Origin of the sequence: Endozoicomonas sp. ALE010 (assembly GCF_049310165.1) — a bacterium.
Taxonomy (GTDB): domain Bacteria; phylum Pseudomonadota; class Gammaproteobacteria; order Pseudomonadales; family Endozoicomonadaceae; genus Endozoicomonas.
Genome location: NZ_JBLYNV010000014.1, coordinates 1 through 57671, shown reverse-complemented (window position 1 = coordinate 57671; position 57671 = coordinate 1). Strand labels below are relative to the sequence as shown.

The 57671-nt window shown below is 48.3% G+C and carries 41 protein-coding genes, 2 tRNA genes and 1 pseudogene (1 of these 44 running past the window's edge); 25 read left to right on the top strand and 19 right to left on the bottom strand.

The genetic code is table 11. From position 1 onward, the window contains the following. Positions 1–1160, bottom strand: partial view of an NAD(P)/FAD-dependent oxidoreductase gene (locus tag ACO6UY_RS08380; RefSeq protein ID WP_422460500.1) — the 5' portion only. 250 nt of this gene lie to the left of the window's left edge; 1160 of the gene's 1410 nt are visible here — the first part of the coding sequence; the start codon lies at positions 1158–1160; its stop codon lies beyond the left edge, outside the window. Positions 1161–1506: 346 nt separating this feature from the next. On the opposite strand from ACO6UY_RS08380, the gene ACO6UY_RS08375 reads away from it, so the two are divergent. From ACO6UY_RS08375 to ACO6UY_RS08335, 9 genes are all read left to right on the top strand, one after another. After that, positions 1507–1971, top strand: coding sequence for a hypothetical protein (locus tag ACO6UY_RS08375; RefSeq protein ID WP_422460502.1), 465 nt, complete (start codon positions 1507–1509; stop codon positions 1969–1971). Positions 1972–3119: 1148 nt separating this feature from the next. Further along, positions 3120–5606, top strand: a complete 2487-nt coding sequence (locus tag ACO6UY_RS08370; RefSeq protein ID WP_422489611.1) for a hypothetical protein — start codon at positions 3120–3122, stop codon at positions 5604–5606. 284 nt (positions 5607–5890) lie between these two features. Further along, a complete protein-coding gene (locus ACO6UY_RS08365) occupies positions 5891–6448 on the top strand; it encodes a sigma-70 family RNA polymerase sigma factor (protein WP_422489609.1) in 558 nt (185 codons plus the stop codon). Beyond that, positions 6445–7101: a ChrR family anti-sigma-E factor gene (locus ACO6UY_RS08360; RefSeq protein ID WP_422489607.1), complete on the top strand. Its 657-nt coding sequence runs from the start codon at positions 6445–6447 to the stop codon at positions 7099–7101. Before ACO6UY_RS08365 ends, ACO6UY_RS08360 begins: the two co-directional genes overlap by 4 nt. Before the next feature lie 160 nt (positions 7102–7261). Next, positions 7262–9337 (top strand): DNA recombination protein RmuC, encoded by a 2076-nt coding sequence (rmuC, locus tag ACO6UY_RS08355; RefSeq protein ID WP_422489605.1) that lies wholly within the window; start codon positions 7262–7264, stop codon positions 9335–9337. 179 nt (positions 9338–9516) lie between these two features. Beyond that, a complete protein-coding gene (locus tag ACO6UY_RS08350; RefSeq protein ID WP_422447253.1) occupies positions 9517–10299 on the top strand; it encodes a hypothetical protein in 783 nt (260 codons plus the stop codon). 42 nt (positions 10300–10341) lie between these two features. Continuing rightward, positions 10342–10755: an SDR family NAD(P)-dependent oxidoreductase gene (locus ACO6UY_RS08345; protein ID WP_422447251.1), complete on the top strand. Its 414-nt coding sequence runs from the start codon at positions 10342–10344 to the stop codon at positions 10753–10755. Positions 10756–10770: 15 nt separating this feature from the next. Continuing rightward, positions 10771–10861, top strand: a tRNA-Ser gene (locus ACO6UY_RS08340). A 449-nt stretch (positions 10862–11310) separates the two neighbouring features. Beyond that, a complete protein-coding gene (locus tag ACO6UY_RS08335) occupies positions 11311–11934 on the top strand; it encodes a MarC family protein (protein WP_422460508.1) in 624 nt (207 codons plus the stop codon). A 227-nt stretch (positions 11935–12161) separates the two neighbouring features. Here ACO6UY_RS08335 and ACO6UY_RS08330 read toward each other — a convergent pair whose 3' ends face one another. Further along, positions 12162–12896: a hypothetical protein gene (locus ACO6UY_RS08330; RefSeq protein ID WP_422447247.1), complete on the bottom strand. Its 735-nt coding sequence runs from the start codon at positions 12894–12896 to the stop codon at positions 12162–12164. Between the two features lie 379 nt (positions 12897–13275). On the opposite strand from ACO6UY_RS08330, the gene ACO6UY_RS08325 reads away from it, so the two are divergent. Both ACO6UY_RS08325 and ACO6UY_RS08320 read left to right on the top strand, forming a co-directional pair. Further along, positions 13276–14271: a hypothetical protein gene (locus ACO6UY_RS08325; protein WP_422460510.1), complete on the top strand. Its 996-nt coding sequence runs from the start codon at positions 13276–13278 to the stop codon at positions 14269–14271. 320 nt (positions 14272–14591) lie between these two features. Then, a complete protein-coding gene (locus tag ACO6UY_RS08320) occupies positions 14592–15455 on the top strand; it encodes a DMT family transporter (RefSeq protein WP_422489604.1) in 864 nt (287 codons plus the stop codon). Between the two features lie 50 nt (positions 15456–15505). Here ACO6UY_RS08320 and ACO6UY_RS08315 read toward each other — a convergent pair whose 3' ends face one another. Beyond that, positions 15506–17503, bottom strand: coding sequence for a hypothetical protein (locus ACO6UY_RS08315; RefSeq protein WP_422489602.1), 1998 nt, complete (start codon positions 17501–17503; stop codon positions 15506–15508). Positions 17504–17764: 261 nt separating this feature from the next. On the opposite strand from ACO6UY_RS08315, the gene ACO6UY_RS08310 reads away from it, so the two are divergent. The 3 genes from ACO6UY_RS08310 to ACO6UY_RS08300 all read left to right on the top strand — a co-directional run bounded on the left by ACO6UY_RS08310 (position 17765) and on the right by ACO6UY_RS08300 (position 19260). Then, positions 17765–18373 (top strand): hypothetical protein, encoded by a 609-nt coding sequence (locus ACO6UY_RS08310; RefSeq protein ID WP_422447237.1) that lies wholly within the window; start codon positions 17765–17767, stop codon positions 18371–18373. 99 nt (positions 18374–18472) lie between these two features. Then, positions 18473–19048 (top strand): hypothetical protein, encoded by a 576-nt coding sequence (locus tag ACO6UY_RS08305; protein ID WP_422447235.1) that lies wholly within the window; start codon positions 18473–18475, stop codon positions 19046–19048. Between the two features lie 135 nt (positions 19049–19183). Continuing rightward, positions 19184–19260, top strand: a tRNA-Arg gene (locus tag ACO6UY_RS08300). Between the two features lie 222 nt (positions 19261–19482). Here ACO6UY_RS08300 and ACO6UY_RS08295 read toward each other — a convergent pair. The 5 genes from ACO6UY_RS08295 to ACO6UY_RS08275 form a co-directional block, all read right to left on the bottom strand. Then, positions 19483–20439, bottom strand: a complete 957-nt coding sequence (locus ACO6UY_RS08295) for an ankyrin repeat domain-containing protein (protein ID WP_422447233.1) — start codon at positions 20437–20439, stop codon at positions 19483–19485. A gap of 165 nt (positions 20440–20604) precedes the next feature. Then, positions 20605–22440, bottom strand: coding sequence for an ABC transporter ATP-binding protein (locus ACO6UY_RS08290; RefSeq protein WP_422447231.1), 1836 nt, complete (start codon positions 22438–22440; stop codon positions 20605–20607). An 11-nt stretch (positions 22441–22451) separates the two neighbouring features. Further along, positions 22452–24284 (bottom strand): ABC transporter ATP-binding protein, encoded by a 1833-nt coding sequence (locus ACO6UY_RS08285; RefSeq protein ID WP_422489600.1) that lies wholly within the window; start codon positions 24282–24284, stop codon positions 22452–22454. A gap of 401 nt (positions 24285–24685) precedes the next feature. Further along, the gene (locus ACO6UY_RS08280) at positions 24686–25972 is read right to left on the bottom strand and encodes a hypothetical protein (RefSeq protein ID WP_422447227.1); all 1287 of its coding nucleotides are present in this window, start codon (positions 25970–25972) and stop codon (positions 24686–24688) included. 70 nt (positions 25973–26042) lie between these two features. Then, entirely contained in the window at positions 26043–26156 is a 114-nt protein-coding gene (locus ACO6UY_RS08275) for an Mpo1-like protein (protein WP_422447931.1), read from the bottom strand. 116 nt (positions 26157–26272) lie between these two features. Between ACO6UY_RS08275 and chrA the strand changes: the two genes are divergently transcribed. Then, positions 26273–27415, top strand: coding sequence for a chromate efflux transporter (gene chrA, locus ACO6UY_RS08270; RefSeq protein ID WP_422489598.1), 1143 nt, complete (start codon positions 26273–26275; stop codon positions 27413–27415). Positions 27416–27505: 90 nt separating this feature from the next. Here chrA and ACO6UY_RS08265 read toward each other — a convergent pair whose 3' ends face one another. Further along, complete coding sequence (locus ACO6UY_RS08265; RefSeq protein ID WP_422489597.1) at positions 27506–29530, bottom strand: hypothetical protein; 2025 nt, start codon at positions 29528–29530, stop codon at positions 27506–27508. A gap of 317 nt (positions 29531–29847) precedes the next feature. Further along, positions 29848–31305, bottom strand: coding sequence for a hypothetical protein (locus ACO6UY_RS08260; RefSeq protein WP_422489595.1), 1458 nt, complete (start codon positions 31303–31305; stop codon positions 29848–29850). Between the two features lie 122 nt (positions 31306–31427). On the opposite strand from ACO6UY_RS08260, the gene ACO6UY_RS08255 reads away from it, so the two are divergent. From ACO6UY_RS08255 to ACO6UY_RS08245, 3 genes are all read left to right on the top strand, one after another. Next, positions 31428–32387: a hypothetical protein gene (locus tag ACO6UY_RS08255; protein WP_422447219.1), complete on the top strand. Its 960-nt coding sequence runs from the start codon at positions 31428–31430 to the stop codon at positions 32385–32387. A gap of 114 nt (positions 32388–32501) precedes the next feature. Then, a complete protein-coding gene (locus ACO6UY_RS08250) occupies positions 32502–32738 on the top strand; it encodes a hypothetical protein (protein ID WP_422447217.1) in 237 nt (78 codons plus the stop codon). Positions 32739–32769: 31 nt separating this feature from the next. Then, complete coding sequence (locus ACO6UY_RS08245) at positions 32770–36762, top strand: hypothetical protein (RefSeq protein WP_422489593.1); 3993 nt, start codon at positions 32770–32772, stop codon at positions 36760–36762. A gap of 99 nt (positions 36763–36861) precedes the next feature. Here the strand turns inward: ACO6UY_RS08245 and ACO6UY_RS08240 are convergent, their stop codons facing one another. Then, complete coding sequence (locus tag ACO6UY_RS08240; RefSeq protein ID WP_422460529.1) at positions 36862–37866, bottom strand: hypothetical protein; 1005 nt, start codon at positions 37864–37866, stop codon at positions 36862–36864. A gap of 334 nt (positions 37867–38200) precedes the next feature. Beyond that, complete coding sequence (gene dbpA / locus ACO6UY_RS08235) at positions 38201–39601, bottom strand: ATP-dependent RNA helicase DbpA (protein WP_422489591.1); 1401 nt, start codon at positions 39599–39601, stop codon at positions 38201–38203. A 186-nt stretch (positions 39602–39787) separates the two neighbouring features. Between dbpA and ACO6UY_RS08230 the strand changes: the two genes are divergently transcribed. Then, the gene (locus ACO6UY_RS08230; protein ID WP_422489589.1) at positions 39788–41275 is read left to right on the top strand and encodes an SLC13 family permease; all 1488 of its coding nucleotides are present in this window, start codon (positions 39788–39790) and stop codon (positions 41273–41275) included. Here ACO6UY_RS08230 and ACO6UY_RS08225 read toward each other — a convergent pair. From ACO6UY_RS08225 to ACO6UY_RS08210, 4 genes are all read right to left on the bottom strand, one after another. Next, positions 41272–41409: a hypothetical protein gene (locus ACO6UY_RS08225; RefSeq protein ID WP_422460535.1), complete on the bottom strand. Its 138-nt coding sequence runs from the start codon at positions 41407–41409 to the stop codon at positions 41272–41274. The genes ACO6UY_RS08230 and ACO6UY_RS08225 overlap by 4 nt on opposite strands. A 53-nt stretch (positions 41410–41462) precedes the next feature. Next, positions 41463–41885, bottom strand: coding sequence for a hypothetical protein (locus tag ACO6UY_RS08220; RefSeq protein ID WP_422489587.1), 423 nt, complete (start codon positions 41883–41885; stop codon positions 41463–41465). An 83-nt stretch (positions 41886–41968) separates the two neighbouring features. Beyond that, positions 41969–42805, bottom strand: coding sequence for a putative RNA methyltransferase (locus tag ACO6UY_RS08215; RefSeq protein ID WP_422447203.1), 837 nt, complete (start codon positions 42803–42805; stop codon positions 41969–41971). Positions 42806–43035: 230 nt separating this feature from the next. Next, a complete protein-coding gene (locus ACO6UY_RS08210) occupies positions 43036–44487 on the bottom strand; it encodes a DUF6937 domain-containing protein (protein ID WP_422447201.1) in 1452 nt (483 codons plus the stop codon). Between the two features lie 163 nt (positions 44488–44650). Here ACO6UY_RS08210 and ACO6UY_RS08205 point away from each other — a divergent pair, with 163 nt between their 5' ends. The 6 genes from ACO6UY_RS08205 (at position 44651) to ACO6UY_RS08180 (ending at position 54253) form a co-directional block, all read left to right on the top strand. Next, complete coding sequence (locus ACO6UY_RS08205) at positions 44651–45568, top strand: alpha/beta hydrolase (RefSeq protein ID WP_422447199.1); 918 nt, start codon at positions 44651–44653, stop codon at positions 45566–45568. A gap of 341 nt (positions 45569–45909) precedes the next feature. Beyond that, positions 45910–47199 carry a hypothetical protein gene (locus ACO6UY_RS08200; protein WP_422489585.1) on the top strand — a complete coding sequence of 430 codons (1290 nt, stop codon included), beginning with the start codon at positions 45910–45912 and terminating at the stop codon, positions 47197–47199. Between the two features lie 9 nt (positions 47200–47208). Then, positions 47209–49623 carry a glycoside hydrolase family 2 TIM barrel-domain containing protein gene (locus ACO6UY_RS08195; protein WP_422489583.1) on the top strand — a complete coding sequence of 805 codons (2415 nt, stop codon included), beginning with the start codon at positions 47209–47211 and terminating at the stop codon, positions 49621–49623. 42 nt (positions 49624–49665) lie between these two features. Next, positions 49666–51078: an MFS transporter gene (locus ACO6UY_RS08190; RefSeq protein WP_422489581.1), complete on the top strand. Its 1413-nt coding sequence runs from the start codon at positions 49666–49668 to the stop codon at positions 51076–51078. Positions 51079–51092: 14 nt separating this feature from the next. Next, on the top strand, positions 51093–53447 hold the full coding sequence (locus tag ACO6UY_RS08185; protein WP_422447191.1) for an alpha-galactosidase: 2355 nt from the start codon (positions 51093–51095) through the stop codon (positions 53445–53447). Between the two features lie 182 nt (positions 53448–53629). Continuing rightward, a complete protein-coding gene (locus tag ACO6UY_RS08180) occupies positions 53630–54253 on the top strand; it encodes a TetR/AcrR family transcriptional regulator (protein ID WP_422465964.1) in 624 nt (207 codons plus the stop codon). Positions 54254–54363: 110 nt separating this feature from the next. Here ACO6UY_RS08180 and ACO6UY_RS08175 read toward each other — a convergent pair whose 3' ends face one another. The 3 genes and pseudogenes from ACO6UY_RS08175 to ACO6UY_RS08165 form a co-directional block, all read right to left on the bottom strand. Beyond that, positions 54364–55563 (bottom strand): hypothetical protein, encoded by a 1200-nt coding sequence (locus tag ACO6UY_RS08175; protein ID WP_422489580.1) that lies wholly within the window; start codon positions 55561–55563, stop codon positions 54364–54366. 199 nt (positions 55564–55762) lie between these two features. Further along, the gene (gene tnpC, locus ACO6UY_RS08170) at positions 55763–56761 is read right to left on the bottom strand and encodes an IS66 family transposase (protein ID WP_422489578.1); all 999 of its coding nucleotides are present in this window, start codon (positions 56759–56761) and stop codon (positions 55763–55765) included. Further along, positions 56659–57671, bottom strand: a pseudogene (locus ACO6UY_RS08165) (hypothetical protein); the annotation flags it as partial. The gene tnpC and the pseudogene ACO6UY_RS08165, both read right to left, overlap by 103 nt.

Here is a 57671-nt window from a genome sequence, read left to right as displayed (position 1 = left end):
TTCTCCTGGGCTTCGATCGCGGCGCGATCAAACACGGGGTGGTCATACAGGTAGCAACCATGAATCAGATCGGTGGCCGGCTCCTGCTGGGGATTCAGCGTGACAAACAGTGGCGGACCGTCGAGATGCTGCAGCTTATTCATCCAGTAGGTAACCGCTGGCCCCTGTTCACTGCCAGGGTCTGATGTATGGGAACCCAGATAGTTCCAGCTGGCCCAGGCCTTTTTGTTGTCAGGCATCAGTCGTTCATCGCTGTGCAGCAGAGCCTTGTTCCGTTGAAACATAAAAGCGCCCAGCAAATGCTGTTCAAACTCGTCTGGCTCAGAAAGCAGGCTGAGCGTGGTGTCAGCATGGCAGGCCATAACCACATGGTCAAAATGCCAGTCTTTACCCTGGAAATCGGTCAATTGAACCCGGTCAGGGAACCGTTTTATTTTGCGGATACAGCGATTGGTGAGCGCCGATGTACCCAGCTCATCAATAATCCGCTGAACGTACTCCCGACTGCCTCCTTTCACGGTTTGCCACTGAGGGCGATCCGACAGTTGCAAGAGACCATGGTTTGAGCAGAAGCGCAGAAAAGCCAAAGCAGGGTAGTCCAGCATTTTGTCCGCCGGTGTTGACCAGATAGCAGCACCCATGGGAATCAGGTGGTCATGAATAAACCGTTGACTGAAGCGCTCACGATGCAGCAGCTGGCCAAGGGTCAGGGAGGCATCTATGCCTTGTTCATGCTCAAGGCTGCCCATCCATTTTTCGCTGTTGCGATAGAAACGCAGAATATCAGCCAGCATTAGCCAGAAGCCCGGACGGAACAGGTTGCTCTTCTGGGCAAATAGTCCGGAAAGATCAGTACCAGCGTACTCAGTAGAGCCGTTGTTCAGAGAAACGGCAAACGACATATCCGTAGGGACAAAAGGCACCTTCAGGTGTTTGAAAAAAGCGATCAGGTTTGGATAGGTTTTCTCATTAAAAACAATAAAGCCGGTATCGACGGGAATGGGCTTCTCATCGCCCACAGACACAGTATGGCTGTGGCCGCCGAAGCGATCATCCTTTTCAAATAAGGTCACGTTGTGTTGTTTAGAAAGTAGCCAGGCGCAGGAGAGTCCGCTAATACCGGAACCGACGACAGCTATGTTCATTCCTTTTGTGGACACAAATGAGACTCCCTGTTGATTTTATTCGCTATAAAAAGGTTGGAGTGCCAATAAGTAATTCTTATCTACAAAAACCTTTCATCAGAGCAGTAAGGTACCATGCCAAAAATTTACGAACAGAGTGTCGTAATGGTTCACCCATTTATATGGAAAATCAATCAATAATGTTTCAGCCACTGTAAAAAGAGGCGCATGAGTGCAACAGGCAAGTGGAGCATGACAAAAAACGCACATTGGATTAAAACTTGGGACTGGCCCGGGCTGAAGAGCCTTGGTATAGAATTCTCAAGAAGCATATTTCCCGCCAAAGGCTATCGTGCCCCAGGCCATTACTGATGTTCTGAGTATGGCGGATAACTTAACACGGATATTTCATCAACGTGCTCCCGCTCTCGCTTGTTCTTTGCCGCTTTATGTGAGTTATGCTCAGTCGACCGTACTCCCCGCGCTTCCTGACAAAATCTCCTGGAGCGACAAAGTCCCCGGCTTTGCATTCGCCCTACCTCCGACATCCATGTGGTCGCGCGCGAGATTCGGGGCAGTTTATGAAATATCCGGGTTAATAAAAATATCCAACGGAAATGTGGATGAGCTGCGTCAATCTGTCCGGGAAATTCGACCGAAAGATGCCCGAACGAAGATACCAGCAGATGAGATGGAGCAGCGCAATGAAGAGGCAGTGGAAACCCCGGGATTGACGAAAGATGTCAGCCTGAATGATGTAAAAAAGCCTTTCGTACCAGGTTCAAACCTTAATTGTGTAAAGCTAAAAGTAATTGTGGTTTTTGGCTTTCAGGTTTCAATTGAATGAATGTGTGAGTTTGTAATAAAAGATCATCTGCCTATTCAATCAAAAGACCTGCTATGAAAAAAAATTAAAATGAAAAAGCTATCTAAGTAAATAATTGAACTTTTCTTTGACCGAAGAATCAAACTCGTCAGAAAAACTTTCAACCAGGAGCATTTCTCATGAGTACACCACAATTTCCTACCCAGAGTCCGGCATTTCCGACACAGCCTCCAGAGGTATCAGGTTTCAATAAAACACCAGGCCTTAACGAGTGCGGTGGGGCAAATACGACATCTGTAGTTTTTAATGGCAGAATTGTCGATAAGTATGTTTTAAGTACTTTTTTCAAGGAAATGACGCAAGGGGGAATCAGGCAGCTCGCAGTGGATACTTGTGCTCAGGCTGCACAGGATCATACAACATTCTGGAAAAAAGATAATCTTATTAAAGACCTTAAGGCCTATGGATTGCCCGTAGACTCTAATCACCGTGCACAATTAACGGATCGTAAGACCAGCATCATAATGAATGTTTTCCTAAAAGTAAAAGAAGAAAGCGAGAAAGCGATTGATCAGGGGGGAAGTGGCGATAATCTGGAGGTCGCGAAAGGTTTATGTGATCTTTTGAATGGCACAGAAGTAAGAGTGAATGGGAAAATCCACAAGCCCCATTTTGTTGACATGAAGTTCTTTGCTGGTGAAATGAACAAATGTCAACAGAAACTGGATGCCGCTCGCTCTGCTATTGGTAGCCTTGGGCAAGAGAGTCAGGGGGTAAATGAGCCAGGCTTGCCACCTGCTGAAAATCCGGCGTTCACCATGGAGGGGAAACCATTGTTACCTTCGGGGAATGCTCCGACAATGACACCCACAGCGCCACCGAACTACGATGCAGTTCAAGCTGAAAAGGAGTTAGCGGCGTTGAACACTCAAATTGTTTTTTTACAGCAGGGAGTAACGCAGGATTTTCACAGTCAACCTTTCCAGTACCAATTAAGTTCGGTGCAAACGAACATAGCGCGACTTGGTCTTAACTTGCCGTTGAATCTACAGGAACAATACAATCAGGCTAAAGCCAATCTTGCTGGCCTCCAGCAACAACAGTTAGCCATGCAAGAGGGTGCCAGGGTCATTGAGTTCCATGGCCAGATAGATGGGCTGAAACAGTCGTTGGTACAGAATGAGCCAAAATCAGACAATAGAACTGAAATAAAGGCGCTGGAACGGAAAGTTAAAGCGTTGGATGATCAGATTAGCAAGCTCAGTTCTCCAGAGTCCGGGTGCCATAAGGAAGAACTCAAGGAGCGATTGAGCGACTTAAATATCAGTATCCGTCAGTGGTCTTCAGTGGTTACTGCTACCGAAATCCTGGCAGGCCTGAAAAGTGACCTTGAGGGTTTTCAGTATCAACAATTACCAGAGGAAGTTAGTTCTTTTTCTGCCAAATGTGACTCACTTGATGCAATTGTCAGAAAGATGCCTTCTGGAGATCAGCGAAATCAATTGATTAAGGAGTCCAGTATTCTTAAACAAAGTTTTTCTGAAATTCAGAAAAACGTCCAACAAAATCATTTAATCGCTCAGCTTGAGAAAGCTGAAAATATCATAACAGTGATGGAATTGGACGCTAGCAGTAGTCAGTCGCATCACGTTGAACAGGCCAAAGCAGCATTGCTGGTTGTTGAGTCACTCTCTCTGAAAGAGGGTGCGGATGATTGTTTTGCCAGGCTGAGTAATTTGAGGGAGAGGTTGAGTAAACTTGAAGACTCCGCTGCTGCGTCGGCAGCCGCTGCATCGGCAGCCGCTGCAAAAATGCAATCTTCTGCCCGGGGGGATGCTGAGAAGGTGATTGCGCACATTGAGAAATTAATTAGCGAGGCTGAAGGCCGGTTAAGCGGTCAAGAAAAAAATCGTGAAGCCGTTAATGGAATTCCTCTTAATCAAACTCACATGGATGAAGTTCAGGCGAATCTGCATCAGATCAGTGAAAAAATAATTCAAGAGTTGAATGGGAGGGATCTTCGTGATGAACGTGAACGATTGCAAAGTATGTGTTCGTCTTTGCGCTGCAGACTGGATAAGCTTCAGGGAGGAGGGGCAAGCAGCGGTCAACCCACTGCTGCCAGCGCTCAGACTGTAAGTGGTTATCAGGATCACCCCGAAGTAGTTAAGATCCGTAAAGTGCTGGATGTTGCAGAAGCACCAATTCAAGCTTTAACCAGCAACCCGAATTCTTCTGCTAAAGATGAACTTATTACCACGGCGAGAAGTAATCTGGAACAAGCAACACATATGATTGGCGGGCTCACTGATGAAACACTCAGACCTTCACGGTCAGGTTTGTCATCCAGACTTGGCCATTTGAATAAACAGTTAAGTCTCATTGAATCAGGTGGGGGCCAGGGGCAGGTGACTCCAGCTGAGCCGCAACCGGAGGTTTTGCTGCAAAAAGGGGTCGCTGCGTTTAAAAAAGAGATGGATGAATTTGGCAAGAAGGGAACCGTTTCAAATGCGGGGTTTGCAGCGGCATCAGCCAATATGTCCGCACTGTTAGGCCAATTTGCTGGATCACAGGCAGTGCCGAGCAGCCAAAACGTCCTCCAGCCACCAGTTGCGCATCCTCCGGTCAGGCAAGGTACTCTTCTGCATGCAGGGCCTGTGATGAGACCTGTTCGTGCCAATGGCGATAGCCTGGCGTCATTTGCCGATGCGTTGAACTTCACCAACGCGATCGTATCTGATAGCAGTTACTCTATCGCCAGTGTGGGCATCAAGCCTTCGTCTGAGAAGATCAAATCCCTTGTCACCAGTACAGATATTCCTTTTGAATCTCTGCCTTTCGATGTCCAGGAAAGAATGATGGAAGCTTATAATTTCGGCAATCACTACCCGACAAAGATCAAGCTTGTGCAGGTGTACGCCTTTGCTCCTGACGAGAGCGATTTTAACGGTGCCAGCTTTAAGGTAAGACTTGATAGCATCTTGCCTGATTGCCATCTTAAAATTTACCAGAGTAGCCCTCTTGCACGATACTACAGCCCTCTGGGGGCAAATCTCCGGATGCCTGAGGGCTTAAAGAAAGGGAATCCCTTTTATGAGGCACGCTGGTCTTTAAATGAAAATCTGGACAGACAAAATACAGTCAGTTTCGCCCATGGTTCAGGAGGGGATAGCCATAGCAACCTGGAAAATATTGGTTTTACCCTGGTCGCACCGGTGCTCAAAGCTCTCGGTGCGAGCGCTGAAGAAGCGACATCCGCAGAAGCCGGTTTTGGTATCCCCTTCGGGATTGATTTGAGGAGGCAGCCGGAAGCCGTGCTGAATGAGTTAAAGCAGGACGGAATGCGGCGTTATTTTGAGGTGCCAGATGTCACTGATAGTGTGGTGCCTGATGGTGGTGCGCTGGATTCTGACGTCGTATCAGATTCAGAGTCTTTGGGCACCAGTGGAATAAATCCGCTGGCCCTTCATACAAAGAGCATACATGGCGTTTCTTCACGGGCATTGACCAACGAGATATTTGTAAAAGAGGTGGGTATCTTGTGGGTGAAAACGGTCACAAACTTACCAGAGGTAAATAGCCAGAATAGTTTGATTGACTGGGTGGAGAGTAATAAACCTGATTCTGAAAACCCGCGTCTCCCGCAGTTGTTATAATACTTCTGGTGCATGGGGGCAGGCCGTTGTCATTATTCTCGGTCAGCCTCCTGGATTTGAGTGAATTTGGCTGTTCAATCAACCTCTCTCTACCTCTCAGATGAGGTAGAGAGAACCGCTATTTTCTGTTGAGGAAATGCTACGCAGGACGTTTAATAGAGGTATTATGCAGGACAGTGGCTGTATCCATCGTGAAAGATCCTTGTTGGCACTTTTTACGTACAACCACTTATGTATAAGAAATTTAAAGAATTATGGCACATCTTCGGCTTGTTGAAACCTCTATGGAATTCAAACCTGATCAGGTAGCGCAAAAGCAGGACTTCAGGCTCGTTCTTGTTGGTCTGGCGAAAAGTCGTGATAAACAGCTGTTTATGCAGATTTACGACTACTTCGCCCCGCGGCTGAAAAGCTTTCTGGTCAGGAAAGGGGCGAATGAAGAACTGGCTGAAGAGCTGGTTCAGGAAACCCTGTTATCGGTATGGCGCAAGACTTCCAGCTATGATCCGGCAAAAGCAACAGCGTCCACATGGATTTTTCGTATCGCAAGAAATCTATGGATTGATCGGCTTCGTAAAGAGAAGCCTGACATGCTCTCCCCGCTGAACAGTTATCCCGAGGCAGGTTACACACCCAGCATGGCGGCCTGTGATTCAGGGCGACTAAAAGATGCCCTGGGTGCCCTGCCTCAGCAACAGGCTCAATTGGTTTATAAAGTGTATTACGAAGGAAAATCCCATCGAGAAATCGCCGAAGATATGGACATGCCCATTGGCAGTGTCAAGTCTGGCCTCAGGCTCGCATTTGATAAATTACGGGTTCGTATTGGAGGTGGGTCATGAACTGCAATCACCACCCCGATGACAGTACTCTGCTCAGCTATGGAGCCTGCAGCCTGCCGGACGCACTGTCCATGGTCGTTGCCTGTCATCTGGCGGTTTGTGACCACTGTCATGACAAGGTTGCAGACGCTGAGCTGATCGGCCTTGGGCTGATGGAGCAGGAACCGTTGGAATCCATATCCAAAAGCTCCCGGGATTCGATGCTGGCCATGTTGGGCGAGCCGGTCGACGAGGCATATTTTGAGACCCGGACAACGCCAGACGATCAACCTGACGGCGATATTCCGGCTCCTCTGCGCCCAATGATTGGCCAATGGTTCAGTGATCTCCACTGGCGTACCATGGCTCCGGGCATGAAGCAGTTTGTTCTGCCAGCTTCCCAGGGCAAATTGCGACTGCTGAAAATTTCCCCGGGCACCTTTATGCCGTCCCACGGCCACAGTGGCTCTGAACTCACCCTGGTCCTTAAGGGCTCCTACAGCGATGAACTGGGTCGCTTCTCTGTGGGCGATGTGGCGGATGTTGACCCGGATATCACCCATCAGCCGGTTGCTGATACCCACGAAGGCTGTATCTGCCTTATTGCAACGGACGGCCCTCTGCGCTTCAAAGGTCTGGTTCCACGGCTGTTGCAGCCATTTTTTCAGCTATAAATGCTGCAAGTCAGGTCTTTAGCAAGATTTTTTGCTATTGACCTGAACTTTTATCTCGATGAACCTGTCAAAAAGTCATTCAGTGTAATTCCAGAGAGATTGTTTCATGACGCTTACTGCCCTCGTCGTAGTTGCTCTAGCTTCACTGCTGTCGTTTGCAATGGCGTGGTTCGTCTGCCGACAGACCCAGCACAGCCTTCGATTGCAAATGGAACGGGAGGTGGATGCCCAGCATCTGCAGATTGCCCAGCTGACAGACCAGAAAGCCGATCTGCAGGACGAGCTGACGGAACAGAGCGTGGTCATGCAGGAACAGCTGGACGCTGGCAAAGCCCTTCTGCATCAGGAGACGTCACGTCTTAACGAGCTGGCCCATCAGCATCAGGTGAAGGTCGGGCGGCTGGAGGCCATGCTGATTTCAGAGCGCAAGCGTGAAGCAGAAAAAAACAGGGATCTTCAGGATCGGGTAAAAGAACTGGCTGCTGAGCGCTCTGGCCGGAGCCAGGCTGAGCAGCGGGTAAAGGAGCTGGAAACCCGCCTTGAAGAACAACAGGCGCAGAACCAGAAAGCCCTGATGCAGCTTCAGGAAAACAAGGAAGCCCTCAAGCAGGAGTTCAAACACCTGGCCCACGAAATCTTTGAAGCCAGGGGGAAAGTGCTCTCTGATCAGCACCATGAGCAGCTGCATTCACTGCTGGCACCGTTCAGGGAGCAGCTGGGTGAATTCCGTAACAAGGTTGAACAGGCTCACCGGGAAGACAGTGCCAGCCGGGCGGCTTTGAAACAGCAGCTGGAAACCATGCATCAGCTCAACCGCAAGATGACCGACGATGCCGAGAATCTGGCTAAGGCGCTAAAGGGTGACAAGAAACTCCAGGGCAACTGGGGTGAAATGCAGGTTGAGACCATTCTTGACAGTAGCGGCCTGATCAAGGGGCAGGAATACCAGCGGGAACCCAACTTCAGGGATGAAGAAGGCCAGAACAAGCGGCCTGACTTTATTGTTCACCTGCCTGAAGGTAAACATCTGATTATCGACTCCAAGGTGTCGCTGGTGGACTACATGGCGTATGTCAACGCTGAGACCGATGCTGACCGTGATACTGCCATGGTTCGCCATATCCAGAGCATCCGCAACCATATCAACAGCCTGAACCAGAAAGACTATCCGAGCCTGCCGGAAATAAAGGCCCCTGATTTTGTCTTTATGTTCATGCCAGTAGAGCCGGCATTTATTTCGGCATTCCAGTATGACCAGAAGTTGTTTAATGATGCCTTTGAGAAGCGCATCGTGGTTGTCACACCCACTACCCTGCTGGCCACCCTCCGCACCGTTGCCAATCTGTGGACCATTGAGCGGCAAAATGCCAGCACCCGTAAGCTGGCTGACAAAGGCCGTCAGGTGTACGACAAACTTCGTGTTTTTGTTGAGAAGATGGAAAAGCTGGATATCCAGCTGGGAAATGCCCGCACCACCTACGACGATGCCATGGGCACACTGAAGCACGGTCGCGGAAACCTGATTGCCCAGGCGGATCAGTTTCTGGCTCTGGGTGTTAGAGTCAAGAAAGAATTGCCCGCCAAAACTCTGGAAACAGCCGACCTGGAGCCACTGGAAGCAGAAGAGTTATTGGCACTTGAGGCGGAGGCACCGCCAGCCGTTGCGCCGGTTGATGACATGACTGCCCCTCAGGAGGCCGTGCCCTCTGTGCCAGAGTCTGCACCTGAGACCGCAGAGGCCTCTTCTTCCGTCGACACCACTGCACAGCCGAGAACACCAGAAGCCGTCGGGGAAGAACCAGTATCCCCGCCCGCTGTGGATAACCCGGTCTCAGACGAAGTGAAACGTTATCCACAGGCTGAAACCGATGCCGCTGCTGACCGGACTCCTGACAATACAGAACAGTCTGCTGTGCATCATCAGAACCCTGGCTCAGCTGATCTGGCTTCACTGGAGGCAAGGCCCGATCCGGAATTTGCCCAGGCCACTGACAGCCTGTACCAGACTGATCTTCCCACTGAAGACTGTACCGTTGTGGATGAAGGTGAACTCCCGACTGCGCCGGACTTTTCTATGCTGGAGTCCAAGCTTTCAGAACTGGGCATTGACATGCCTTCGCCTGAAGGGGAGCTACCATCTCTTGAAGCTGAACTGGCGAGGCTGGAACAGGAGCATCCCGAATATTCCTGGTCAGACTATGCACAGCAGTTCCGGTCAGAAGATCCCCCCTCATAGTGACGCCTTTTAAATTGCGTATTTCTCCGAAGCTCATGAGATGTCATTAAGCAGGTAGCCTGTTGGACTTAAGGCTCTCCTGCTGCGGTTGTGAAAAATTGGTCTGAAAATTAGGGCAGGGAATTATCTTGCTATTTAAATGTCTTTCCACGTATGGATTTATGTTGGGGAAGACAGCAGTGAATACTTCAATCACCAGGCAATCCGTTTTTCACAGTTTACAGGAAGCAACTAACACTCCTCATAAAGCGCAAAGTCAATCAGCATCATGGGGTGGCTATGGTCTAACTTCCTTGGAGTCAGCAAGAGGCTGGCTTCTAATGGCTCCACTTGGGGACAGAGAGAAAAGTCATTTTCAAAAAATTACGGCTTCAGAAAAAAATGTAATTTATCTTACCGGCAATAAAGAAAGTCCAGACGATAAACACTATATTGAGCCGGTGGATAAGCTACCTGAGTACATACTCAATGATACCATTTTAGATTGTTACTCTTGGTGTAATGCTGGTGATACAGTTAGTGATATTATTACTGAATACAGTAAAACAAGCGGCTACGGTGTATTCTTGGGGAAAGTTGACATCCCGTGTGTTTATGAATTTGCATTACCACAACGTCGATATTTTCATTTTGCGCCAGCATTCCCTCGCCTGGAGTCAGAGTTGACAAAAGGGCATACAGAACATATTGCATTTTTTACAAGTTATGATTTTTTTTGGGAGACTAATACGTGGAATGCCTTTACCACCGGGCATAGGTACTTAATTTCACTTATGCTTCCCAATTATGAGGTTAGCTCTAAAAAACAATTCTCATATACGCTAACAGAACTAATGTCTTTACCGCCAGATCCGGACAAGTTCTTCCCCGGCGGCTCGATATATAGAGAATCTGCAGACAGGTTCCACTCATATCAAACAAAGGAAACTTCTGGCTTTGCGTTCTCTGGAGATAAGCTTTAGCGTGAAGCTGAAATTATTGACAGAGCCTGAAAGAGAAAAACCATGCCTACCAACAATAAAAATGTACTGATTACCGGATGTTCCAGTGGCATTGTCCGGGAACTGGCTTTGGAGTTTCAGCAAAGAGGCTATCGTGTCTGGGCAACCGCCCGCAACCTGCAAAGCACTCAGGCGCTGGCAGAGCAGAATATCAAGGTGCTGGAACTGGATGTGACCTGTGAGTCGCAGGTGCATGAGGTTGTGCAGCATATTCTCGGCAGCCAAGGTCATTTGGGTATGCTGGTGAATAATGCTGGCTATGGCAGCATGGGGCCATTAATTGATATGCCCGGTGAAGAGCTGGAGCAACATGTTTGGTCTGAATCGCTTTCGGTAATTTTTTTGTCGGTAGGTATATATTTTTTTTGCCTTTGTGAGAAAGGTGATATAAAGTACGCCACCTGTTCGGGGCGATAAGCGTTTTGAGCAAATGGTGAGGTGTCCGAGTGGCTGAAGGAGCACGCCTGGAAAGTGTGTGTACGTTAATCGCGTACCGAGGGTTCGAATCCCTCCCTCACCGCCATATACCTTTCTCTACCTCCTTGATTTTCTCTCCTTTTATTCCACAAGCTTGTTTCAGGTTTCAGTTTTGTTCGAGAAGTGTTTTCACAAAACCTGATGATCTGAATTCACTGATTTAAAACTTGAGTTTAGAGTCAACTTTTCTCTGCGAACTCTGAGAATTACACATTGCATTGGTTTAGTTAATGAAGGCAGGAACAGCGCAAGTTCATAGCGAACCTGACCAATGACATGATAACGAGTTTCTGTGAGTCCTGAACTGCGACCAGAGGGTGACAGTCTCTTAACCAAAAATTTCAGCAGACGCCTACTGCACCGATGAATTTAGCGTGAACTCACTGCATAACCGACAATTTCAACAGTAGCATAACAATATTTGTCTATATTATTCCTGATGGTGTTTCTGATTGAATAGCACAATTCTTTTTCTCCGAAATATTGCTGGAGTAAATGATGGGCAAAGATTTTTATACACATGCAGTGTCTGTTTTCTTGGGATTTTTTGCAATTATGAATCCGATAGCAAACACAGCAGCCTTTAATGGTTTGGTAGGAAGCAGTGACAGTAGTGAGAGATTAAGAATTGCAGCAAAATCTCTCACAATAACTTTCGGTATAGTGTTACTTTTTTCCGTTTTAGGTAAAGGTATTTTTCATGTTTTCGGAATTACACTTCCAGCGTTAAGAATTTCGGGAGGTATTCTTGTTTTTCTTGTTGGTTACCACATGCTGAATGGTAACGCTTCAAGTTTACAGTCCAGTCATAAAAGTAATCTCGAAAATATTGCAGTTTCACCTTTAGCAGTACCTTTGCTTGCAGGGCCGGGAACCATTGCAACAGCTATGAATTATTCTGCATCTGGTGAGTTAACCAGAGTTTTGATGACCATTTCCATTTTTGCTCTTTTGTGCCTGATCACTTTCTTTTGCTTTATATTCAGCTCCAGGATAATGGCACTGATTGGAAAAGGTGGGCTTGATATTGTTACGCGATTAATGGGATTGATTTTGACAGTCATTGGTGTTCAAATGTTGATAGCGGGTGTTTTAGAAATTGTAAGCCATTTGACGTAATGTCTAAATTACAGAGTTTTTGACAGTAGCTATATTGCCCTTAAAGGTTGAAAATAAATTACTAAACTTCGTTAGCCAGACGCATTGTAGTGCTAGCGAAGCTTAGACCTACAAAGCCGTTTAAAGAAAACATAGTACTGGTAGGGACTGACGGCTTTTTCAAAGACTATCTTGTCATTGGCTAGCAATAAACTCCAGCAGACACCCGTGGTGCCACTGAAGTTACATTAATTGGTTACAAAAAACTCTCGCAAATATGCAATATGCTGATCTTCTATACGTTTCAAAGGGCTTTCATTATCTCTATGATTTAAAACTGCATCTTCGTATGAATCAATACCTGTAAACAGTTTGGTTACTTCATACAAATTGAGCGAAAATGATTTTTTCCATAATTGAGATTTTAGAATGCTGCTATTTTCCGATATTGCATAATCAGGATTTAAAGTGTCAAATTCAGATGACTCTTCATAATTCTCAAGGTATGTTAATCCATCAACAAACCTGAATTGAGGTAATGATCTTAATGTACTGCTGTTAGTTAGAGTGTGTTTAATGGGTACTTCTTCGTAAACTTCATTAACCCACTGACTGGATTTTATAGATGTAGAGCGAGGAATCTGTGGATCAAATATTCTTAAGCCATCTTCTGTTTTACCCATAATAAAAACATGATGATTATAACTTTTTTTAAAGTAAGTGATTATTCCATTGCCTGCGTGAGTTGCAATAACTACCACTACCTTTTTGGTTAATTCATCCGGTAGTTTCTGTAGGGTCTCAAGAATATTATTGTTACATGAATGGAGGTATTTTGGTTTCTTGAACTCTACAATAGCATGATCAATTCTTGATGTTTCTTGATTTGTTAAAAAATCCAGTGAATGTTTAGCTGTAGTTTCCGGTGATTCACATTTTTTACACTGCATGGCGCTGGAGGAGATAGTCTGTAGTGGCTGCATATGAGAAGTTCCAGGAGTTGGTAAAGTTTTACTTCGTTGAGAGAAGACAAGTCATGATGAAATTAGTTCCAGATGGTTGTGTATATCTGCAATTAACCATCCAAAACAGGAAAAAACTGTCTTCAAAAATGATGATGAAGTAAAACCGGAAAGATTATGGTCAAATAAGAAATTTTGAATCTTTTCGAATTGGAGTGGTCTAACCGTACTGCCGATAAAATCCCATAGAGTGTGAGATTGGTACTATGCAGCCGACGTATAATGAGAATATTAATTCAGCCTCCTAGAGGTTCTGCACAGATATCATCATTAAGAAAATAGTAAAACGGGATGTTAGCAAACTCATGTTAAGAGATCTTGTTCTCTACGAGGTAATGGTATGATTCCATCTTCTGTGAACGATCTATCATATAGGAGTTGGTATTTTGATAAAAGTAACCCTATACACAAGGGAGATACTGGAAAATTAAGTAAACGCTCTTTTCGAGTGATGAAAAGAGTATCTCCTTATCCACTGAAACTTACCTACATACCTGTTTCTGATAAAGTGCGAAGACCTCTCTCCTTAAGTCTGGAAAGTGGCAAAAGTTCAGCAACGCAGGCACTGATTAAAGTACTTTCGGCCGGTCAGGTTGACTGGGGTAGAGCATTAAAACTATTGCAAAGAGGAGGTGATCCTTTTGCCTATAGAGGAAGTGCTTTCAGGCCCAATGTGTTATTTAATGTTATTGTTGATATTACCAATACGCCAAAAATTGAAGCAAAAAGAAATTTAAATTCAAAAGAGCGGGAAGAGTTTATTGCAGTGCTTCTGAAAAGAGAAGGAGTTGAATCTACATTGCTGGAATTTGATGCGACACCTTTTGTAAATACGCCATTTACTGCAGCAATTGCAGCCAGAGATAAAACTTTATCAAGAGCTTTATTAAATTATCTCAAAGAAACAAACCATGAATTATTGATTACGCCAAATCAAAAAATAATGTCAGGACAGTTTGGAAAAAATACCCCCCTGGTATTAGCAATTAAAACAAACAATGAAGAGCTGGCTTTGGATCTATTACCTTTTTATACCAATGAGTTACTGCGTCAGCGTATAACATGGGCAAACAGTAATGCTCTTGAACTGGCTCATTTAGCAAGATTCAATCGTCTGCTTCCCGTCATGGTGGCAACAGCTCAGGGTCTTACAATGGATGAAGCTACTCATTTTCAATCATTGTATGATGGATGTCCGCGTGGGAATAATATATGGCATGATTTATATGAATCAGATATGTTCCTTAATGACGAAGGAGATTTTATTGAGGATAGAGAGAGAGTTTTAAATCCTGTCCTCTACCATACTTCACAATATATTCATAAGCCTGTTTAACTTGATTGGTGAGGTAGTCGTGAAAAGTTTATTTTTCTATTGCATTTTTTATCGGATTATCTCAGTCATTTCTCACCTTGTTCACCGCGTATAGTTGTACCAACAGAGTCTATTCAACCATGCCAACGTCTGGTACAGTCGGGCAGTAAAAATCCGAAAAACTGTTTCAATAGCCTTAAGTCCGACAGTCTCCTGGTCTGCAAGCCATGAGGAATTGCATAACACCTGTTGGGTATTTGACGTTGTGTCCGGGATGCCTTCGGTGTCCCGTAACCCAGGTGTTATGTTTTTACCCAACTCATTAAATATTTAATTCAATAATGAAAGCAGTCATACTCACTACAATATCTCTCCTGGCTTTTGCCGGAAATTCCATTCTTTGCAGAATGGCTTTGGGTGAACAAGAAATAGATGCTGCAAGCTTTACTTCTATTCGTCTCTTGTCTGGTATCATTTCTCTGGTTGTACTCTATAAATTACTAAACCCTGGTGACAAAAAAATTGCAAAAGGCAGCTGGTATGCTTCCGTTATGTTGTTTATTTATGCCGTTACCTTCTCCTATGCATACATTATTTTAGATACTGGAGTTGGAGCACTAATCCTGTTTACCTCGGTGCAAATCACCATGATTCTGGCCAATTTTATTTCAGGCGTAAAAGTTCGCTTCATTGAATGGATTGGTATTACTACCGCTTTTTCCGGCTTCATGTATTTGGTGGCACCAACCTTATCCACACCTTCCCTGAATGGTTTTATTCTGATGGCAGTCTCTGGCATTGCATGGGGGATGTATACGTTAGCGGGTAAAGAATCCACCAATCCGTTGAGTGATACAATGTGTAACTTTATTAGAACGTTGCCTTTCCTTATCGCACTGACAGTTCTTACTATTGAATCCTCACACCTTTCCCTGAAAGGAATTATTCTTGCCGTTTTGGCAGGCGCTCTGACCTCAGGCATTGGTTATACTCTGTGGTACATAGCATTAGGCAGACTTTCTGCAGTACAAGCTGCTGTTGTGCAACTTCTGGTGCCTGTAATGGCTGCAGCAGGCGGCACATTACTCATTGATGAGGCTGTATCCATGCGATTGGTTCTATCCTCAATTATTATACTTGGTGGGATATTTATAGTGATATCCGGTAAACAGTACGTTGGGAAACCTCTGCAAACAAAAAGATAACACAAACGAGCATCTCCGGAGTCAAGAGTAAAAACCATAGCGCTGGGCATTCAGCAGTTCGCCCCCAAATCAGGCGTGATCTGCCAGAAAGTGAGGACCTCTTTCCCGTTGTGATATACCCTGGTTTGTAAAGAACGGCTGCAGGAGCTGAACTCAAAATCTCTGATCTGTCCTTCTGGCCGCCATCGGTTTTTTTCCTGCCAGGTTCCGTCGCTGCTCAACCCAAGGAGCAACAGGCTGCCGTCGTCGGTTCGTGCGGCAAGCAGGCAGCCTTGCCGGTTAAAGTGTGCCTCCAGAATAGACAGGTTAACACGTTGCATCGACCATTGACCGCTACCAGTGTACCGATATATTTCCGTGCTCTCTGACTTACCTCCGCATACCAGCGCATTGCCCCGGGGGCTGGCCTTCAGGAGGGTGCTGGAATTCAGTGCGTGTTCCCACTCCCACTGTCCTGACTCACCACGGTACCAGATACTGGCTCTCAGTTCATTGTCGTCTACACTAAGCGACGACGCTGCCATCATAAAACACAGCAGCCGTGAGTTCATGGAAAACTTAATGTCTGGCAGGTCCCGCAGCACTTGCCCGGCTCCGTCAATATAAGCCTGATCCTCCATAACCGGCGCACAGCTGTCGTCGTCCAGGCTCCAGATGTCGAACCCATTGATAGTGGCAACAACCAGCAGTCTGCCATCAGGGCTAAAATCAACGCTGAGCAAAAAGCAGTGGTGTGGGTCACTGTGTGTTTTGGTAATGGTCACCTTGTGTGACCAGCGTTGGTTATGGTCAAGCCCGGCAACTTTGACATAAAACTCTTTTTCTTCACCCGGAATCGCCTCATCGTATATCCCGAGGTCATCAGACCATGCGGCAAAATGGCGACTATCCGGGCTGAATGCCATATCAAACTCCATATTGTCAAACAGTCGGTCATTGTCCAACGCTGCCCGACTGGCTGCAGCAGCATCACAGCTCAGGCCAAAGTCAATTTTGCTGCTACATGACCATAACCCATCGTCACCCCGGGTTATGAAAGAAACCTCAGCTCCGTCGAACAGGGCAAGATATTGGCTATCAGGACTAAAACGAATTTCATGATTATCACCCCAGCTTAAAGCATTATTATGCCGCCAGTTGCCATCGGTCCCGCAACACAGGATGGCCCCTCCCGATTTACGGTCAATGCACACCAGCGACTTGCCATCGTCGGATACGATCATTTCATTTATACGACGGTGACCCAGGCTGTGATAAATATCGGCTCCTGTCATTTGCTGAACCTCGGACCAGTTACCGGAATCACTGCGCCTGACAACTGACAACAAGAATTCGTGAGCACTACCACCGCGGTCAGGCACGGATGGCTCACCGGACGACCGGCGAGAGGGGAGAAACAGAATATTGCCCCCGGGCTGGTTGTGCATGTTTATTCCCGTCGTGTAATCCATCGAACACTCCCGATGCCAGCTACCACTGTTGTCCGGAGCCCAGATATGCATGGCTCTGGCCCGGCTGTCTTCATTGATCAGGCAGTTGTGGTTGGTGTTCAGGAAAAAAGCCGACACAATCGGCAGGAACTCCATACGCCCGGAAGCTTTCAGAGTGACTGATGGTGCATGAATCACCTGTTGACAGAAATGGTTGGTGTAATAGGCACAAAGCGCTTCTGGTCTGCACTGGACAGGGTGACAGGGACTGAAAACGGTGGGTACCGTCCTGAGGTGGTGCAGCAGTTGCTGATTACCGGTGGCCATCGCCTGATAAAAATGCTGCTCTGCCTTTGGCAGGGATAAAAAGTACTGGTAGTACTTGTGGAGCTGGCTTACCGACAGGCCACATTTATCATGCAAAATGGTACGTACCCTGCGGGACGACAACTCCAGGTTAGCCAGATCTTGAATCGATAGATAACTTAACAGGTTAGCCAGTGAATCACCCGACAATGTGCCAATAAACCGGCCAAAGCCACTGGCCGAAAATTCAACGGGACTTTGTACATCCTGATGGACATCGCTGGTTTTGAGGTGTTTGACGACGCAATACATAGACAGACCTTCCGGCTAACCTGATAACAGGAAGGTTCAGGATAGTAGAGCCTGCGGAGAATTAAACCGAAGATTGATGCTATTCGGAGCAGGAAAACAACATTGATGTGGATAAAGAATTGCCGATGATGACGCAGTTTAGCTCACTGGACCGTCATTGTTGTCTGTTATCGTATCTGACTGGCCTGTTAGTGATTTATGGCAAGGCAAATTGTTAACTGGTAATCCAATTCCTAATAAAGCTCATGGAGGTAGCGTATTATGGATGCTGCAAGTTTTCCTGTCAGTCTTGATCAAACAATAAAGCCTATCCCTTCCACTCGTGAGGCAACGTTCAGAGCTGTAAAATGCTTTGGTCGAATTGTATGCAAGATGGCCATCGTCGTTCCTTATGTTTTGTTTCACGCCTTTAGCATAGGCACTGAACACATATTTGGTGCCGGTGGCGCTGTTGTCGGTGCCGTAAGAGGTGGCACTGTCAAGCTGGCCAGAGCGGCAGGAGCAAAGCTTGGCCTGTGCGAGAGGTCAACAAAGCCTCTGAAGGAATACATCATCAAAGACTTCCATCGGGGTGCTAATATTGGCTGGCTTCCCGGTCAAATCATTGGAGCAGCTGTGGTGGCGTCCAATTTACTGCTGCTTGCGCACCCCATCACACTTGGTGTTTGTGGCGCTGTTTTTGGCACATACGCCATTGCAGAAGGTGTCATTGCCTACAAGGAAATCAAAGCCACTGGACACTCGGATACGGAAGAATTTTCCAAAAATTTATTGAAAGGTACCCGTCAACAGGTCAGAAATTTTCATGATTTCCTTTATGGTGAACTGGATGAAGGCAGTACTTTCAACCCTAACGATATAATTCACTAAAAAAATAGTCGTTTAATGAGCCCGGTTTATTCCCTGTTAATGCAGCTAATTCCTGCAGCAGGGATTAACCAATAAGAATACTAATGGAGGTAACATAAAATGGATTCTGTCACCGTTCCTGTCGTTCCTAATGCAACAACAACACCCATCCCTTCAACTGGAGAGGCATCGGTAAGAGCTGCAAAGTGCTTTGGTCGAGTTGTATGCAAGTTGTTTATAGCTGTTCCCTACGTTTTATTTGAGTCCTTAAGCATAAGTACTGAGGTCATATGTGGTGTCGGTGGTGCTGCTGTCGGTGCCATAAGAGGTGGTTCTGTCAAGCTGGCCAGAGCGGCAGGAGCAAAGCTGGGTCTGTGCGAGAAGTCAACAAAGCCCCTGAAGGAATACGTCATCAAAGATTTCCACCGGGGTGCTAATCTTGGCTGGCTTCCTGGTCAAATCGTTGGTGCGGCTGGGGTCGTGGCCTCTTTGCCGGTGCTTGTAAACCCAACCATGCTGATTGCTGAGGGTATTAATTTTGGAATTTACGGCCTGGTAACCACTGGATTTGCCTACGATGAAATAAAACGAGATGGGCATTCATGTGCTGAAGATCATTCCAAAACTATGTTGAGCGATCTTCGCCATCAGTTTAGAGAGTTGCATGATTTCATCTATGGTGACAAACAGCCTTGACAGTCTGCCCAGGGCAGTTGAGTGTTTCTCTGAATATACGCTGGTTTGCCGAGGTCAGCCTTTCTGCCAGTGAGTTGAACGATTATTGTTGACTCCGGCAGGAATTTAAGTATGATTCGCCCTCGTTGACGCAGCGCGCTCGTAGCTCAGCTGGATAGAGTACCTGGCTACGAACCAGGCGGTCGGAGGTTCGAATCCTCCCGAGCGCGCCATATCAGAAAAGCCCATCTTGATGATGGGCTTTTTTTTGTCCGCAAAAAAGTAGCTGTTAAACTTCTGTCGTGTTGTTACGCAAGGGATTACCAGAAGGCGGGCTCTGCCACTGACAAAAAACAGGTTTGTGACAAATTGGTTAATCCCTACAGAAGAGTTGCGTAAGACATACTCCGGTAAGCAGTGGCGTTGACGATGCAGTTAAAACCGGATAATTCTGATTATCGTGGTTTTTTATTAAAGCTAAATAATCTCCATCTTTTTTTTGAGTGGGCTTTTAGATTCTCCTCGGCAGTGATCAGGGCTTGTCGGCAGGTCTCATTGTTCAGGAGGACTGCGAGTTTCAATGGGGTGGCTCCTGAAGTCGTGGTAGCCTTGATACTGGCCCCGCCATTGAGCAGGGGTTCCAGGCAGGCTATGCTATTTCGCCAGACAGCGATGTGCAAAGGGGTGGCTCTTGGAAGCATGGATCTTGAAGCCGTGACAGCGTTGATATTAGCCCCGCCATTGAGCAGGGTTGGCAAGCAGTCTATGTTGTTCTTGTAGACAGCGATGTGCAAAGGGGTGATACCATCCTCAGAAGGGGCGGCGTTGGGATCCGCCCCTGCATTGAGCAGGGTTTGCAGGATGTCGCTATAGTTTTTCCGGGCAGCAATGTACATAGGGGTAGACCCATCAGCCAGGGCGGCGTTGACATCTGCCCCAGCAGCAATCAGGGTTTGAACGCAGGCGAGATGCCCCTTGAAGGCAGTCACGTACAGTAAATAAACATTTTTCCCTGTAACTGCAGATCTGAACGTCTTCCGGGCAATGGTTTTATCCTGCGTCAACAATTTTTGTAACGTTTCCACGTCTCCAGTTCTGCAGGCTTGCAATGGCAGATCTTCGCAATAGGGGGAGTCTTCATGAAGCAAGGCACCCGATTCTCGTACCGCCGGTAACGGAAATTGCCGACAAATCGGACACGCCGAGCGAGAGGTTATAGGTGTTTCACGCATGTGTTCAGCGAAACAGTTCACATGATAGCGATGCTGACATTCAGTCACGATGACGGGAGATACTTGACGCCCATCGAGTTGCTCGTAGCAGATGGGGCATTCGTTTTCATATTCTCTTACCTCCGAGATCATATCTTCTAACAACTCGCACATTGCGGGTTGGGCTGCTGAAATATGCATAGGTCAGTCTATTCCTCATAGTGTTTTAGTACTTAGGTTACAAAAAACCGGAAAAGTTCAAACTTTCGTACAGAAATAGAAAAACTGCCGATGACATCCTCTGCCAACAGGGGGGGGGATAAGCCCCGCAGCCCAATTATTCATTATTAGTTTATGGCCGGGTTATCAGGCGCTGGCTGCGGTCACCATCAGGCCTGACTGCGCAGTGCTGCCCAGCTGCTCTTCAGTTTGCTGTGCCAGGTAAAGATCGCGATAGTGTCCTTCCTGTTGCAGCAGCTGTTCATGGGTGCCACGCTGAACAATTTTGCCTTTATCCATCACCAGAATCTGGTCGGCATCCTGAATGGTTGACAGACGGTGAGCCACGGCAATGGTGGTCCGGTTTTCCCGCAGAGTAATCAGCGCCTCTTTAATATGGTGCTCTGTCTCACCATCGATATTGGCGGTGGCTTCATCCAGCAGCAGAATTTTCGGATTCTGGGCAATGGTCCTGGCAAATGACAATAGCTGCCTTTCACCGGTGGACAGTGCTTTGCCTCCGGGGCCGGGCTTATGTTCATAGCCTTCTTCCAGCCCCCGGATAAACGGGTCCGCATGCACTTTTCTGGCCGCTGCCTGAATGTGTTCATCGGTGATCTGGCGATGGTTCAGGCTGATATTTTCGGCCATCGTGCCACTGAAAATATAAGGCTCCTGGAATACCAGACCCAACCCCTGGCGCAATGTGTCTTCCGGCAGGGTGGACAAAGGCTGGTTATCGATCAGAATCTGGCCTTCCTGGTGTTGATAGAAGCGCATCAACAGGTTGATCACCGAGCTTTTACCACTGCCACTGTGACCCACAATGGCAACAAACTGCCCCTGCTCGACGGTGAAGCTGACATTATCCAGCGCCAGGTTTTTCGAGTCATAAGACAGTGTTACGTTATTGAATGCCAGCTTACCGCTATGAATCTCCGGGCTCTGACCATTGCCCTGACCATAGTGAGTGTCTTCTGTCTTTTCGTTCAATACCTGGAACAGTCTTTCCGAGGCCACCAGAGATTGCTGCAGGCTGCTCATCTGCATGGTGATCTGCCGGAAAGGTTCAAAGAATCGCCCAAGGTAATTGATAAAGGCGTAGAGCGTACCCACTTCGACCAGAGAAAACCCGGACCGGTAGCCAAACCAGCCCACCACAACGGCCAGGGCAATACCATTGAGCAGGTGCGTGAAAGGCATCAGCAGCAGGCTGTCGATATTGATGTTCTTTTGTTTGAGCTGGCTCCACTGTTCATTGTCCCGGTCAAACTGCTGTTGCAGGTGCGCTTCCTGTCCCATGGCCTGGATAATACGCATGCCATTGAGGGATTCGTTGACACGGGTATTGATGTTGGCCAGCTGGCTGCGAACTCCGTGAATGACGGGGTGGCTGATTTTCTGGTAGAGGTGAATCGCCAGCAGCATGACCGGAATCAGCAGCGCCGTCATCAACATCAGTCGGATATCCAGCAGAGCCATGGCAATAAAGATACCCACCACCCGGAAAAAGGCCTGCAGAATCGCCGGAATCACGCCCACAAACATCTGGCGCAGCACTTCCGAGTCATTGGTAATACGGGACACCAGACGGCCGGTTGGTTCGCTGTCAAAATAGTACATGGGCAGCTTCAGCACATGGGCGAATAGCATCCGTCGAATGTCGTGCACCACCTTCAGGGCATTTTCCTGAAACATCACATTTTGTATGTATTGTAGAATGGCCGAACCCAGATAAGTACCAAACAGGGCTGCACCCATGATGGCAAGGCCCATATATTCATGAAGGGCATCATTCACTCCGGGGGTGATATGTTCATCCAGAATGATCTTCATCAGCCACGGTGCCAGCATTTCCAGGCTGGTGGCCAGCAGCAGGATCAGAAAGGCACCCAGAAACGGCCATTGATAGGGTTTGGCATAGCGAACCAGCCTGGCCAGCCCCCGGTAGCCTGATGTTTTTTTCTCGTCGTTGGCGATCACTGCATTATTCCTCAGGCAACATCGGACCGTTTGTTCACGGCATCGGGCTTCACTTCCAGGGGGTGCAGCAGGGCTCTTGCCTGCTGTCGGAAGATTTTTGCATACCAGTGTTCGGTCGTATTCTGTTCAGGCGAGTCGGTGGCTTCTTTACCGTTAGAGAGCAGCTGTTCATGGTTGCCCTGCTCGATAATACGACCACGATCGAGTACCAGAATATGGTCCGCCTTAATCAGCTCGGGTAGCCGCTGCGTGACCAGAATGATGGTTTTCTTACCTTTCATGGCCATCAGGTTTTTCAGAATACGGGCTTCGGTTTTCATATCCAGGGCACTGAAGGCATCGTCCAGCAGCAATATTTCACTGTCAGCCAGCAGGGCCCTGGCCAGTGCCAGACGTTGTTTCTGGCCTCCGGACAGGTTGATGCCGTTCTCACCCAGCAGGGTGTTGTAGCCATCCTTAAAGCCCATGATTTCGTCATCGATAGCTGCCAGTCTGGCGGCCTGTTCGACGGCCTGCTGGCTGGCATCCGGTGTGGAGAAGCGAATGTTGTCGGTGATGGTGCCGGAGAACAGCATGGGCTCCTGGGGGACCCAGGCCAGTTTTTTCCGCAGGGATGCCACACTCAGCTGTGGCAGCGGAATATTGCCCAGTTGGATGGAGGAGCCCTCAGGCAAATCAAATTCACGCAGGATCAGCCGGAGCAGAGTACTTTTACCGCTGCCGGTACGACCGGTAATCCCGATAAATGCGCCTGCGGGTATCTCGGCAGAGATACCCTGCAGTACCGGCTTCTGGTCCGCAACGGAGTCATAACCAAATGACCGGATGTTTATCGAAAGACGTGTGTCGTCCGGAGCCTGTCGTGCATCCGGTGCATTACTCACTTTGGGCTGGCGGGACAGCAGTTTTTCCAGACGCCCCCAGGAGGCACTGCCGCGCTGGAAGACATTGAACTGCCAGCCAAATTGCAGCATGGGGCCGAGCATCTGGCTAAGGTAAAGGGTGAAACTGGTTAACAGGCCCACCGTCATCTGTCCATGGCTGATCAGCCAGGCACCACCCACCAGGGCCAGTACAAAAGAGAGCCCGAAAAACAGGCTGATACTCGGGCCAAACAGGGCATCGACCCTGGCAACGCGGCTGTTCGCTGCCACCGCCTCCATGGACAGCTGTTCAAAACGCCGGGTTTGTCGTTCAGTCAACTGGTGTGCTTTGACCGCACGAATACCGGTGATGGATTCACGGGTCTCTTCGTTCAGATTGGAAAAAGCAGCCTGAGAGCGACCAAAGCGTGAGTACAAGGCCACACCGTAGCGCTTGGTCGCCCAGACCAGTACCGGGAAAGGCAGCATCGCCAGCAGGGTCAGTTGACCACTGACGAGGAATATCATGGCGAACAGAACGGTAAAGCCGGCGATCAGGGAGTCCACCAGGGTCATGATCCCGACCCCAACGCTCTCCTCAACCGCATTGAGGTCATTGGTGGCATGGGCCATCAGGTCACCGGTGGTATGGTGCTGGTAAAACTCCGGAGAGAGCCGGGTGAAATGGGCAAACAACCGGCTGCGCTGCTGACGAATCAGCTCAATGGAAGCACCGTACAGCTTGGCTCGCCAGATATATCGGAAGCCATAGACGACGATACCCGTAATCAGTATCCCGGCAACATAACCGGCCAGTTCCCGGTTGGTAAGGCTGTTGTCTTTGATACTGTCAATCACATGGCCAATCAGCCAGGGTGGCAACAGGTTCAGGACAGAGACAATCTGCAGACAGATAAAGGCCAGCAGGTATTGCTGCCAGTAGTCCTTCAGAATAAACCGGAGTTTCCAGAGTAGTTTCAATGAACGGCCTTTTGGGTGCTGGGCGTTTAACACTTTTCATATCGCTTTCTGTGTTGCCTGCTGCGACTGCTTGTTCAGGAAGATATTGGCATGCCGAGGAAGAAAGCGCGATGAATTTAAAATGGTTCTATTGTGCTAATTTATAACCGACCATTGAACTGAAAATGATTCTTATCGTCAACGAGGTGATTACCGAATTCGGTGTTCGGAGTACGAGGCAGTGATGTGGCCAGGGGGGGCGGATAGGGGAATGGTTGCTGATAGTTACCGCTTGAAATACAACGCCTGACGTAAGTGAGCGACAGGTGGTTGCGGGTGCTGCACCTGCCGGAAAAGTCTCGTCCAGGGAGTATCGAAAAAACAAGGTCAGCACACCCACACGACCTCAACCGCGAAATACGTCAATGTCGCGGGAGTAATGTTCTTTTGTGACTTGACCGTTGATTGTGTTTTCGGATTTCTTCCGACACATAATAAGCCGGTGCGGCAACAAACGGTGATATTGGCGTTTTGCCGGGCACATCATCACTGAGTTTTCTGACTATGGCAAGACGACTTTGCAAAATCTTGTTATAACGTGCTTTTTCCTCAGCTGCGGTCCCCGCCAGGCACGATTGTTTGTGGGCATCAGGATCGACGTAGTAATCCATCAATAACTCCTGTCCGGCAGCAATGCCCTTGACGGCAATAGAGACGGGGATCGTAAAATTGCCAAAATCGGTTGTGATAGCGATAAACTCCACAGACGTATTGACATCTTCGGTCCTGTTGGCGGAATTCACAAAGTGAAAAGGCGTATAACGCTCGTTGTCCGGCAAAATGGCGACCAGACTAAAGGGGTCGTTAACCGCCCCTTCCTGAGTGTATTTTGAAAGCGTGCGCTGCGTTTGCTCTTTACCCCTGAGACCGGCCATCATGGTTCGGTAGTAACTCATGAAATCTGGCATATCGTCAGTAAACTTCTGATGCAAATATTCAAGTTTCCAATTGTGATTTTTTTTAGTCCACGATGGTTTGTTGAGTACATACCCGATACCCGAATAGATCCCGAGCAACTCCCCTTCTGGTACTTTCGCTCTGGCAAATACGCCGTAATTTTTTTCTGCCCCGTCAGGGCCGGTAAAACCATAATCAACCAGACGGTGTTCAAACCGCGCCAGAAAGTCTTGCCGGGCCTCAGCCTCTGACATCCGCAGCTGATCAATGACCCAACGCTGAATAAATGCATACTGCCCAATAGTGGGAGTCAGCAGACGATGGGCAAAAGGGGATAGCCAGACATATGGCTGGTAGGTGTGCCCGCAAGGGAGGTTAGAATCGTCACAGGCCACAGTCTTGCCAATTGGTTTACTGAGCGCGTCGGGTCGATAACTGCCAGCGGTGATAACCTTAATACCGCTATGGGGTAACGGCTCATTCCGGGCTGACAAAACTTTTGTTTCTGTTATTACCCGGGCGATTAAGTCGGTGTCTGGCGGTGTATCTGCATCATCTGCGGGTCGCTCCCCGGGAACGCTATGTTCGCTGCCATGCCCCGGGGCGAGTCCGGGTAAACGACTGTGAGCAGCAACGACGTTACGGGCGTAGGCCACACCCCGGGGCTGGCTATCCTCTGGTTTAGCGGTGTTGGATGACTGTCCTTCCACAAAACTGGCCATCCCTTGAGATGATAAGGTATTGGGCTGCATAATTGGTCACTTTAAGCTGACAAGAGTGTTGGATCAGACACATTATTTGCCCGAAAATTCAATATCCTGGTTAACCTTTGCGAAAGCGCCCGGGCAGAAAGTCTTTAAGCATGACCAGAAAACTGTAAACAGGGTATTTAAAGGTGGCGGGTTTGTTGTGCTCAAAAAAGAAATGCCCGACCAGTCTGACCTGAATATTGGTGGTATTGCTTTTGATCAGAAAAAAGAATCAATATACATAATAAACAACAGCTGTTTATCATTGGCTAATAACATTATTAATATTTTGGTAAGTTGCCTGTGGCTAAGTTATTCACTATTTTCTGGCGGTTTTTCCTGCTGGGCTGGACCAGCTTTGGCGGCCCGGCTGCCCATATCGGATATTTTCGTAATACCTTCGTTGAAAAACGCCAGTGGTTAACCGATGTTGAATATGCTCAACTGATTGCTCTCAGTCAGTTCCTGCCGGGCCCCGGTTCCAGCCAGATCGGCTTTGCCTTGGGCTACCGGAAGGCAGGATTGCCCGGCGGCATTGCAGCGTTTGCCGGTTTTACCTTACCGTCTTTTGCGATTCTGCTGGCGGTAGCCATGAGCAGTCAGCTGTTTCTGTCTGCTGACTGGTACCAGGGGATGATTGCCGGTTTGAAACTGCTGGCCGTTGTTGTGGTGGCGGATGCCACGGTGCAGATGTTCCGGTCTTTCTGTAAAAGTCAGTTGACTATTAGTCTGTGTATTTTCAGTGCCGCCCTGTTGCTGGTGTTTCCTGGTATTCTGGTTCAGATGGCTATTCTGGTTGCAGCTGCCCTGATTGGTTATCGCTGGTTGCCGGGCAAGGACGACAACCAGATCAGGTGCCGCTTTGTTTTCTGGCCACTTATTCTGTTTGCCATTTTACTGTTAGGCCTGCCTTTGCTGGCTGATTATTCCCCCCTGGCAGCCGTGATCAGTGACTTCTATCAGGCGGGCAGTATGGTGTTTGGCGGTGGCCATGTGGTTCTGCCATTGCTGCAGAGCACAACGGAAGGCATGATCAGCACCGATACCTTCCTGACTGGCTATGCCGCAGCCCAGGCGGTACCTGGCCCGATGTTTACCCTGGCTACGTATCTCGGATATTTTGCTTCAGGGTCGACTCCGGTTCTGGGAGCCATTGCCGCGACGCTGGCTATTTTCCTGCCCGGTTTTCTGCTGGTGATTGGTGTCCTTCCTGCCTGGCAGGCTCTGGCTGCACGGGCCCGGATTGCCGGGGCGATTGCCGGTATTAACGCTGCTGTTGTCGGGCTGCTGCTGTCTGCACTTTACTCGCCGGTATTTACCTCTGCGGTGCATTCGGCGATGGCGATGGCTCTGGTTCTGATTGGCTGTTTCCTGCTGCGTGCATTGAAGATTTCTGTTTTCTGGCTGGTGGTGATATTTATTGGCGTTGGTGTGTTGGCCCTTTAACCCGGATATTTCAACTCCCTTAGAGTGGCAAAGGACAAGCGAGAACGGGGCAGTTTATGAAATATCCGGGTTAAACCACCGCAAATGTAGTTACATTTTATCCAATTCACTTTGTTGGTATTTGCAGTCCGGTGGAAAGACGATAAAGGCGTGACATTTTTCAATCTTCTCCTCATTCGTTATATCCAACAATGTCAGGTTCTCATCACACATGTTGTTCTTATCAGTTATGATGATTCCTTTAATCTGATAGCCATCTTTATGGAAATATTTTTTTGCTTTTATTCTTGCAAATTGAGTACCAGAGGACGTTGTATTGCCAATTTGGAATCCTTCAGGACTTTCAATCCTCCAGTGCCCTGGTAAATCTTTGGAATCTGTATCTACCTTGTACATCGCCTCCATTGAATTCAGGTGTTTGGTTGACAACACCAGTTCAAGAACCCGGATATTTTCGGTTATCTGTTGCAGCTTATCCAATGTTAACGTGTCCTCCATCCCCATACGTCGGGTAAGTGTTTGCAGTAAATCACCCTGTGCTTCGACAGGGTGAATTGAAATCACTTTGGCTATGTCTTTCAGGTTGACCGAGAGCTGTCCGGTGGTGAGTAATTGTTGATGCTTAAAAGGTGAAGTCGCAAAGTTAGCGACTGCTGCCCTGTGGTTAACGCGTAAAAATGGTAAGTCCGCGAATGCAAGTTCTATATCAATGAGATTGTATGGGTTTTGATCGAGAATGATGGACCAGAAATGCTTATCTACGATGGTTTTCAACAGGGTCTGATCCAGGTTAGCGAGATTGGCCAGGCAGGTGAGGGCCAATGGGTGAGAATATTTGCCGTGTAAAAAATTACCGGCCCAGTTGCTGTCAAGAAAACCGTGCTGTCTGGCAATAGCGTTGGCAATGACCGGCGGAATAAACCCAATAAAAATGGGCGCTGAGCCCGGGCGTAAATCACTGCCGCTGTCTGCACAGACTTTGTTCATGGCTTTGCGAACGATGCCCTGCATTTGTTCCCGTTGGAAAAAGCGCTGTTCATGGTTCGTGCCATTATTGCCAGCAAGGAAAGAGTAGGTATTGAGATGTTGCAACATATTCAGGGCGAGCAGACGTTTGGGAGTGTCGAGTTCATTGCTCCGGATAGATTCCCATCGAATAGCAGCAGGAAATTTCTGGACATAGTAACGATCCGCAACGGTACCATTGGGTTTTGGGATATTTTGCGCTTGAAGCAATGCTTCTATCTCAGCACCGACCCTGGCAAGTACCGGTATTTGCGTACTGAACTCTATCATCGAACGGCAACACCTGGTAAGCGCTGTAAGTTTCTCAGGAGTGTCAACACCATTGAATATGTGTTCAGCAATATATAGGACGACAAAGTTTCGTAAATTATCGATATCCTGGCATAGCGCAGGACTGAGAAATGCTTCCGGTAAAATCAGGGCGCTCTCACTGAAGGCAGAGTAATTGATGCCATTTTCATTAAACAGGCGACACAGGGCCGGTGGAAACAGGCGTTCTTTTTCCCCGGCAGTTAACTGGTCGCCAGCCATGAACGCTAAAAAATCTTGTGTATAAATCAGTGTGGTGAGTTGGTGATCGGGCCCAAATGCCATCAGATTATTCGGGTGGAAAATTTTATTGTGCTCACCGGGATCTGTCTGTGGAATCCGGCAGATTGGACAGGATTCGGCAATATTTTTTGTTGCTTTGCCATCAACAAGCCCAAAGTACTCCTCATTTTCACTGGCCACAGGAAACGATAATTGTCTGGTAGAGCTTTCTGGCAGATGTGATGCATTCTGAGCGCGAAAGACATCCAGCCAGACGTTTTCGCCTGCACGCTCTGCTTGCTTCAATAGCCCGCTTTCTTCAATAAGGCTGCCTGTGAAGCCCACCATAAACTGGTCTGACGTTGGGCGGGAAACCAGATATTGGCCGGTTTGACTGGCTATAGCGGATTGGAGGTCAGGGCGATTAAGGCCATTAAACAGTATCCAGGTGAGCTTTGATGTTTCTTCGGCCTTCAGTGATTTGATTTTTTCGACCGTGTCGGCATTGTTCAGATAATGAATCAATTCAGTAGCATCCTTGTTAATCAATTCATTCACTTTTTCCACAATGCAAGCAAATAACTTGTCAGAATTGTTGGTTGGCAAGGGGGCGGTAATGCTTTCAATGTGCTTGTATTCTCTGATTTTTTTTGGATGATTTGCAGGCTGGTACTCAATATCGGGGTGGTTGACAGACAGAGCGGCGCTAACCTTTTTTTCTGTTTCACTGTTCGCTTTCAGTACATCTTTAAAATGAACAAGGGGAGGGAATGGGGCCAATTTTGAATGGATCATATCGATACTCAGCAACCGTTTGAATTATTGTGCAATATATGACCACTCGAAAAGGGAATAGTTCCAATACCGGGAGCGCTTCAGGTTCTGCCTGATAAAGGCACTGAGTGCCAGATATGAAACCTTCTGAGTGGCGATATGACATTCCAGATCAGTCGGCTTTCATCTGGTTTGATTTGTCCACGACGATGGCATGGGTAGCTGGTATTAAAAATCATTGATAGTCGATTTGCCTGATGAAACAGAGGCGCAATCCCGTCCGGTGTAAACTCATCGCTGACAACGATAACTACATAGTTTTTTTTCTCAATATCCAGATCTTCAAGGCTGCATGTTTCAAGATTAACACCCACCTTCCAGTGAGGTGAAAGTTGCTTGCTATCAGAGGGCTTGCAGATAGATATCATTTTTTTCTTCAGTTTGCCGGACAGCCATGCGCCAAAACGGGGGGTTCTTCCTGCTTCGACAATAACGACTGATACACTCTCCTGAGTCTTTCTATCAGCGTATTTATCAGGCAATATTTCTTTTGCAATCCCCTCAATATGAATGGCTCGGGATAACCAGCTAATCATATTGTTTTTCCTGAATAACCAGGGGTTGCTAAATACATCTTCAGACATTAGATGTCGGGAAGAACGTAGTGACATTTGCCAGTGATTGATAAAATGATCAATATGTTCAATAGTGTCGTCATACTCAGAATATATATTGGCAGTATCCACTTTAATATGCTGAACATTTTTTTCTGCGTATAGCGGATGGACTTCATTCACCTCTTCAATGCCAATACATTTATCTTTCTGCAATGGTCGAGTCGGAATGATAGGAAAGGATTTGAAACGCCATACCCGCACAGTGCCACGGGTGGGTGACATATCTCTGGCTTCAAATTCAAAATCAAAGGGGACGTTATGAATGCTGTTCTGTCTGGAAGTAAACCCGCAGCATGGAATGGTAATCAATGAGAGCCGTTTGCAAGTCTTGACTGGCAGGCATGCCTGCTCCGTTGAAACATGAGCATGCATCATTAAAACAACCACATGATATTCTGACAGATCATATTTTTCCGATAGATTAACCTCTTCGACAGGCTTGGCGATCAGCGTCAGATTGTCAGGCAGTACTGATTTTGGTGTTTGTAATACCGGGTCAATGGACAGCACTGGCCAGTCAGTATTTAAAGCTATCCATGCCCCCAGTTTTGGTTTTGGACCCGCACCCACATCTAAAACGATCAATTTATCATCAGGGCTGTAGGGAATGTGTTTTTTCAGAGTATCCCAGATGGTTAAAATTGTACTGATTTCTTTTAATGACTCCCATTGTAATAAGTCCATGGAAATAAATCGTGCGGCCTGTGCATGTTTAATAAATCTTTGGAAAATGGACTTTGAGAGTGTTTTTGCCCAGTCATATTGAGTGTGTGTTTCGGCTGTTATCGGTTTAATTGTTGAATTGTCAGCCTGGTTATCAGGTGCAGGCAATAATGAAGGCATTATGCCCGGAGGTTGAAAGTATTGTGCAGATGCAAGCATGGTTTTTTATTTCGTTGTTGTTCCGGTGAAACAATAAATGAGTAATCAGAATAGTAGGTTAATTTCATGACATCAGCCGGAAACCCAACTATAACGTAAATATCCTGTCCGGAGGTCAAAATATGCCTGTTTCACCGTCTGCGACCTCTTCATCGTCAGCCCCTGCGGAGCACCCAAAAAAAGCAGACGTTCAACCGGCAGAAAAGCAGGTTCAGGTCTTGTCCTGGGGATACCGGCTGACCACACTGACGGCCTTGGCAGGCAACAGCATGTTATTACCTGCCTTGATGAATACGCCAATAACCACCTCCCTGGCCAGGCCATTGATGCAGTCACAATACGATGGAAAACGGCCTGAGCTGCACCTTATGTTTTCGTCACGGGGGTGGCTGCCTGCCCTGGGCCGCACCGGCATTCGTTATCTCATCGCTGACACCGCCCGTTTGGCCAGTGAACAGGCCATCAGCAGGCTGGCGAACATCAATGAAACAGATATTCCTTCAACAAAACAGCCACAGGAAAAGTTAAACCTGCTGGTGGATGCGGCCTCGTCGGCCATGATGACCTGCGCCAGTCAGCCCATGACCTCCATGCAGGTCTACCGACAGGTCCGGCAGAATACATCAGCGGTAGGGCCTCAACACTTCCTGCAAGGGTTGCTGGCACACCCTGTGCGTGGCAGTGCCAGCAATTTTCTCAGTACTTTCCTGATGTTTAGTCTGGACCGCAATGATCGCCATCTGATTGCCCGTCATCAGGCCGGAGAGATATCCCTGGCACAAATGACGGTTATCCAGACAAGTCTGGGCGGAGTTGTCGGGGTGCTGAATAATTTTCTGAAAACCCACGCAAACGCCCGGGCCCTGGGTTTGTCCCATAAAGATATTTTCCAGAAAATCATGGTCAAACAGACCCCTTCGGTATTGGCGGCCCAGGTGTTTTATGCCTGGGTGCTGGGCGGGGTTGCCAATAAACTCTGGGCATCCTCTATCTCTGCGCTGCAAGGCCTGGACAAGTCAGTTCGTGATCGCATCCTGATGGAACCATCGCGGCCAGCAACCAGTGACCACTCGGATGAATGAAGCGACATTTTGCGATCGGTCATGTTGTGTCAGGAAGGCCTATGAAAACAGAGCCACTCCCGCCGACTGATCGGGTTCAGTGTGATCAGATATCCGTTTTTGCTTAAGAGCCTGATGTCACTATCAACCCGGTTTGATGGTTCGGATAAGGCAAGACTTTATAATTTCAGTAAAGGCTGTTGCTTTGGTCTTGCGTCAAGCTATGTGCTTTACGAGCAGCTGGGGTGTCCGGAGGAATATGATGAACTATTGGGTACCCTAAGCCAGGATCCGGCATTGGGCTGGGTATGCTGGAATAAGTACTACGCTCATTTGGCTGATGGTTTGCTAATTCCTGACTGCTGCCGATAGCAATGGCAATACTTCTGACCAGTTATGAATCATGCACAATTTCCTGAGATACCCACTTTGCAGCATCCCTTCTGGTGCCATTGACCCCAGCTCAGCCCAACATGCTTCGGTGCCACTGCCATCGTCTCAAACGACTGTGGGCAAATTTGCGACTCATCAGGCTGAAGTCATGCAGGATGTGCAACCACAAGTGAGCCAATCGGGGGTAGACAGTTTTGACCATACGGGGAATGCCATCGGTGATAAAGCGCTCAGTGACAGGAATATCCAACAGGCTACTGATCAATCGCTGCCCTCTGTTAAGGGTGATCAGCTGGATAAACCTGGCCAGGCAGAACTGAAGGAAACGCAAGGCCAGCTGCTCAAACAGGCCGACGGACTGCTTAAGAAAAGTAGTGAAAAAAAGGCGGTAACGGCCTCTCTGAGTGGTTTGAAAAAGTCAGTAGCTGAATTGAAAAAGGCTCAGAACGATAGCCCGGAGGGGGCTCTTGAGGCACTTCAAAAGACAAATTTCCCGCCCGCCCTGAAGGTCAAAATTACCCTTAAAAGTGGCGAAAAGTTGAGCCTGATCCCCCCGGGGGAAGAGTTGGAAAATCAGACCAACCTGGGCGAGCTGATGGAGAAAGCCATAGAGATTCTTGACAAGCATAACAAGGAAAACTTCGCATCATTTGATCAGGCCAGCACTGACCGGGAAATCGCTAATCTGAAACAGCAAGTCTCTGACATCGATCAACAAATCGGAGATGAGTCCTCGGGTATTAATGACTTGGCCAGACTTGAGAACAGACAATGTCTGCTGACCATCAATGTGCGGGCCAGAGTTGAGGACGGTTCTGTCAGTGCCACGCACATTGATGGTGGTCCGATAGCTCAACAACAAACAATGGGAAGTTCTCTGGCAGGGCCAGTGCATACAGCCACAACGAACCAGCCTTCTCAAACCGAGCCTGAGGTGGGGCCGGACAATGACAGCTCTGTAAGGCCTGAAACAACAGCGCAGGGTCTGACTGATACAAGCCCGGCTGATCAGGATATTGCCATCAACTCTGCGGATGCCGGAGGTGATACAGCCCCCCCGGAAGATATCGCAGTAGCAGTGACGTTTGATAATCCTGTTATAGGAGACACTTCGCTGATCCCCGGCATCATGCAGGGTCCTTCCGGGCAAACAGACTCTGCAATAGACACCAGTCCACAGCCCGATGCTACTCAGCAAACCGGCGGTACCGGTGAGGATTACAATGAGCTTGATGGCGTTGCCGGGTTGTTTGCTGAGCCAGTGGACTCCGCCAACCAAGCAGTATTAGACAGTGGTTTAGCCACCGGTGAAGTCGATCAAAGTGATACCGAGTCGCTCAAGACAGAAGAGGAATGGACAGAGACAACATTAGCCGGGGATGGCGACAGTGGGCTTGGTGGCGTCGCGGAAAGTGATGTTGAGTCGTTGAAGACAGAAGTGGAATCGACAGAGACGACATCAGCCGGGGATATTGATAGTGGGCTTGGTGGAGTCGCTGAAAGTGATGCTGAGCCGATCAGGAGCGAAGTTGATCCTCAGCCGATTGAGACTGAAGCTGATACTCAGTCGATCGAGAATGAAGATAATACTCAGTTAATTGAGAACGAGGATGATACTCAAACGATCGAGACCAAAGCAAAATTGGCTGAGAAAACATCAGTCGAGGAGGATGATAGTGAGCTTGATGGCATCGCAAAGTTGTTTGCTGAGCCAGGGGACTCCGCCAACAATGCAGCATTAGACAGTGGTTTATCCGCCGGTAAAGTCGATCAAAGTGATGCCGAGTCGCTCAAGACAGAAGAGGAATCGACAGAGACAACATCAGCCGGGGATGGTGGCAGTGGGCTTGATGGAGTTGTCGCTGAAAGTGATGTTGATGCTGGGTCGATCAGGAACGAAGTTGATCCTCAGCCGATTGAGACTGAAGCTGATACTCAGCCGGTTGAGACTGAAGCTGATACTCAGCCGATCGAGAATGAAGATAATACTCAGTCAATTGAGAACGAAGATGATACTCAAACGATTGAGACCAAAGCAAAATTGGCTGAGAAAACATCAGTTGAGGAGGATGATAGTGAGCTTGATGGCATCGCAAAGTTGTTTGCTGAGCCAGGGGACTCCGCCAACAATGCAGCATTAGACAGTGGTTTATCCGCCGGTAAAGTCGATCAAAGTGATGCCGAGTCGCTCAAGACAGAAGAGGAATCGACAGAGACAACATCAGCCGGGGATGGTGACAGTGGGCTTGATGGAGTTGTCGCTGAAAGTGATGTTGATGCTGGGTCGATCAGAAACGAAGTTGATCCTCAGCCGATTGAGACTGAAGCTGATACTCAGTCGATAGAGAATGAAGATAATACTCAGTCAATTGAGAACGAGGATGATACTCAAACGATCGAGACCAAAGCAAAATCGACTGAGCAAACATCAGTTGAGGAGGATTACAGTGAGCTTGATGGCATCGAAGAGTTGTTTGCTGAGCCAGAGGTCTCCGGTGATAGTACCGCATTAGACGACAATCAGGAGGAAGATTACAGTGAGCTTGATGGCATCGAAAAGTTGTTTGCTGAGCCAAAGGTCCCCGGTGATAGTACCGCATTAAACGAAAATCCTGAGCCAGAGGTCTCCGGCGATAGTACCGTATTAAACGAAAATCCGGAGCCAGAGGTCTTTGATGATGGTATCTCACTAGACGAAAATTCGCAGCCAGAAGTCTCCGATGATAGTACCGCATTAAACGAAAATCCGGAGCCAGAAGTCTCCGGCGATGATAGTACCGCGCCAGACGAAAATCAGGGGATAGATGTCAGTGCAAGTGAAAGGTCTGGAGATAGTGCGCCAATCGACAGTGATACAACCACGGTTGGCGATGACCAGATAGATGTTGATACTGAGTCGCCCCAGACCGAAGCGGAGTTGACCGAGGAAACACTGGTCGATGAAGGTTTCACTGAGCCTGATGAAGTCACAGGTATTGATGACTCTGAACGGTCAGAAAGCGTGATGCAGCGATCAGATGAGAGTGACATCGACAGTGATACAACCACGGTTGGCGATGACCAGATAGATGTTGATACTGAGTCGCCCCAGACCGAAGCGGAGTTGACTGAGGAAACACTGGTCGATGAAGGTTTCAGTGAGCCTGATGAAGTCACTGATATTGATGACTCTGAACAGTCAGAAAGCGTGATGCAGCGATCAGATGATAGTGACGTGGCTCAGGCTATTACTCCAGATGAAGCTGAATTTACCGCTGAGAGCCCAGAACCTCAGGACTCGGTAAGCGATTCTGATTACTTCTCTGATGATGAAGGTGATCTGGGGAAAACACAGACGCTGAGTCCCGAGCCCGACTTTGCCACGGATGTAGCGAAAGAGTCAGCCCCGATGGAGAGGGCTGAGGTCGTCCGTCAATCAACGGCTAATATCGGCGAGATCGCCAGGCGTCGGAAAGAGAGCCTGCGGGCTGCTTCGGCCCCGGCAAGTACCACACCTGCTCCCTCTTCACCTGCCCCGAGGCCAGCAACGGGCATAGTAAACAAGCCTGTTGATGTGAGTGGTGTGAAGTCTGTCGTTGCTGGTCAGATAAACGCCACCAGGAATGCCAAATCAACAGACGCCATACCAAAAGAGGAGAGGGCCAGGGACAAGAAAACGCTGGGTGTTTCGAGTACCTATAACGAAGCCAGTGTTATTGAAAATGCCTTTGACAAGTTGCAAAAAAATGCAGGTAATCTGAAAGTTTCAAAAGATATTGCCAAGACGGCCAGAAAATACATTGCCACCGAGGCTCAGGATAGTGGACGTTTTCTGGCCAAACCCACTGCACAGCAGAAAAAAGCGCTCGCTTTTCTTGGTTTGGAAAACGGTGCCTCAGAGAGAACGATTCGTCTGACCCTGTTGAACAAGGCCAGTGAATCGGCTGAATCAGGCAACAGCAGGAAGCATGACAGTACTATGAAAACACTGATCAAACACCATAAGGCGCTGTTTGGCAAATGATGGCCTATGAAATAACAGTTATTTATGGGGCTGCCTTCATGCCTCGTTCCCGGGCAGAGCAGGGGAACGAGGGTGGACGGAGATTATCGAATGATGTGCTCAGTCTTCTTCAGGGGCTGGCGTTGGAGCCGGAGCTTCTTCGGGTTGTGGCGCTGGGGTGGGAACCTTGCCTTTGCCCTGAATGGCGGCATCATGGAATGGGAATTCCTCGCCATTTGCCAGTCGACTGATCGTGATCCCCTTATCCACATGGGAATAATATCGGGCTTCAAACTGAACATCGGCAGCTCTGACAGGAAGCTTGCCCTTCTCCTTTCTTTTATTAATTTCTTTCTGGATAGCCTTCAGCGTTTCAAGCAGATCATTCAGCTTTGCCTGAGCTTGTGCAAGCCCCTGGTCTGCATTAAGTTCCCGGGCCTGATTTTTCATGGCACCAAGCGCGTGGACGTAACAACGGTAGATCTCTATAGGCGCTTTTTGTTCGAGACCAGCACCTACCGGAATCAGGGAGATGGCCTGATGGTTGGGTGGTGGGAAGGTGATGGTAACGGTCAGGTCTTTTGGCGCGCCGGGGGGCAGCTCAATATTTTTTAAGGCAGTAATCATCTCTTGCGAATTTTTATACCAGCCTACACTACCAGGGCCTTTGAGACCATTGGCGCAAGCGGCAAAGATTTCAAGGGTATCCCGAGCCTTAAGGGCAATGTTCATTTCGCCAAAGGCGGTATAGGCCTTTTCAGCTTGTTCCAGTTGGTTTTTACCCCGATTGAGCAGTTCCTCATCGCCCAGCGCCTGCAACGCTTCAGCCATTTTTCCGGGATCTTCAGTCTTGGGAGGTTGAGTTGCGGCAGGGGAGCCATTGACGGAAATGTCAGGATTCACACTCTTTACGTTATCAGGTAAGCGCGGTGGTTGAGCCGAAGGTGGTGGTACAGGTTGGCGTTTCGGCTGAGCAAAATACGACTGGTGTGGTGGTTGTAATTTGGCACCATGTCCATTAAATGCGGGTCGATTGTACTCAGGGTGGGGCTCGAACCGGGTTGGCTCCGAACCAGTGCCGAAGCCCTGTGCAGAAATGGGTGGTGGTGTAATCTGAGTAGTCATTTCAATTACCTCCTTGTGCTGGATTAAATAGTCAGTGTCTTACCTCTTTTGGACAAGAGAAGCCTGATTTAGTTCCAATCAGGCTTTCAGAGGAGGGGGCTATTGAATGATTTCAATGAGTTTGACGGTTGTCGTGCCTCCGCACTCCAGTCGTCCTGAGGCTGTCGAAGGAACCATAGGGCCTAAAGGCGGAAACTCCGGACTCTGATAGATCGTACCAACCACCCTTCTTCCGTGCATCCTGAGCGGAGTCGAAGGACGCTCAGGGTGAACGGAGACTTTACACGTCAAACTCATTGAAACCATGCACCGGGAGACGATTGGCTAATGAAGACTACAAACGCCGAACCTTGAATTTTCTGCCCTTAATCTTTCCTGCTTCCAGTTTTTTCAGTGCAGATCGGGCATTTTCCCGTTTGACCGCCACATAGGCGGTAAAGTCAAAAATATTGATCTTGCCGACCTGGTCTGCGGGAATCCCGGCATCTCCGGTCAGCGCTCCGAGGATGTCGCCAGGGCGGACTTTATGCTTTCGGCCACCATCAATGGCCAGGGTAACCATGGGGGCCGGGGCTGGCTGTTGGTTTCCGGAGAGTGTTTTCGGGTCACCAAAGACCAGGGGGGCCTTGAGGTCATCGCTGATATTATCCAGCTTGTACTGCTCCTGCCGGGTATGCAGGCTCAGTGCCAGACCTTTTTTACCCGCCCGCCCGGTGCGGCCAACCCGGTGAACATGTACTTCCGGGTCCCGGCTCAGATCGTAATTGATCACTGCGGCAAGGTTTTCTATATCCAATCCCCGGGCTGCGACATCGGTAGCAATCAACAGGTTGGCGCTCTGATTGGCGAATCGTACCAGCATCTGGTCACGCTCTTTCTGATCCATATCGCCATGCAGCACTACCGGTTTGTAGCCCGCTTCGTAGAGTTCAGTGCCGACCTCTTTGCAGATTTGCCGGGTGTTGCAGAAAATTACGCTGGACTCAGGCTGGTAGTGTTGCAACAGCTTGATCAGCATGGCGGGTTTGTCGGCGTTTTCGGCGTGATAGAAGCGCTGCTCAATATGTTCATGGCTATGGGTGCTCTCAACGGTAACGGTAACCGGCTGATGCTGGAAACGTTCGCTTAATGCCCGGATACCGCTTGGGTAAGTGGCTGAAAAGAGGAGAGTCTGTCGCTGTTCTGGTAAATGGCCGATGATGTTTTCAATGGCATCAATAAAGCCCATATCCAGCATGCGATCGGCTTCATCAAGCACCAGCGTATTGACCCGATCGTTCAATAAGGTCTTTTTCCGCAAGTGATCCTGGATTCTCCCGGGGGTTCCGACAACCACATGGGCACCATGCTCCAGTGAACCGATCTGTGGACCAATAGGCTGGCCACCACAAAGGGTAACAACCTTGATATTTTGCTGATAGCGCGCCAGACGCCGGATTTCCTGGGCAACCTGGGTTGCCAGTTCCCGGGTCGGGCAGAGAACCAGTGCCTGGCAGCCAAAATCCCGCTGTTTCAATTTGACAATCAGGCCAATGGCAAAGGCCGCCGTTTTGCCACTGCCGGTTTTGGCTTTGGCAATGACATCGTGGCCTTCCAGAATTTCTGGCAGGCTGTTCTGCTGAATGGGGGTCATTTCCCGGTATCCCAGAGTATCGAGGTTTTGCAGCAGGGCATCGGGCAGGGAGAGATTGGTAAAGCGGGTAGACGCTGTGGGGGTAAGAATAGGTGCAGTCAAATCAGGCTCTTGGCGTGTGCCATGGTACAGAATAGGTAAATGATTATAACAGAGTCTACCCTTAATGACGGTGAATCATTACCGCAGCTCATCATAAGCCTTGCTGTTTGATGGGCCTAAGCGGTGCTATTAACTGATTGACGGTTGAATTGACTATAAATTTTATCAAATGCAATGGAGCGAATCATGAAATCAGGTTCTCCGGAATTGCTTCCAGAGTCTGCACAGCAGGAAAGTACTCAGGAAGGGAAGCCGCTCTTCTGGCTCACAGGACTTCTGATTGGCGTTGTATTGCAGCTATTCACATTACTGGTTGACCCCCCGGCCGGGATGAATGAGATGGCCTGGCACTGTGCTGGCCTTACCATGATGATGGCAGTGTTCTGGTCGGTCGAAATTCTCCCGACGGCGATTACCGCACTGCTCCCCCTGGTGTTGTCGCCAATGCTTGGTCTGGCCACCATTGATAAAGCAGCTGTTCCCTATGCACATCCAGTAATATTCCTGTTTATGGGCGGTTTTGTGCTTGGCCTTGCCATGGAGCGCTGGAACCTGCACAGCCGTATAGCCCTGAGAATCATGTTGATTACGGGCACAGGGGAGAAGCGACTGGTGCTTGGTTTTATCATTGCCACAGCCCTGATCAGTATGTGGGTTTCCAATACGGCAACCACGATTATGATGATGCCCATCGGTTTATCAGTTATCTCCATGATTCGTCACCAGGGGAAGATGAGTCATGGCTTTCCTGTCGCTTTGTTGCTGGCCATTGCTTACGGGGCTTCAATCGGTGGTTTTGGCACCCTGATCGGTTCGCCGCCTAATGCATTACTGGTGGCTTTTCTTCAGGAGCAGTACGGTATCCAGATTGGTTTTGTTCACTGGCTGCTCATTGGCCTGCCTGCATCGATCATTCTGCTGGCTATTACCGGCATCTGGCTGGGGTATTTTGGCTACCGTCTGGGCGGGGAAGAAAACCATGGGGTAAGAGAGTCCATTAAGGCGCAGCAAAAAAAGAACGGTGCAATGAGCGGTGCAGAAAAAGCAGTCACCGCGATCTTTCTTCTTACGGCTCTTGCCTGGGTTCTGCGGCCCTGGCTGGGGGCAATGATGCCAGCACTGGCACTTTCCGATACCATGATTGCCCTGGTGGCCACCGTTCTATTGTTTATCCTGCCCGTCCGCTGGAACAAGCCTGAGTTTCTGATGAGCTGGAAGGAGATGCACCGTCTTCCCTGGGATGTGTTGTTATTGTTTGGTGGTGGCCTGAGCCTGGCATCAATGATTCGAACAACAGGGCTGGCAGAGTGGATTGCCGGATCATTAAACATCCTTGGGGATATGCCTCCTTTGATGGCCATCGCGTTGGTTGTCACTATTATTATTTTTCTGACCGAGGTCACCAGTAATACAGCAACCACTGCCGCCTTTCTTCCTCCTTTGGGAGCCCTGGCCATGTCACAGGGAGTGGACCCGGCTATTCTTGCCATCCCTGCCGCTATTGCTGCCAGTTGTGCCTTTATGTTGCCTGTGGCGACACCGCCCAATGCCATAGTCTATGGGTCAGGCATGTTGCCTATTCGACACATGGTGCGCAGTGGTATGGTGTTGAACCTTGCGGGTATTGTGATTATCACGTTGTTGAGCCACTGGCTGGTGAAATTTGTTATTTAGAGAAATCGGTTGAATTGAAACTGCTTTACCTGACACTCCCGGATGACAAAATCTGGATGGGTGACGGGTTTATGGAGCCATTCATCCTGCGAGGTCATTTCCAGAAACCAGGTGGTTACTGCTTCTTTTTTCATATTACTTCTGGTTCAGTTGTCTTCGATATTGGTTATTATCCCTGAAAATAGAATCAATGAGACTGCTCCAGCCGCCTGGCATAGACGACGGCATTATAACCGACCGTCGCGACAACATTACCAGCCACAAAGAACAGGATAACCAGCGCCGCATTAACGATACTGAAGCTTGTCACCAGCTGAGTTAAACGACCAAATCCCTCTACAAAGAACAGGTAAATACCAAATACATAAGGAATATAGCTGGGAATACCCGCCAAAGCCTTGCGTGCTCCTTTATCAAGACCTGTAAGGACAATAATGGAGAATAATGAACCAACCAGTAACAGCATCCAGCTGGTTGCCATGCCGGTTATGGTCTGTTGTAAAATGGCCATGGTCAATGTGACCGCCAGGATAATATCAGCTTTGAGGGCCAGAACAGTGAACAGGTCTTTTTCACTTTTGCCGGTGATAATCTGAGCTAACTGAATCATGGTGACCTCCCCCGGGCTATGGCCATGGCTCAGTTATACCACCAGTCACGTTTGGTAAAATTGATGTAAGACAGTATTTTTACCTATGCTGATGGGTGGTGCTTTTGTACCACCGACAGGCGCATTTCCAGTTCACATTCCAGCTGACCCAGTTGCTCAAGTTGCTGTTTTTGTCCGGCATTGACATGCCAGTAGTGAGGGGTCATGGCCAGCAGGTCCATAATGGCCTGAGTGTTTTCCAGCATCATCAGGTGATGGATGGTCTGGCTTTCCAGCAGGGCAAGATCTTCCGGCAGATCCTGCAGGCGTTTATCTTCCGGATAAGGACGTACCTCATCATAAATGGCGCAGCGAAGAGCCATCAGGTGGTTCTGGCCGGGGGTCAATAGAACAATATGCCCGCCAGGTTTCAGAACTCTGGAAAACTCAGGCCAGTCACTGCGGGAGAATATGCTGATCACAGCATCAAACTGCTCGCCCATCAGTGGCAGTTCACTGACACTGGCAACCAGCCATTCTATCGCTTTGTTTCGCTTGCTGGCGGCCAGGATGGCGGGTTTGGCAATATCAAATCCACAGACTGAGCTGTCTTCAAGCTGCTCTTTGATACCCGATGTGTAATAGCCCTCACCGCAACCGGCATCAAGAATACGTTGCGGTGCTTCATTACCGAACGACTTGAGTTTATCAATCAAGGCATCAACGACAGGTTGATAGTAACCGTGATTCAGAAACCGTGTCCGTGCTTCGACCATCATCTGATCATCGCCGGGGTTTTTACTGCGTTTCTTATTGCTGGGCAGCAGGTTCAGATAGCCCTGGCGCGCCCGGTCAAACCGATGGTTATTTTGGCACACAGCGCTTTTGGGTTCTGACCTCAGCGTTTCATAACAGACCGGGCAACGAAGTAAGATGGACATCGGGATGGGCAGTATGGCTAAAAGCCAGAGATTTTAATGGTCTCTGGCAGATATGCAACGGCTGCCGATGGTTTCCTGCTGGCAGTGCAGCCTGATTATGAAATTTACTGTAAGCGCTACCCGCTGCCCGAAAAAGACAGGCCGCCAGTGCTTTAGCAGCCAGCAAGCTTAACAAGTCCCAGTCAAAGCGGAACTTATTCCGGGACAATTCCTCAGTCAGTACAATTGCCTCAACCTTTCCCAGCTACAGCCATTTCAACGGTTTTGTAAGCCCCATCATAAACACCCACAGACTGCGCTTTCAGAATATTGTCACACATGGTTTTGATAATACTCTTGTCGTCTATCATTAATTGCATCATCTGAATGGCGGCATCGGTTTGTTCAAACTCTACGGTACCATCACCGATTTCGGCAGATCTTAAAGCACCATAGGCTTCATGCCCACCCACTCTTTGAATGAACAGCTTTGGCACCGGATAAAAAGCAAGCTCACTGGGCTTGGTTATCATAAAGTCGGTGATTCGCATCAGCAGGTTGGTGGTATAAACGGCGGAGAAAACATCACTGCTATAGAATGCGTGAATCCCTTCGATTGACTGATCGGAGTCCGGATTGGCGAAAGCCTGAACACCCTCCCAGTCATTATCCAACAAATGCGCCTTGTGCAGCTCAGGGATATCGGCGACCAGCTGTTCCCAGACGTTCTTATAATCACCAACATTGATCAGCAGGCTGACCTTACGGTTGATAATCTGTGGCAGGAGGTGCCTGATAATGGATCGATAGATTTCAAACTGTGCGCCGGCACCGCCAATGGTCAGAAGTATTCTGACCGGCTTCCCATTATCCAGGCGCTCCTTCCGCTTCTGGCAATCGCCTTTCAGATCAACCAGCAGTTCATGGTCAATAAAATGCCCGGTATGAAAAATGCTGTCCGCTGGCATTGGCTTTAACACCTTGTCACCATCCATGCCTTTTAACATTCGGTAGCCAAAGTAACTGGAGGGTGTTTGTACCACATGCCGGGCACCTTCTGACAGATGCAGCGCCATGGGCCAGTTATCCGGAACCACATTAATCACATTGCTCATTCCGGCATGAATGGCAGCCTGAGCTGGCCAGGTATGAGTCCCCACGAATGGCATATCGTCAGGCAGATTGCCCAGAACAGTAGCCATTAGCTCACTGACTTTCTGATCTTTGGCGTTGAAGCTGAGTTTTTTGAAACCTTCACTGTTAAGCTTTTCCCAGTATAACGAGTTAAACAGCGAGTATTTTTGGGAAAGACGGGATCCAAGCGAGTAAAGTTTGTTAAGGTGACTGATCACCTGTCCGCCCGTGGTTTCCTGATAGGCATTCAGGTCCAGCCAGTATGGGGTATAGCCAAGATGTCTGGCTGCAGAGGCGATAGCCATTGATATTCGGTAATGGCCATAACCCATTCGAATATTGCCAATGATAATTCCCTTTTTGGTATCAATGGGCTCACCGGTGTTATTCAGGTTGATATTCTGTACGCCCAGTGCCGGGCCGATGACCGGGTTGAAGGTGCTGCTCAGCGGGTAGGATATATGACGGTCGTCGCCAAATTTTTTCAGATAACTTGCTTTGGCTTTAGTGGCTTTTTTAACAACGGCAGTGGGTTGCCTGTTGCCAAAAATTGATGACGTAAGATCCATAACAGTACCTTGTGCAGGTCAGTGCAAAAAATAAAAAACAGCAAAATATATGAATAGGTTTCACATTTATTATGATTTTTCTTATGCTGCCCTGTCAAAAGGTGAGTCGAATTCATATATTGATCCGAATCATGGAATTGTTTGATGGGAGGAGAATAACGCCGTGGAAACACAAGCACCAACCCGCCATGCACTGCTCACACCCGATGGCAGAGAAATTCAGGTCCGCTGCTGGTTACCGGACTGCCCGGCCAGGCATGCCGTTGTACTCAGTCACGGCATGGGAGAGCACGTTGACCGGTATGCGCCCTTTGCTCGGTTCTGCAATGAACACGCAATAGCCGTATTCGGCGCTAACCACAGAGGTCATGGAAAAAATGCCCAATTGCAGGGCCATTATGATGACCATCAGGGCTGGCAAAAGGTGATTGAAGACCTGGATAAGGTGGTCGCTTATGCTGCACAGAACACGGGTCTTAAGGTTATTCTGATGGGGCATAGCATGGGGTCATTTGTTGCCAGGCAATATGCGGCAAACTATGGAGACCAGTTAGAAGGCCTGATTCTTTGTGGTTCCAACCATCAAAATCCGGCTCTGTTCCATCTGGCCAGACTGGTTGCCAGAATTCAGATGGCTGTTCAGGGTAAACGACACCCTTCCAGGCTGTTAGGCTGGCTCAGTTTCAGTCAGTTCAATAAAACGGTTAAAAATGCTGAAACCGATTTTGACTGGTTATCCCGGGACCGGGAACAGGTGAGCAAATACATCGCCGATCCGCTCTGTGGTTTTTTATGCACCACCCAGTTCTGGCATGACTTTATGGGCGGATTAATAAGTATTAATTCTATGTCCACGGCCAGACAAATGTCGTCTGAATTGCCGGTTTATCTGGTCGCCGGGGATAAAGATCCCGTTGGACGGATGGGGAAAGGCGTACAATCACTGTATCGGTTTTTAACATCCGCCGGGCTTAAACAGGTGGATATCAGTCTGTACAAAAATGCCCGCCATGAGCTGTTTAATGAAACCAATCGTGATGAGTTTTACCAGGACATTCTCAACTGGATCACCACTCGATAATCCTCAAACTCACTCTGTATTGATGTTACCGAGTGAGTCTGTTTCGTCTCTTTTTTAATCATTTCCCCTCATAAACTGACAAAGATCAAAAAAAGTGAACCATCTTCATATTTTGTATTGACGCTTCTTTGTTTCGAGAGCAGTATGCCTCACATAAAAATATGAATAAATTTCACTTTTTATCTTTTTCGAACACAGCCAAGTTGTTGCGCTTAACACAGAAACCGGGGTGAATCATGAAACTAAAACCTTTGAGTCATATGTTGCTAATGTCGTCTATGGCCGTAGCATCCTGTGCTAACGCCAGTGTTGACGCCTTTCTACAAGACTCAACTTTAGATATGAAAGCCAAGGTTAATATTTATAACCTGTCTGGTACTCATGATTTCAATTCCAAAAATGCGCCCATTTCCGGTACTGCCAAAATCAATATGGATGAAATTGGTTCATCCCTTTGGCTGGATTGGCAGTCCGGTTATTTATTCGATGTGATTGGTGTACAACTGGGTTATCTGGGTGCGGCTCCAAACCTTCGCCAGAAGGGTTATGTTCGTGGTTCTATGTCGATGGGACCAATCACTCTACCTGTGTCTTCAGATTACGGCCGTTATTATGAAGATGATACAAAAGACAAGCTGGTTGGCAAGCTCGGCAACGCCAACGTTCAGGTTCGTCTTGGCGATCAGGACAACTATGGCAAGTTATCTGTAGGTCGTTTTACGCCCACGATTTATAATTTGCTGCACCGTCCGGATTACACCTACGGCGCATTGCACGAAGTTTATGAAGGTGCATCGCTGACCGGCCAGTACCAATGGGACTGGGGCATGATTCAGCCCTGGGCAAATTACTTTACGGGTTACAGTGATATCCATTCGACCAAAACGGTTAATTTCAAAGATGACTTGAAAGACAATAAAGACTTCGGTTCATACGACGAAATTTACAACGTTGGTTTCCATACCGTTACCGATTACTACGTCAGCAGCGCCTCCTACTCAGTAGCCCCTGATTTTCAAAAGAACGGCATTATCGAAGTCTATTCCGGTATTCCAATAGGCTTCCTGACCGGCTCAGATAACTACGATAGCAGCAAGATCATCAAGTTCCTGGTTAAGTACGGAATGGAAGAAGGTGATGGCACACGGAACTCTGACCATAAGACAGATGTCACCGAATTTGGTATTGGCCTGGATACCGGCGACTTCGATATTCTGTTTGGTGTTACCCAGATCGGTGAGGACAGCTTCCGGGGTTTTGGTACTCAGAATGGCAGAAAGGCCGGTGGTGGTACCGCTGTCTGGGGTGATATGGCGGTTGTGAACAGCTTCGACCTGGCTAATCAGCGTACTTACTTTGTCGTGGGTGGTTATGACCTGGACAGCGTTGGTTTGCAGAAATGGCGTTTCCAGGGGGTTGCAGCCATGGCAACTGATACTGACCTGAGTAAGTTGTCCTTTAATCAAGAGATGCTGAGTCCTGAAAAAGACTACACCGAAATCAACCTGGAACTGCTCCATAACTATGGCGGTGAAGGTTTGAGCTATCGATTCATGGTGGGTGCGGATACTAACCTGGACCTTACTGGCTTCGGTATTTTCTTAGAATACAACACTGACATTTTGAAGTAAGTTCGGGTCATGAGAAAGCGCGTTCATCTTAATTTTGACTGGCAATACATAGCAGATATTGATCCGTCTGATATTCACTCCCTGGCGTGGGAAAGCCATGCCTCAAAGGTCGATATTCCTCATACCAACAGGGAGCTGCCTTACAACAATTTTGATGAACGCGCCTATCAGTTTCAATCAGCCTATCGCAAACAGATAGCCTTTGAGCATTTTGCCGATGCCAGTCATGCGCTGTTAAGGTTTGAAGGCGTGATGTCTTCCTGTCAGGTATTTTTCAACCGGGTATTGGTGGGTGAACATCACTGTGGCTATTTACCTTTTGAAATTGATCTATTGCCTTATGTAAAAAAGGGTCAGGATAACGAAATCATCGTTGTTGTTGATGCTTCTGAAGATCCATTAATACCGCCATTTGGCCATGTTGTGGACTATTTGACGTATGGCGGCATTTATCGGGAAGTAGAGCTGATTCTCGTCTCAGACATTTATGTGAAAAACGCCCGGATTCATACTGCACCGGATAACGATAACAACCAGAAAGTCCACCTTGCCATTGACATTGCCAATCCGGATTTACACGACAGTGAGTTAAATCTGGAGATTGCCCTGTGTGACCTGAATGATCAGGTTATCCACCAGGAACCTGTTGCTGTAACGCTGTCAAAGCATCATACCCAACGGATTGAACATCATTTTACAGTGTCCGATGTCAAGCTGTGGGAGCTGGATAACCCGGCGCTTTATAAGCTGGTGGTTCACTTGTCTGGCGATACACCGTTAGATACCAGAACATTTCGCTTCGGCTTTCGCACGGTTGCTTTCAAAAACGACGGGTTCTATCTCAATGGCAAAGCGGTCAAGCTGATTGGCCTGAATCGCCATCAGTCATACCCTTATGTGGGCTACGCTATGCCCCAAAGTGCACAGGCTCGCGATGCCGAGCTTATGAAGTTTGAACTGGGCTGTAATTGTGTGCGCTCATCTCACTATCCACCGAGCAGCCATTTTCTCAATCGCTGTGATGAAATTGGCCTGCTGGTGTTTAATGAAATTCCAGGCTGGCAGCATATTGGTGAAGAACCTTTATGGCAGCAGAGAACAATGGACAATGTTCAGGGAATGATTGAGCGGGATGTCAATCATCCTTCTGTTTTTATCTGGGGAGTTCGTATCAATGAATCCCCTGACCACCATGATCTTTATAAGGCAACCAATGTCCTTGCCCGCCAACTGGACCCATCACGCCCGACCGGTGGCGTGCGGTGTATTGGCAATAGCGAACTGTTAGAAGACGTTTATACCTACAATGATTTTTCCCACACCGGAAATAACGAGCCACTGCAAAGCCGCAGGCAGGTGGCCGGTGCTGATGTGCCTTATCTGGTGACTGAGCACTGTGGCCATATGTTTCCAACCAAGCCGTTTGACAGTCAGGACCGTTTACTGGAACAGGCATTACGACACGCCAGAGTGTTAAATAAAACCTTTGGTCACGCGGACTATTGTGGTGCTATTGGCTGGTCCCTGTTTGATTACAATACCCATGAAGATTTCGGCAGTGGTGATCGCATTTGTTATCACGGCGTGCTTGATATGTTCCGGGAGCCCAAATACGCCGCCGCCGTTTATGCCAGTCAGCAGGATGAGATGCCGGTCATGGAACTGGCTGGCAATATGAAAAACGGTGATTATGCGGCTGGCCAGGCCGGTGCATTATGGGTATTCACCAACTGTGACAGTATCAAACTGTTTAAGAATGATCGTTACATCCAGACGTTTTATCCCGATAAAAACAGCTTTCCTCATCTGCCCCATCCACCGGTGGTTATTGATGATTTTATTGGCGACCAGATTGCTGTTAATGAACCATTCAGCCCTGACGACGCTGAAACCATTCGCCAGCTTTTTTCAATCATCATGCGCAAAGGGCAAGACGGATTAAACCTCTGGCAAAAGGCGCAGATGTTCTGGATATTGAAGAAAAACCGTCAATCGATTCAGGACGGCGTTAACCTGTTTTTAAAATACGTTGGCAACTGGGGCGATGCATCAGCCAGCTATCGCATTGAAGGTTATAAACACGACCAGTGTGTGATAAAAAAAACACGCAGCAAGTCCCGAAAAGCCAAGCTTAACGTTAAAGCCGACCAGTCGCGGTTGCAACACCGGCATACCTATGATGTCACTCGCATCACCGTTCAGTGTGTGGATGAGGACAGTGTCGTACGTCCCTATGCCAATGATCCAATTCAGGTCGAAGTCAGTGCCGGACTGGAATTAATGGGGCCAGACTTTCTTTCTTTAACCGCTGGCAGAACCGCCTTCTGGGTGAGAACCAGAGGCGTCACTGGCCATGAACAGGTCAGGGTTAAATCCTCTCGTTTCGGGCAACACTGCATTGAACTCGACGTTCACGACAATTGATATACATAAATGTGAGCCTAAAACCAAAATTATGGAGTTTCCATGGAAAGTAACAGTCTCTCAAAATGGAAGATATTCTTCTTCTCCTTTGGCAACTTTGGCTGGTGTCTGGCCACGTTTTCGTATTCAATTCTGATTACTTATTTTTACTACCCTCCGGCGACTGAGTCGGCCAGCCAGATTCCTGAGTTTATATCCCGCGCGCCAGTGCTTTTTGGTATCACCACTGTGGGGCTTATTTATGCCTTAAACCGCGCCCTGGATGCCATTACCGATCCGATTATTGCCAATCTCAGTGACCGGTCCACAAGTCGTTTTGGCCGCAGACGTCTGTTTATGATGCTCAGCTTCCTGCCCACCGGGCTGATGTCGGCAGCGATTTTCTTTCCTCCGGTGGATACTGTGTCCAGCCTGAATATTGTCTGGCTGGTGATGTGCTGTGTCATTGTGACGGTCAGTGTGACCATGTATGTCGTGCCTTATATGTCACTGATTCCAGAGCTGGGCAAAACCGACCATGACCGGATTATGATTTCTACCTTCTGTTCCGTTTCCTGGGCACTGGCCTTTGCCTTTGGACAGCTGATCTGGGTCATCAAAGACTACATTCAATCCCTTGGTTATACGCCGGTAGAAGCCATCCAGGTAGCCGTATCACTATTTTCTGTGTTGGGCATGCTGGCCATGGTCGTTCCTATTCTGGCGATTAATGAAAAACGCGATTGCCGGGGCAGCTCAACCAATGAGGATATGCTGACCTCGTTGAAAACCGCCATGGCCAACAAAAATTTTTCCCGTTTTACCGCCTGTAATGGCCTGGCATTTATGACGCGCTTCTTTCTGGAAGTGGGCGCTATTTATTACGTCACCATGTTGATGGGGCTTGAGGAATCTACCGCTTCTATCATTATGCTACTGCTGTTTCTGGCCAGTTTTGCCCTGTATCCGGCAGTGGTCGCATTATCGAAAAGATATTCCAAAAAATCCCTGTTTCGCACTGCTCTGTTTGTTCAGGGCCTATTGTTGAGCTGTTTCTCCCTTTGCACCCTTGTCAGCCGTCCGGATATACTTGGCTGGGCACTGCTGGCGTTTATGCCGTTTCCTCTGGCGATTATGGGCATTATTCCCAATGTTATTGTGGCAGACCTGGCGTTATCTGATGCTGCAAAAACAGGCAATCATAAAGAAGCCATGTTTTTTGGTGCCAACATGTTTGCCTATAAAGCGGCAACCTCTTTAACCGCTCTGCTGTTTCCGTCCATCATCATTATTGGCTCCATTGCTGAAGCGGCTGACCTGTCTCCGGAGCCCACCACTCTGGGCGTTACCCTGTCCGCGTTACTGGCGGGCTGTCTGGCGTTTCTGGGAACGTACCTGATGGGTAAATATGATGAAAAACAGGTGATGGCTCAGATCGAACCTGAACCTGCTGAAAACACTTTTGCTACCGCCTGAAAAAGAAATTATTTGTGATTGCAGTCAATAATGATGAGCAGATTTTTCATCTGCAAACCCTGAACAGCAGCTATGTTGTACAAGTATCAGACGCTGGCCATTTATTGAATCTCTATTATGGTCAACGTCTGGAGCATCGGGACAACCTGTCGATCCTTGATCATTCGTATCAGGTCAAGCTCGGCTCCACCACTGCTTACTCCTCAGAAGATGAGCGTTACTGCCTGGAAACCCGGAAACAGGAAGTGAGCACTTCTGGCAAAGGCGATTATCGTGAATCCAGTCTGCATCTTATTTACACAGATGATGGGAGCAGTACATCGGATTTTGTGTTTGATCGATATGAATTGAACAGCAACAAACCCTGTCTGGATGGGTTGCCACAGACGCACTCACCCGCCGATGGCGATCAATCGTTAACCATCGTGCTTCGGGAAAAAATCAAACCGGTAGAACTGCATCTGCACTACACCTGTTTTGTACAGCAGGATGTGATCTGTCGCAGCATAGAAATTATTAACCTGGGTTCAACACCGGTGGTGGTTGATAAAGCCTGCAGTATGAACCTCGACCTTTCCTCCCCGGCATTTGATGCCCTTCATTTAACCGGGAAATGGATTGCCGAAGGACAGCTACAGCGCCACGCTCTTTACAAGGGAATGTTTTCTATTGGCAGCAACCGTGGTGTCAGCAGTGCCACCCATAATCCCTTTATGGCTCTGGCTAAGCCAGACTGCGGGGAAACGACGGGCGACTGTTATGGCTTCAGTCTGATTTACAGCGGCAATCACAAAATCACCACTGAAGTGTCGCCCTACGACCAGACCCGCATAATGCTGGGTATTTCTGATTTTGACTTTCGCTGGTCACTGGCGGAAGGGGAACGATTCACCTGTCCTGAAGCTGTCATGACATTCAGTCATCAGGGCCTTGGCAAAATGAGTAATAATTTCCACCGGATAATCAAGACACATTTGATTCCCCAGCCATGGCAGAATAAAGCACGCCCGATTCAGGCAAATAACTGGGAAGCCACCTACTTTAACTTTGATGAAGGCAAGCTGATGAAGCTGGCCAGAAAAGCAAAAGATCTTGGCGTTGAGCTGTTTGTTTTAGACGACGGCTGGTTCAGTAACCGGAATGATGAAACATCCGGCCTGGGTAATTATGTTGAGGATAAAAAGAAACTGCCCGGCGGGCTGGCAAGAATCTCCCGGAAAATTCGTCAGCAGGGGCTGCAATTTGGCTTGTGGGTTGAACCGGAAATGGTCTCTGAAGACAGCGATCTTTTTCGTCAGCATCCCGAGTGGGCGGTTATTTCACCTAAGAGACAACCCTCTCTGGGGCGGCGTCAGCTGCTTCTGGATATGTCGAACCCTGAGGTTATTGACTACCTGTATCAGCAACTGGCGGATGTATTTCGTCGTGCAGAAGTCAGCTATGTGAAGTGGGATCATAATCGTAATTTCAGTGATGTTTATTCAAACCACTTGCCGCCCGGCCAGCAATCCGGCTTCTATCATCGTTATGTACTTGGGCTCTACCGCTTGTTATTTAAACTGAAAGAGGCGTTTGGGGAGGTTCTGTTTGAAAACTGTTCCAGCGGTGGCAATCGCTTCGATCTGGGAATGACCTTTTTTATGCCCCAGACCTGGACCAGCGATAACACAGATGCCTATGAGCGGGTTGCCATTCAGCAGGGTTTCTCTTTACTGTATCCGCAATGCTGTATGAGTGCCCATGTCAGCGGGCATCCATCTCATCAGGTGTTGAGGCATACGCCGATTGAGTCACGTTTTAATGTCTCCTGTTTTGGTTTATCCGGCTATCAACTGGATTTAACCAGGCTAACCACCTTTGAAGAAAAGGTGATTATGAAACAGATCCGCTTCTATAAGCAGCACAGGACATTGCTGCAACAGGGGGATTTTTATCGTCTCGCCATTGATGGTGGCAATCAGCAAACCGCCTGGATTGTGGTCAATGACGATAAAACCGAAGCCGTGGCGGGTTTCTTCCAGGGACTTCAGCAAGCCAACCCCACACTGAAAACCCTTAAACTGCCAATGTTGAATACCGATGGGCTTTACCAGGTAACCAGCAGGGAACAGTTTCACAATATTCGTCAGTTTGGCGATCTGGTGAACGAAGAACTGCCTGTGAATATCAAAGACCGGGGGATTTTACACGGTATCGTTGCCAACCGGGTTCTGCACCCAAGTAATAACGAAACCTACACTCTGTATGGTGACCAGCTGCAACATCTTGGCATTCCGTTAAAGAGTCAGTTTACGGGAACTGAAATGTCTGAGCAGGTGTCGCACATTGGTGATTTTGGTACCCGGCTTTTCCATATCAGGCAGCTGTAATGAGATACATGGCCATGGTATTTTAATGTCGCAAAAGCCCGTTGCCCGAAAAAGACAGGCCGCTTGTGCTTTTGCGGCCAGAAGCCAGCAGCCAGCTTCCTAAACACGCGGCGCAGTAGCCCCGGAATACCAACGTATTACCAACCCAAAATTATCGCCGATGCGCGCAAAGAGTGACCAAGATGGATTTACAACAAGTGACCAACCGGCGAAGTCCCGCACAGAGTAGAAGTCGGGCGAGAGTCACTGTCATTCTTCAGGCGGTTAAGTCGCTGATTGAAGAAAAAGGCATTGGTAATCTCAAGATGACTGACATTGCCAAACGGGCCAATACCTCATCCGGTTCTATTTATCAGTACTTTTCAGACAAAGACACCCTGGTTCTTTCTCTTGCTGAGCACTTTATCGATCAGATCCATGCCATCCTCGACAACAACCTTGCCGAACTGAAAAGCTTCAGCGACATTACGCGGGTTTTTGAGAAAAACTTTGATGATATCTACCGGTTGCATAAAAACGAACCGGCATTGAGGGAGATCTGGTTTGACGCCATTAACCCGGAGCTAAGCAAACTGGCGATCAGGGACTGTGAAATTAACACCGACAAAATTTACCACAAACTGCTTGAGCTGAGAGAGCCGGAAGACCGGGATCAACTCAAACGCTATATTCTGTTGCTGACCACTCAGTTTGCTGCCGCAATGAGACTGTGTTTTGCCAGTGATGCGGGCACTCCTGAGCAGTTCAGGGATATTTTCATTGATATCATGGTGTCCAGTGCGCCCGGGTATTTTAAGTCATGGTAAAGAATACTTTGCGGGGGCTTCATTACTGAACGACATGAGTTTATCAATCAATACGTCAACGACGGGTTGATAGTAACCGTGATTTAAAAAGCGGGTTCTGGCATCGACCATCATTTGGTCATCACCAGGGTTTTTACTGGGTTTCTTCTTACTCTCTGCTTAGGAGGAGCATTCTTGTAGCGCTCCCTTTGGCGCTCTGTGTAAGCGGGATCTTCACAAAGTTTTTTCCGGCGCTCCCTTTGGCGCTTCCTTTGGCGCTCGGCGTAATCGGGATCATTCTTGTTGCGCTCCCTATGGCGCTCTCTTTGGCGCTTCCTTAGGCGCTCGGCGTAATCGGGATCATTCTTGTAGCGCTCCCTCAGGCGCTTCCTTTCGCGCTCTATGTAAGCGGGATTTTCACAAAGTTTTTTCCGGCGCTCCCTTTGGCGCTCCCTTAGGCGCTCTGCGAAAGCGGGGTCATTCTGGTAGCGCTCCCTTTTGCGTTTTCTTTCGCGCTCTACATAAGCGGGATCTTTGCGTTGCTCCCTTTTGCGTTTTCTTTCGCGCTCTATATAAGCGGGATCTTTGCGTCGCTCCCTTTGAAGCTTCCTTTGACGTTCCCTGTTGCGCTCAATTGGTAAGAGGCAACTTTCATAAGACGGCTCAACTTCTGCATGGGCTAAATCGCCTGATGAATCAATTTCACACCTTGCAGAAGTGCGGGTTTGGTATTGGCTATGAAACGCAGGGTGTTCTTTGCCAAACCCTCTCACTGCAAGAAATGTGTGTTGTTGAAGCTGCACACTACCTGGTTGAGGTATAGTAGTCGCAATGGGTGCTGTTGATTTTAAAGCTGTTGATTTTAATAAAGTATCAACACACTCTTGATCAGAACTTTTTACCGGTTGATGAAGGTTGTTTTCAACAACTGATAAGCTTTGCGAGGTTGATTTACCTGAATCTAAACTGGACCGGATCGAAAAACGTTCATTATCAGTAATATATTTGGAAGGGTGATCATTATTCTGAAACTTTCTTCTAACCGTTAAGTCAAATGTCAGAGCTTCTTCAGTACAGCCATCAACGATCACTACTGACCTTTTTCCCAGCCGGGAATCATCAAATGGATTATGAAAAGGCACCGTTGGCCGTTGAAGGAAGTTTTCAGTAATTTCATCAGCACGCATAGCACATAGAATTTTAGCTGCTTCTACAACTTCACGTGAGACGGCCAGACCTGATGCGCCAGACTCAGAAAAAGCCGTATCTTGAAAATAAGAAAAGCTAGAAGAATCTGTATTTAATTGAGCAGAAAAAGTAGGACTATGCATTGAATTCTTGAATTCTTGAATTCTTGAATTCTTGAATTCTTGAATTCTTGAATTTCAGCTAAAGACCCCTTTTTTTTATAAAAGTTCCTTCCTGACAACCGATTCAATATTTATGTTAACCAGGCATAGGGATTTGCTCTGGCTATTATGGAGTAAACGCCAATTTAACCAGCGTAATAGCCAACCCCGCCGGATCGGCTTATTCTTGAGATGCCTTCACTGCCCAGGGTAGAAGCTGCTCCAGTTTCTCAACCGTTTCGGCATAAGGCAGTTCTTTTAAAATGTGGTTCAGGTATTCAAAAGGCTCCAGCCCATTGGCTTTTGCACTTTCGAGCAGGCTGTAAAAGATGGCACTGGCCCTTGCACCGTTTGGTGTATCTGCAAAGAGCCAGTTTTTGCGGCCAAGAGTGAAGGGGCGAATAGCATTTTCCGCCGCTGCATTGCTGATATTAAGGTCGCCATCTTCACAGTACACGACCAGTTTCGACCATTGGTTCAGCGCATAACTCATGGCTTTATGGGTGAGACTGCCTGGTACCAGTCTGGTAATGTTTTTCTGCAACCACTGGTGAAGATCATCCAGCAGAGGCTTGCTCTCCTGTTGACGGCGAGCCAGTTTTTCCGCTGCAGGTGCCCCCCTGATACCTTCTTCGATGGCGTGCTTGCGGATTTTGGCCAGCGCAACATCAGCCTTGCTGACTTTGCTGTTGTTCACCTTTTTGCCCGGTTTGGCTTCGCCTTTTTTGGCATCGGTGAACTTGCGGCGCACATGGTCAAAACAGCCAACCTGGGTAATGCCTTCTTGCTTGCACACAGCACTGTAACTGGCATAGCCGTCAGTTTGCAGGTAACCGCTGAACCCTTCGAACAGGCGCAGGGGAACCTCCTTGCCCCGGGAAGGATCGTAATGGAACAACACCGCCGGTTGCCCCGGTGGGCCACCCAGGGTCACCCACATGTACTTATCCGAGTGGATGGCCTTACTGAGTTCCTTGAGTACCTGGATCCGGGTTTCATCAGCATTCATGATGTGCCCGGCCCGCTGATGGTCTGCCATCAGGTTGATCAGGGGCTGCAGTTGCAGGGACAACCGGATCAGCCAGTTGGCCATGGTCGTCCGGGTAATGGAGCCGCCATAGCGTGCCAGTATTTTTTCCTGCCGGTACAATGGCAGGGTGCGGCCGGCCAGGCGTCGCAATATTTGGCAATGATGATCCAGGCCAGCATGCTGACGGTCACTGCGGATTTGGGAATGGGATGTTTGGGTAGCTCCGCCGCCTTGATAACGCGTTTTTCCTGCGATGCCTCTCCCGGCTCAGCTTTCTCAAGAAATACCGCTTTCTCTTGCAGAATCTCTTTCACCTGAACCCGGGCTGGAATGATATCCAGCTCTTCCCGGACTTTGGTGAAGAAGGTCTCAATAGCACCCTGCTTCTCTTCCGGGGGCAGCTCAATACGTTCCTGCACCCTCGGCAGTGCCGGTGACAGCGGTGTACGTCCCTTGCGTTTCTTGCGGGGCTTTGGGCTTTCCCCTGTTTCCGGTTCTTCCTCATTCAGGGCGTCTTCTTCAGCCGGGTCAGCACCACAATCGGCTAACTCCGCTTCATTGAAGATTTCGCCCTGGCCACTGAACTTTTCAGAACTGTGGCCATAGAGGCGGGCACGTTCCAGACGCAGGTATTCTTCCAGAATGGCAATGCGTTTTTTCTGTTCTTCTATGACGATGGACTTTTTCTGGATAATGTCGTCTTTCTCAAGAAGAGCATTGTCTTTTTCAAGAAGGGCGCTGTCTTTTTCAAGAATGACACCGTTGATGGTCTGGATGGCCTCAAGCAAGGCCTCCAGATCCAGGGCTGTTCCAGCATTTCCGACCAGTAAACTCAAGGCGGATTTTGGCTGATGACTGACGGTATCAATGAGTGATTTCATGGCATTAAGATTGTAGCCATCCAGCAACCAATTGAGCTGCTGGCCCGTTAAGGTTATCAGCTCGTCATCGGGTTTGGGCCAGTGAACTTTGAAGTGGTTTAATGACTTAGGACACCTCGTTAAGCACAATAGTACCATTGATGACGAGGTAGAAAGTGACAAAGCAGCGTAAGAATTAT

Bases quoted from the DNA above. Each gene is read 5' to 3' on its own strand.
- ACO6UY_RS08375 (WP_422460502.1), top strand. From the start codon at position 1,507: ATGGCGGATAACTTAACACGGATATTTCATCAACGTGCTCCCGCTCTC.
- ACO6UY_RS08365 (WP_422489609.1), top strand. From the start codon at position 5,891: ATGGAATTCAAACCTGATCAGGTAGCGCAAAAGCAGGACTTCAGGCTC.
- ACO6UY_RS08360 (WP_422489607.1), top strand. From the start codon at position 6,445: ATGAACTGCAATCACCACCCCGATGACAGTACTCTGCTCAGCTATGGA.
- rmuC (WP_422489605.1), top strand. From the start codon at position 7,262: ATGGCGTGGTTCGTCTGCCGACAGACCCAGCACAGCCTTCGATTGCAA.
- ACO6UY_RS08345 (WP_422447251.1), top strand. From the start codon at position 10,342: ATGCCTACCAACAATAAAAATGTACTGATTACCGGATGTTCCAGTGGC.
- ACO6UY_RS08335 (WP_422460508.1), top strand. From the start codon at position 11,311: ATGATGGGCAAAGATTTTTATACACATGCAGTGTCTGTTTTCTTGGGA.
- ACO6UY_RS08330 (WP_422447247.1), bottom strand. From the start codon at position 12,896: ATGCAGCCACTACAGACTATCTCCTCCAGCGCCATGCAGTGTAAAAAA.
- ACO6UY_RS08325 (WP_422460510.1), top strand. From the start codon at position 13,276: ATGATTCCATCTTCTGTGAACGATCTATCATATAGGAGTTGGTATTTT.
- ACO6UY_RS08320 (WP_422489604.1), top strand. From the start codon at position 14,592: ATGAAAGCAGTCATACTCACTACAATATCTCTCCTGGCTTTTGCCGGA.
- ACO6UY_RS08315 (WP_422489602.1), bottom strand. From the start codon at position 17,503: ATGTATTGCGTCGTCAAACACCTCAAAACCAGCGATGTCCATCAGGAT.
- ACO6UY_RS08310 (WP_422447237.1), top strand. From the start codon at position 17,765: ATGGATGCTGCAAGTTTTCCTGTCAGTCTTGATCAAACAATAAAGCCT.
- ACO6UY_RS08305 (WP_422447235.1), top strand. From the start codon at position 18,473: ATGGATTCTGTCACCGTTCCTGTCGTTCCTAATGCAACAACAACACCC.
- ACO6UY_RS08295 (WP_422447233.1), bottom strand. From the start codon at position 20,439: ATGCATATTTCAGCAGCCCAACCCGCAATGTGCGAGTTGTTAGAAGAT.
- ACO6UY_RS08280 (WP_422447227.1), bottom strand. From the start codon at position 25,972: ATGCAGCCCAATACCTTATCATCTCAAGGGATGGCCAGTTTTGTGGAA.
- ACO6UY_RS08260 (WP_422489595.1), bottom strand. From the start codon at position 31,305: ATGCTTGCATCTGCACAATACTTTCAACCTCCGGGCATAATGCCTTCA.
- ACO6UY_RS08255 (WP_422447219.1), top strand. From the start codon at position 31,428: ATGCCTGTTTCACCGTCTGCGACCTCTTCATCGTCAGCCCCTGCGGAG.
- ACO6UY_RS08250 (WP_422447217.1), top strand. From the start codon at position 32,502: ATGTCACTATCAACCCGGTTTGATGGTTCGGATAAGGCAAGACTTTAT.
- ACO6UY_RS08245 (WP_422489593.1), top strand. From the start codon at position 32,770: ATGCACAATTTCCTGAGATACCCACTTTGCAGCATCCCTTCTGGTGCC.
- ACO6UY_RS08240 (WP_422460529.1), bottom strand. From the start codon at position 37,866: ATGACTACTCAGATTACACCACCACCCATTTCTGCACAGGGCTTCGGC.
- ACO6UY_RS08230 (WP_422489589.1), top strand. From the start codon at position 39,788: ATGAAATCAGGTTCTCCGGAATTGCTTCCAGAGTCTGCACAGCAGGAA.
- ACO6UY_RS08225 (WP_422460535.1), bottom strand. From the start codon at position 41,409: ATGAAAAAAGAAGCAGTAACCACCTGGTTTCTGGAAATGACCTCGCAG.
- ACO6UY_RS08220 (WP_422489587.1), bottom strand. From the start codon at position 41,885: ATGATTCAGTTAGCTCAGATTATCACCGGCAAAAGTGAAAAAGACCTG.
- ACO6UY_RS08215 (WP_422447203.1), bottom strand. From the start codon at position 42,805: ATGTCCATCTTACTTCGTTGCCCGGTCTGTTATGAAACGCTGAGGTCA.
- ACO6UY_RS08210 (WP_422447201.1), bottom strand. From the start codon at position 44,487: ATGGATCTTACGTCATCAATTTTTGGCAACAGGCAACCCACTGCCGTT.
- ACO6UY_RS08200 (WP_422489585.1), top strand. From the start codon at position 45,910: ATGAAAGCCAAGGTTAATATTTATAACCTGTCTGGTACTCATGATTTC.
- ACO6UY_RS08195 (WP_422489583.1), top strand. From the start codon at position 47,209: ATGAGAAAGCGCGTTCATCTTAATTTTGACTGGCAATACATAGCAGAT.
- ACO6UY_RS08190 (WP_422489581.1), top strand. From the start codon at position 49,666: ATGGAAAGTAACAGTCTCTCAAAATGGAAGATATTCTTCTTCTCCTTT.
- ACO6UY_RS08180 (WP_422465964.1), top strand. From the start codon at position 53,630: ATGGATTTACAACAAGTGACCAACCGGCGAAGTCCCGCACAGAGTAGA.
- ACO6UY_RS08175 (WP_422489580.1), bottom strand. From the start codon at position 55,563: ATGCATAGTCCTACTTTTTCTGCTCAATTAAATACAGATTCTTCTAGC.